Consider the following 56675-nt stretch of genomic DNA (forward strand, 5'->3'; position numbering starts at 1 on the left):
CTATCGTTCCTCACGCTCCGCGTGGGAATGCAGTTCGTGACGCTCTGCGTCACACTCAGGTGCAGTAACCACCGGGCAGGGCAAAGAGCCGCACCTTGGGCAGGCGCGGCGTTTCAGGTCAGTTCAGGCCCAGTTTGCCGCGCAGGGTCGAGAGGTCTTCTGCCAGGGTGTTGACCGGGCCGACCAGGGCTTTGCGATCGTTTTCTTTGACTTTGTCGTAGGTTTCAAAGCCACCGTCCTTGGTCTTGTACTTGGCGAGGATCTTGTCCACGGTGGCGAAGTTCTTGTCGACTTTACTGGAGAAGGCCTTGTCCTGCTGTTCGATCTGCGGGCGGAACAGGTCGACGATTTTTTTCGCGCCGTCGATGTTGCCCTGGAAGTCATACAGGTCGGTGTGGCTGTAACGGTCTTCTTCGCCGGAGATCTTGGTCGCTGCCACTTCTTCGAGCAGGGCTGCTGCGCCGCCGACGACTTTTTCAGGCGGGAAGGTCAGGTCGGCCACGCGCTTTTCCAGGTCCTTGACGTCGCTCAACAGCTTGTCGGCGATAGGGCCCTGATCCTTCGTGGTGTTCTGCGAGAACAGCGCATATTCCAGACGATGGAAGCCGGTGAAGTCTTCCGCCGCCACGCCTTGTTCATGGTCGTCGACGCGTGAGTCGATGGAGGCGTCCAGGTCACTGAACAGTTCGGCAATCGGTTCTACCGACTCGTAGTACACGCGGGTAGGGGCGTAGAGCTTTTTGGCTGTCGCGATGTCGCCTTTCTTCACAGCATCGGTGAATTTCTGGGTGTGGCTGACCAGCTCTTCAATTTTCTCGGTCACGTAGATCTTGTAGTCCGACACCGGGCCTACCAGATCCAGCGGCGCGGTGGCGGCAAAGGCCGCCAGTGGGGTCTGGAGCAGGCCAAGGGTCAGGAGCAAAGCCAGGGGCGTCTTTTTCATGAGTGTCTTCCGGGTCAGGAGTGGATAGGTCATGCGTTTTTAGTGGGCGCTACGGCCGCCAGCAGCGAGCGACCGATGAAATCCTGGTCGCCGGTTACCCCCGGCAGGGTGAAGAAATAGCCGCCACCGACCGGTTTGAGGTATTCCTCCAGCGGCTCGCCGTTAAGCCGGCTCTGTACCGTAATGAAGCCTTTTTCCAGATCGGCCTGATAGCAGATGAACAGCAGGCCCATGTCCAGTTGCCCGTTCTTGTTCACCCCGTTGGAGTAATTGAACGGACGACGCAGGATCAGGTTGCGCTGGCTTTCGGCGGTACGCGGGTTGGCCAGGCGGATGTGCGAATCCAGCCGGGTTTTCTTGCCTTCCGGGTCTGCCGCGTAGTTGGGCACATCGCTCTCGACCTTGCCATCCATGGGCGCGCCGGTGCTTTTGCTGCGACCGAAAATTGATTCCTGCTCCTGCAACGGCGTGCGGTCCCAACGCTCGACGAAGTTGCGGATTATGCGCACCGCCTGATAGCTGCCATTGGCGGCCCAGGCCGGTTCGTCGCTGCCCGGTTGCACCCAGACCAGCTCGTTCATGGTCTTCTGGTTGTTGGAATCCGGGTTCGCCGAACCATCCCGGAAACCCAGGAAGTTGCGCGCGCTTTCTGGTGGCTGACCGGGTTTCTTCGGTGCCTGGGGCGGCACGGTGCCTTCCTGTTTCCAGCGCACCAGCAGCAGGTCGGGCAGGTTCTTGACGATGTCGCGCAGCGCATGGATGTTGCTGTCGGCGGTGTTGGCGCAGAACTGGATGCTCAGGTCGCCGTGGCAACTGGCCGGATCCAGCGCATCGTTGGGGAAACCGGTCATCCGGCTCAGGCGTTTCGGCTTGATCGGGGCCAGGCCGAAACGCTCATCGAACAGCGACTCGCCCACCGACACGGTGATGGTCAGGTTGTCCGGGGTCACCACCGGGCCGAGAATGCCCGAGTCCGGCGGTGGCAGTTTCGGATCGATCTCCGGCACCGGGCCACCGGTCATCAGGAACGCGATGCGCTCGTTCAGCGTGCGAAACAGGCGTTCCAGGTCCTCACGGTCGGCGGCCAGAACATCGAACGCCACCAGCATGCCCGCGGCCGGGCGCGGGTTGACGATGCCGCTCTGATGCACGCCGTGAAACGCGTTGTGGTCCTGCGTTTTCTCGCTGTTTGGCGCTTCGGCGACTTGTGCAGGTGCTGCGGCAAGTACGTTGCCGCTCAGGCTGCTGCCAGCCAGCGCGGCCCCTGCAGCGCCAAGCCCCATCAGCACGCGGCGGCGTTGCAGGGAGGCCGGAGCGTTGCTTGTGTCTGGATTGCTGTCCGGATTTTTCATCGTGCTGTGCTCCAGTAAATCAGAGGCCGGAGAGGCCGAGTGCCGGGTCGATGCCATTGAGCGCGTCAGCCAGAGCGCCAGCCTTGGCGGCGATCTGCTGACGCTGCGCCTCATCCACCTGATCGTAGGGGCGCACGCCACCATCGGCGCTGCTCAACGCATCGAGCGTGGTGTCCAGATCGGCCATGGCCGCGTCGATCTTCTGCAACAGATCGCCCGCACTGCGGGCCAGCAACGGACGCAGCAGGTCGACGATCTTGCGGGTGCCGTCCAGGTTGGCAGCAAAGCCGTTGAGGTCGCTGTGGCTGTAGCGTTCCTCTTCGCCGTTGCTGCGTACCTCAGCCAGGCTGCGCAGTGTGCGGGTGGCGATGGCCGCCAATTGCTCGGGCGCCAGCGATTGCGCCAGCAACTGTTGCTTGAGCTGGGTGACATCGGTTTGCAGACGCTGCGCGACCGGCGTCAGGCCCTCGACGCTGTGTTGCTCGAACAGGCCGTATTCAATGCGATGGAAACCGCTGAAGCCGGGGTCCTGTTCACGTTTCTCGTAGTAGTCGGCGCGGGCGTTGATTGCATTGTCCAGTTCGGCGAGACGTTGTGCAGCCGGTGCAATGCGCTGGTAGGCGGCGCGGGCGGGCAGGTAGGCCGCCTGGGCGGCGCTCAGGTCGCCGGCATCAATGGCCTGTTGCAGGGCGGTGACTGCCTTGATCAGCGCCGAACTCTGCAGGCTCAAGTACACGCGGTACTCGGAGAGCGGCCCGATGAAGGCGGTCATGGACGGACGCGCCTTGGCCTTGGCGTCGGACTCTGCCGTCGGCGTGACGTGCAAGGTGCCGCGCGGATTGCTCAGCAGACCGCAGGTAATCGTGTAATCGCCGGGTGCCAGGTTGGCATTGATCACCTGGCTCAGGCCCGGCGCGATGTTTTCCCGCTCTTCGATCACCAGCACGCCATCGAGAATTTCCCATTCGACGGCGCGCTCGGAGCGGTTGACGATGCGGAAGGCGTTGTTGCCCGCCGCGACCGTCAAGGCGTTCGGTTCGCAGTTGTGCGCGTGGATATTGACCACGGTTTCAGTTCCGGCATTGGCTGCGCGCTTTTTCGCGGCGACCTGCGAGGCGTAGTAGAACAGCCCGCCTGCGGCGATCATCAGGATCACTGAGCCGGCGACTGCCAATCGCAGGACACGGGGCGGCCGGGCTTTCCCGGAAGGCCCTGAGGGACGGTTAGACATGGAGGCCCTTATTCGTTCGTAACAGAAGAGGTGTTTGGCTGCATGACCTTGCCAGCGGTCGGGGTGTGCGGCTTGAAGAACAGCAGCAGCGCCCCGATCAGGTAAATCAGGTAGGCACTCAGAGTGCTGACCGTCGGCGCGTCCTGGTAACCGAACATGCCTGCCAGCACCGAACCGGCAGGGCCGTCCATCGGCAACCGTGCACTGATGTCGAAGACCACTTCCTGCAGGTGATTCCAGACCCCGGCTTCATGCAGTGCCTGAACGGAGTTGGCGAGAATGCCCGCCGCCACTACCAGAATGAACAGCCCGGTCCAGCGGAAAAACAGGCTCAGGTTGAGACGCATGCTGCCGCTGTAGATGGCCACGCCGAAACCGACCGCCAGCAACAGACCGAGCAGGGCGCCCAACGGCGCGCCGGAGCCTTCGCTCTGCTGGAACACAGCGAGCAGAAAGAATACGGTTTCCAGCCCTTCGCGGGCCACGGCGAAAAACACCATGGCGATCAGCGCGTAGGTCTGGTTTTTCGAGCCGGTGAGGGCCGCGTCGAGTGACTCATGCAGCGCGTGTTTGATCGATCGTGCCACCTTGCGCATCCAGAACACCATGGAACTGAGAATGCCAACGGCGATCAGGCCGACGATGCCTTCGAACAGTTCCTGCTGCTTCTGCGGAAACTCGGCGCTCATCAACTCAAGCCCGCCACCGACGAACAGCGACAGCGCGACAGCCAGAAATACGCCGATCCACACCGCAGGCATCCACTCGCCGCGGCCGGTCTGCTTCAGGTAACTGGCGATAATGCCAACGATAAGTGCGGCTTCGATGCCTTCGCGCAGCATGATCAAAAAGGGAACGAGCATATCTCACCGGGTCAAAGCTGTAGGGTGAATGTGTCTCGACGAGCCATCGGCCGGAAACACTGCGTAACATAATGATACTCATTCTTGAATGCGTGTAGTTGTTTTTTATCGGGATTGCGTTTTTGGCAGGTCGTTCAGCTCAGGTTCAGCTAATCGCTCGCGGTGTTTTGAACGTTCCGCGGCCTTCGACAATCAGCGATCATTTTCAACCCTCCTGTAAACCCTGGTTGCCGCTCTAATCTGGAAATCATCATGTCATCAGAATCAGACAGCACCGACCGCGAGCATGCCGAGGCGGTCGCGGCGCTTAGGTCTTTAGACCCGCAATGGCAGTCGCTGATCGACCAGGTCGGCCCTTGTCTGCATCCGGTCAGCGCAGCGCAGGACCCGTTTCAGGCGCTGGTCAAGGCCGTTGCCTATCAGCAATTGCATGCCAGGGCGGGCGATGCGATGGTCCTGAGATTGCGCTCCCTCTTTCCAGAGGTCAGCTTTCCGAGCGCCCCGGCACTGGTCGAGCTGGATGATCAGGCACTGCGTTCCTGTGGCTTCTCGGCGTCCAAATGCCGGGCGATCAAGGCGATTGCCGCTGCGCGGTTGGACGGTCTGGTGCCTGAGGTCAGTGCTGCGCTGGCGATGGGCAACGAGGCGCTGGTCGAACGCCTGATCCAGTTGCCGGGCGTGGGGCGCTGGACCGTGGAGATGATGCTCATCTATGGGCTCGGTCAGCTGGATGTGATGCCAGCCAGCGACTTCGGCGTGTGCGAAGGATACCGGCGACTGTATGCTCTGCAACTCAAACCGTCGCACCGGCAAATGGCCCGGCTTGCCGAACGCTTCGCGCCTTACCGAACCATTGCTGCCTGGTATCTGTGGCGAGTACCGGTCGATTTCAGCGAGCTCGGCTCATCTCGAATTTGAAAGCAAGACTCGGAGTGCCCAGTGGCTCCGACAGGCGCAGGCTTATCGAAACTCAAGGCAGGCTCGACCATGGACAGCACAGAAGGCACTCAAACGGCACGCGCCCTGCGCACTGAAGACGACCCGCGCTGGGACATCCTGGTCAATCGGCGTTCACACGCCGGCGCCGACTTCGTTTATGGCGTGCTGACCACCGGCATCTATTGCAAGCCATGCAGCCCGACCCGGCTGCCGCGTCCGGAAAACGTGGTGTTTTTTGATAATGCGCACGCCGCCGAGGCCGCCGGGTTTCGTCCATCCCTGCGCAATGCCGGCGACTCAAACGCGCTGCAACGCAAGCACGCAGAAGTCGTTGCCCAGGCCTGCAGACTGATCGATGCCGCCGATTCGATGCTCAATCTGACCGCGCTTGCGGAGCAGGTCGGGATCAGCGGTTTTCATTTCCACCGCATTTTCAAAAGACTGACCGGGCTGACGCCCAGGGCCTACAGTGTCGCCTCGTTACGTTCGCGGGTGAAAGTCCAGCTCTCACAGGACCTAAGCATTACCCGTGCGTTGTACGAGGCGGGCTACAACGCCAACAGTCGTTTCTATGAGGCTTCGCAGAACATGCTCGGCATGAAACCTTCCGAATACCGCGCGGGCGGCGCCAATGTCGATATCAGGTTCGCTCTGGGGGAAAGTTCGCTGGGTTCGATTCTGGTGGCCACCAGCAGCAAGGGCATCTGTGCGATTTCGCTCGGTGATGACCCGCATGCGCTGATCGAAGCTTTCCAGGACCAGTTTCCCAACGCCAACCTGATCGGTGCAGACGCCGCGTTCGAACAACTGGTTGCCGAGGTCGTGGGTTTTGTCGAATCACCTGCGACCGGCCTGGCGCTGCCACTGGATATCCGCGGCACGGTGTTTCAGGAGCGGGTCTGGCAGGCGCTCAGGGACATTCCTGCCGGATCGACGGCCACCTATACACAGATCGCGACGCAGATAGGGCTGCCCAGTGCAGTCCGTGCGGTGGCCAACGCCTGCGGTGCGAACAAGCTCGCGGTGGCGATTCCCTGCCACCGCGTGGTGCGCAGCGATGGATCGTTGTCGGGCTACCGCTGGGGCGTCGAGCGCAAGCGCAAGCTGCTTGAAATCGAAGCGGCCGAAGGGGCAGGGCTGTTTTCAGGGCGTTGAGCAGCAGCCCATTTTCTGCAGAATCCGATAGGCCAGTTTCACCCGCTCCTCGTTTGGGTAGTTTTTGTTGGCGAGGATGGCAATCCCCAACTGCTGCTCCGGAATGAACGCCACATAGCCGCCGAAACCGTTGGTTGATCCGGTTTTGTTGACCCAGACCGAAGATTGCGCTGCCTGCGGCGGTTCGATCATTTCGGCTTTGACCGTGTTCAGCATGGCGCTGGCATTGCCTTCAAGCAGCGTCTCCAGACGAACCGGCAGCGGATACTGCTCCCAGATCAGGTCCTGAGTCATGCCGCCGACCTTGAAATAGCCGGTCCGGGTATCGCGCAGGGCTTTTTGCAGCGCGGCGTCGTTTTGACCGAGGCCGATGTTCGCTTCGACGAAGCGTAGCAAGTCGCCGCTGCTCGATTTCACCCCGTAGGCCTCAGCCGCCAGCGGACCTGGATTGACCCTGACCGGCTCGTCGAGTTTGTTGTAGCCCTGTGCATACAGCGCCTGTTTTTCATCGGGCACGTCGATATAGGTATTACTCAGACCCAGGGCCGGAAACAGCCGCTGCTGCAGGGCCTGTTCATACGGCAGTTGCATGCTGCGCGCTGCAACCATGCCGAGCAGGCCCACACTGGGGTTGGCGTAGGTGCGATGGGTGCCGGATAGATATTCGGGCTGCCAGGCCTTGAAATATTCCATCAACTGAAGGGTGTTCTGCACTTTGTCCGGCACCTGAAGCGGGAAGCCGCCAGCCGTGTGGGTGCCCAGATGGAAAACCGGCACCTTGCCCAGCCGCGTGGTCTGCAACTGCGGAATATAGCTGTCGATGCTTTGCGTCAGCGACAGCTGCCCATTGGCCTGCGCCCAGGTAGCGAGGGTGGCGGTGAAGGTCTTGCTGATCGAGCCAAGTTCAAACAGCGTATCGCGGCTCACTGGCTGGCCGGTGGCTTTTGACGCGACGCCATAGGTGTAGAACTGCTGTTTGCCCTGGCGAGTGACGGCGATCGACAGGCCCGCGATCTGATTTTCCTGCATCACTTTACTGGCTTCTGCCTGCACGAATGCGTCGACAGACGCTGTGTCGTCGCCGGCAACAGCCAGCGCACTGACCAGCAGAAGTCCTGTGCAGAGCAGCGCTTCATTCCATTGCATCGGTTTACTCCTTGTTGTTTTGGGGCATGGGCCGATCATCAGAGAGCTTTCCTGGAAGCCCCACCGTGGTGGTCGGTCGTCAAAGGTTTGCGTAATATGCCCCCTTTTTTGCGCTTCCTCCATGGAGCGCCGCTCAGGTAACCCATGAAAACGATCCGTATACGTGCCGAAGTCCTGGCAGGCCTCACCACATCTTTTGCATTGGTGCCCGAGTGCATCGCCTTTGCGCTGGTCGCCCATCTCAATCCGCTGATGGGGCTCTACGGTGCGTTCATCATCTGTACGCTGACCGCGCTGTTCGGCGGGCGCCCGGGCATGGTGTCCGGTGCGGCCGGTTCCATGGCGGTGGTGATCGTCGCGCTGGTGGTTCAGCAGGGCGTGCAGTATTTGCTGGCGACCGTATTGCTGGGCGGTCTGATCATGATCCTGTTCGGCTTGCTGCGGCTCGGCAAACTGGTGCGGCTGGTGCCGTATCCGGTGATGCTGGGCTTCGTCAACGGCCTGGCGATCGTCATTGCGATGGCGCAACTTGAGCACTTCAAGGTCGGTGATTCGTGGCTCAGCGGTACGCCGCTGTACGTCATGCTCGGGCTGGTGGCGCTGACCATGGCGATTGTCTACCTGTTGCCACGCCTGACCCGCATTGCGCCGCCAGCGCTGGTGGCCATCCTCAGCGTCGGGCTGGCGGTGTACCTGCTCGGCCTGCCGACTCGCACCCTGGGCGACATGGCGCACATTGCCGGTGGCTTGCCGGTAATCGCCATGCCGGATATTCCGTGGAATCTTGAGACCCTGCGCATCATTGCCCCGTACGCCATTCTGATGGCGCTGGTCGGTCTGCTGGAAACCCTGCTGACCCTGAACCTGACCGACGAAATCACCGAAACCCGTGGTTATCCGGATCGCGAATGTGTAGCACTGGGCGCTGCCAACGTGGTGTCCGGTGCCTTCGGCGGCATGGGCGGCTGCGCGATGATCGGCCAGACCGTGATCAACCTCAGTTCTGGCGGCCGCGGTCGGCTGTCGGGCGTGGTCGCCGGCTTGATGATCCTGATGTTCGTGCTGTTTCTCTCGCCGCTGATCGAGCGCATTCCACTGGCGGCACTGGTCGGAGTGATGTTCGTGGTCGCCCAGCAGACCTTCGCCTGGGCCTCGTTGCGTGTGTTGCGCAAGGTGCCGGTCAACGATGTACTGGCGATCATTGCCGTGACCGTGGTCACGGTGCTGACCGATCTGGCCACCGCAGTGCTGTTCGGGATTATTATCGCGGCGATCAATTTCGCCTGGCAGCAGGCTCGCGAGCTGTACGCCGACAGCCATGTCGAAGCGGATGGCAGCAAGGTCTACCACCTGCATGGCACGCTGTTCTTCGCCTCGACCACACCGTTTCTCGACCAGTTCAACCCGGCCGAAGACCCGACTCAGGTGACTCTGGATTGCCGCCACCTGAGCTTTGTCGACTACTCGGCCATCGCTGCGCTCAAGACCCTGCGCGAGCGTTACGCCAAAGCGGGCAAGCATCTGCGTGTGGTCCACCTGTCCGAGCGCTGCAAGCGACTGCTCAAGCGTGCCGGCGTGCAGCATGCCTGAGTTGAGTTGATGAGTTGCGTTGCGCGACGCAGCCTCGTATAGGCTGGATGTCTTTTCTCCGATAGCGAAGGGTGTGTGCCTGATGGATGCCGTCTCTCCTCTGCAAGCCTACGAACGTGCCGTCCAGCGTGGTTTTCAACCCGACCAGGCGCAATTGCAGGCCGCCCGGCAGTTGCAGGCGTGTTACGAGGGGCTTGCCGACGCTCGCGGTCGGGCACGCGGCGTTTATCTGTGGGGACCGGTCGGGCGTGGCAAGACCTGGCTGATGGACCGCTTTTTCGAGAGCCTGAGCGTACCGGCCCGGCGTCAGCATTTTCATCACTTCATGCGTTGGGTGCACAAACGCATGTTCGAGTTGATGGGCACTTCCCAACCCCTGACTGTGGTCGCCAGGGAGCTGGCGCGTGACGTGCGGGTGATGTGTTTCGACGAGCTGTTCGTCACCGATATCGGCGACGCAGTGATCCTCGGCGGGCTGCTGCAGGTGATGTTCGAAGAGGGTGTGGTGCTGGTCTGCACGTCCAACCAGCCACCGGAGCAGTTATACAGCCACGGCCATAATCGCGAGCGCTTCCTGCCAGCGGTTGCGGCCATTCTCAAGTACATGGATGTCGTGGCGGTCGACGGCGGCGAGGATCACCGGCTGCACCCCGGGCAACTGCATCAGCGTTACTGGATTGCCGAAGCCGGTCGACCCAGCGCCTTGCAGGGCATCTTCGACGCGTTGAGCGCGGATCAGCCGGTTCACGATTCGCAGGTCATGCTCGGTTATCGCAGCATCAACGTGGTTCAGCATTCCGACACGGCCGTGTGGTGCCGCTATCGCGACCTTTGCGAACAGCCGCTGGCGGCCATGGATTTCATCGCCTTGTGCGATCGCTTTTCGGTGATTCTGCTCAGCGAGGTGCCGCTGCTGGGGGCCGCACAGCGCGAAGCGAAAATTGCCCGCGGCACCGAGGATGGCGTCGAGCAGGTGACCGCAGGCGATCGCGAGCTGCCGCAGTTGTCGCCCAACGATGATGGCGTGCGCCGTTTCATCGCGCTGGTCGACGAGTGCTATGACCGGCGCATTCCGCTGTATGTCGAAGCGCCGGTGCCGATGGACGAGCTGTACACCGAGGGCTACCTGTCGTTTGCCTTCCGGCGCACCCTCAGTCGACTTCAGGAAATGCAGCTGGAGCGTTTCACCGAGTCCTGACGCTCAGCTCGCGTCCCGGCGGCGCTGGGCCAGCATATGCTTGGCGCCTTCGATCATCAGGACCACCACGGCCAGCCAGATCGGCAGGTACGTCAGCCATTCATCGCGACTGATGCTTTCGCCCAGCAGCAGGGCGACGCCGACCAGCAGGATCGGCTCGACATAACTGAGCAGCCCGAACAGGCTGAACGGCAGCAGGCGGCTGGCAAGAATGTAACTGACCAGCGCCGAGGCACTGATCACCCCGAGCCGCGGAATCAGCAGGTACAACAGCGGTGCCTGCTGAATGGCCTGCGGATGGCCGTGGGCGATGAACCACAGGCCGATGGGCAGCATCAGCAGCATGTCGAACCAGAGCCCGCCGAGGTGATCGGTCTTGAGCTTGCGACGCAGCACGAAGTACAGCGGATAGCCGCCCGCGACCAGCAGGGTCTCCCAGGAGAAACTGCCCAGCCGCCACAGCTCATGCCCCACGCCGATCATGGCAAACACCGCAGCGACTTTCTGCAGGTAGGAGAGGTGCTCGCCATACACCACGCGGCCGGTGAGAATCATGCTCAGCGGCAGCAGGAAATAGCCCAGCGATACCTCCAGACTGCGCCCGTGCAGCGGTGCCCACATGAAGATCAGCAGCTGCGCACCGAGCAGCACCGAAGACAGCAGCAGGGCGAAGATCAGCAGCGGTTGCTGCCTGAGCCGGACAGCCACTTCGCGGACTCGCCGCCAGTCACCGCTGACCAGCATGAACAGCGTCGCGCATGGCACGGTGAGCAGCATGCGCCAGCCAAAGATTTCTTCACCGTCGAGCGGGGTCATCAGTGACGTATAGAAATACATGACCCCGAACAGCGTAGACGCCAGGACCGACAGCACCACACCTTTGTACACAACGGCCTCCGCAACAGCTGATTCGACAGATTACGCACCTGTCTGGTGCGCGTGCTCGCCAGTCTACTGGCCTGAGGTGCAAAAAGCTGCAAATCAGACGTCCCCCGCACGGCGATGGAACGAGCCTCCTTTAAGTGCATCAGAGGTTTTGGCTAATCGATCAGCTTTGTTAGGCTGTCGCGCTGGTCGGTGTGACCGTACTCGGCAAATTACAAGGAGCATGCATGACCTCTTTCAGCACCGCAGCCCAGGATGCCAAGGCTCGGGCGGAACAGTCTTCGACGCGTATCGCGTTTTTCATTGCCGGTTTCAGCGTGGCCTCGTGGGCGCCGCTGGTGCCTTACGTCAAACAGCGGATGGGCCTTGATGAGGGCACACTCGGGCTCTTGTTGTTGTGCCTGGGGGTGGGCTCGATCATTTCGATGCCGCTGGCGGGCGCACTGGCGGCGCGGTTTGGCTGTCGGCGCCTGCTGGTGTGTTCGACGCTGTTGATCTGCCTGTGCCTGCCGCTGCTGGCGACGATTTCCAGTCTGCCGTTATTGATAGCCACGCTGTTTCTGTTTGGTGCGAGCATGGGCGGAGTGGATTGCACGGCCAACGTGCAGGCGGTGATTGTCGAGCGCGCCAGCGGCAAGACGATGATGTCGGGTTTTCACGGCCTGTTCAGCCTCGGCGGGATTGTCGGTGCGGCGGGTGTCGCCGGCCTGCTCAGCCTGGGTATCTCGCCTTTTGCTGCGATGCTGATTGTGGTGGTGCTGACCCTGGCCGCGCTGGCGAAAGCGGCGCCAAATCTATTGCCCTATGGCAGTCCGTCCGATGGACCGGCCTTTGCGATTCCGCGTGGCGTGGTGCTGTTTATCGGCCTGCTGTGCTTCACCGTATTCCTGGCCGAAGGCGCGATGCTCGACTGGAGCGCGGTATTCCTGACCTCGTTGCGGGGGGTCGAGCCTTCCTATGCCGGGCTGGGTTATGCGGTATTCGCCGCGACCATGACCCTGGGACGGCTGTTTGGCGATGCAGTGGTAAAACGGGTCGGCTCCACTCGAGTGATCATTCTCGGCGGACTGTGTGCCGCGGCGGGCCTGGCCGTCGCGACATTGATCCCGTTCTGGCAGGCTGCGCTGCTGGGGTATGCACTGGTGGGGGCGGGTTGCTCGAACATCGTGCCGGTCTGCTACAGCGCAGCCGGTCGGCAGAAGACCATGCCTGAAAGCGTGGCCATCCCGGCCATTACCACAGTCGGCTACGCCGGGATTCTGATCGGTCCTGCGGCAATCGGTTTCATCGCCCATGTCAGCAGCCTTGAACTGGCGTTCATGATCGTCGCCGTGATGCTGGTAGGCGTGGCGATCGGCGGCAGCAAGCTCAGGACCTGATCGGTATTACAACCTGCGCGCCATCCCCGACACCCGGATCGAGCTTCCCGGTTGCTGCGGGATTTCGGCGCGCAGGCGCGATGGGCTGCCCATGTCCTCGCCCTGAATAATGTCTATCAAACCGCCATGCGGCCAGCCGATATCGCGCAGATAGCCGCCCAGTGCTGCTGTGGCCGCACCGGTGGCCGGGTCCTCGTAGACGCCGCCGAACGCAAACGGGTTGCGGGTGTGGAACAACTGATCGGTCTCGGCCCACGCCAGCAGAATCGTTGCCCAGCCTTCACGAACCATCAGGTCGTGACCCGCCTGCTGGTCGTAGCGCATGGCCTTGAGCCTGGCCCGGCTGTTCAGCGCCAGCAGCAGATGCCCGGCACCGCCATTGATATGCGCGGGGGTAATGCGCTCATCCAGATCGGCATGGCTATAGCCGAACAGCGCCAGGGCTTCTTCCAGCACCGGCGTACTGATCGGCTTACTGAAGGTAGGCGGCGATTGCAGCGCCGCCGACGTCAGCAAGCCCTGCGCGTGGCCCTCGACGGTAATCTGCGCCTGATTGAGTGTCAGCTGAAACACGCCATCGCCTTGCTGTGCCGCCAGCGCTGCGCCCAGGGCGATGGTCGCGTGCCCGCAAAAAGGTACTTCTGCCAGCGGCGAGAAATACCGCACCCGCCAGCCGCCTTCGACAGGCGCAGCGAACGCCGTTTCGGAAAAGCCGATGTCGGCGGCAATCTGCTGCATGACGGCATCATCGGGTAACGCATCGCCAATCCACACACCTGCCGGGTTGCCACCGCGATCGCCATCGCTGAACGCCGCCAGTTTGAGTACTTCAGTTGTCATCGTAGGTGTCCTTGCCTGGGTCAGTAGGGGACAGTGTGCAATGGCGAGGATTTGATTAGCCAGTGAGAACATTTGATGCACGGTATGCGTTTGCCTGATGCATTACACCTCGCACCTTGCCAGACGTCGCTGCACCAGGCGTTCACGCAGTGTGTCGTAGGCCCAGTTGAACAGCAGGGTGTAGGGCAGAAACATCAGCAGCAGGCCGATGTCCAGCCAGAACGCCTCCATCAGGCTGATCGTCAGCCACCATGCGGCCAGCGGCACCACGGCCAGAATCAGTCCGGCTTCGAAACCCGTTGCGTGCAGGACGCGGACCGTCAGGCTCATGGAAAATCCGTAGCGCTTGCGCAGGCGGTCGAACAGCGTGTTGTAGGTCATGTTCCACAGCATGGCGATGGTCGAGATCATCACCGTCATGGCGCCCATCATCGCCAGTGACTGGTTCATCAGCCAGGCCAGCAGTGGTGCGACCAGAATCACGCCGCCGACCTCGAACAGCGCGGCATGCAGTGCCCGCTCACGCAGGGTTTTGCTGGCGACGCCGGGGTGCTGGTCAATGTGCGGTTGGCTGTTACTCATACTACGCTGCCCTTGGTGCTGGTTGATGGCAGCATTATCATCGGTGTTTGCGTTAATCTGAAAATCAATACCATCGGTTAAACCGATTTGAGAGTGCCATGAGTTATTCACCCGAAGCCCTGGAAGCCTTCGCCCAGATTGCTGCGCTGGGTTCGTTCAGCGCCGCCGCACGCCGGCTGGGCAAGAGTCAATCGACCATCAGTGAAGCAATCGCCCGCCTGGAAATCGATCTGGGCCTGGAGCTGTTCGATCGTTCTTCCAGGCAACCGGTCCTGACCGAAGCGGGGAGGGTCATGCTGGGTCGTGTCGATGATCTGCTGTGCGCCTCGGACCGGCTGCGTCGCGCGGCTGCGCGGCTTGCGGCAGGCGTCGAGCCACGGCTGACGCTGGTGCTGTCGGATGCCAACCAGTTTGCCGATTTCGAACGGCTGATGACCGAGCTCGATCAACGCTTTCCAGAGCTGGAGATGGAATGCGTGTTCGCCGAGCATGGCGACGCCATCAGCCTGGTGCAGTCGGGGAGGGCGTCACTGGGGCTGCTGTCGGCACAAGCCAGCTATCCACCGGAAATCGGTCACGCGACCATCGATGAAAGTGCCGATTTCGGGCTGTTCGTGTCGCACAAACATCCGCTTGCCGCGCTGGAACGGGTCGATTACCAACAGCTGGCCCGCTATCGCGCCTTGCGCCTCAATACGCTGATCGAGCACAGCATCCCCACTGACGACCTGCCCACCAGCGGCCATCGGCATTGGTCGGCACCCAATTACCTGCTGTTGATGGACATGGCTGCGTTCGGGTTTGGCTGGTCGGCATTGCCGCGCTGGCTGGTGTCGCGCTACTCGGGCGGACTGCTGAAAGAACTGCAAGTCTCAGGCTGGCCACGGCGCTCGGCGGTGGACGTCATCTGGTCGTTCCAGCGCAGTCTGGGGCCTGCGGGGGCGTGGCTGCTGGAGTCGCTGGTACCGTTTGCGGGAGAGTGAGGCGGGTTTGCGCAATTTCCTCTACGCCACAAGCCCTTCCAAACCTCGCGACTGCACCAGAATCCCGCTATAAAGAGTGCCTGCAGCCCGACAGCAGAAGGAATAAGGCATGGCTTTCGATTGGCACTCCGACCTCATCACGCGTGACACGCCGGTGGATGACACCTATCGGAATACGCAGAACGTCAGGCGCTTCATGACCTTGCAGTGCGGGGCGTCGTTCAGGTTCGATCGGCCATTCATGGCGTGGATCAACAATGGCGAGCCCAAGAACATGGGGCAAGTCGCAGACCAATGGCTGCGCCTGCATGCCGCAGCCTCAGCATCGAACTGACATCGCTGCGGCGATGGGAGCGGTCCTGCAGGGTAAGTTTCTGTGCTGGTGAAGGCTGCTCACCAAATCGTCTCTCGCTCTGGTCTGGCGAGAACCAACAAATTACGAGCTCAAAACGCCATTATTTTTTGCATGCGAGTGGTTTTTCTCGTAGCGTGCTCGTGCCGCCCCGCATGACGGGAAAGCGGCGCAACCAATGCCTCAGGTGCCGCCGCTTTGACCCCGACAGATTTACAGCATCTCCAGAGCCGGCTAGCGGCTCTGGAGCAGGAAAACGCTTCGCTTAAAGAGAGCCTGAGCGTCACGGGGCGGGAGGCCGAATACGCCCTGGCGCAATCCCGGGAGCGTTATCGTTTTCTGTTCAACGCCATGGATGAAGGCTTTTGCATCATTGAATTCCTTGACGGGCCGCACGGTCCGCTGAGCGATTACATTCACGTTGAAGCCAACCCGGCCTATGAGTACCACGCCGGCATTTCCAACGTGGTGGGCAAGAAGCTGCGTGAGATGGTTCGCGAGGAGGCCGATGGCTGGGTGGAGTTTTACGGCGACGTGTTGCGGACCGGCAAGCCGATCCGTTTTGAACGCGAACTGGTGGCCACCGGGCGCTATCTGGCCTTGACCGCGTTTCGCATCGAGCCGGCCAGCCGTCGGCAGGTCGCTGTACTGTTTCAAGACATCACTGAACGCAAGCGCGCTGAACTGGCGCTCAAGCAGCTGAACGAGACACTGGAGGCGCGCATTGTCGAAGCAGTGGCCGAGCGCAATGTGCTGGCCGATGTCGTCAACGGCACCAATGCGATCATTCATGTCGTCGACTGCAATTTTCGCTGGATGGCCATCAATGGCGCGGCACTGCGCGAGTTCGAGCGCCTGTTCGGCATCCGGCCGCAAGTGGGTGACAGTATGCTCGACCTGCTCGACGACCGTCCGCAGAGCAAGGCTGATCTTGAAAGGCGCTGGACGCGCGCATTAGCGGGCGAAGAGTTCGCCGAAAGCGTCAGCTTCAGCGACTCGAACGATCCGGCCAGCCATTTTGAAATACGTTACAGCACGCTGCGCAATGCTCAGGGGCAGGCCATTGGCGCTTACCTGTTTGCCTACGATGTCAGCGAACGGCTGCGCGAGCAGGAGCGCCTGAGCCAGGCTGAAGAAGCCTTGCGCCAGTCCCAGAAAATGGAAGCCGTAGGCCAGTTGACTGGCGGTATCGCCCACGACTTCAACAACCTGTTGACCGGCATCACGGGCTCGCTGGAACTGCTCAAGACACGGGTGAGCCAGGGCCGTTTCAATGAACTGGATCGCTACCTAGGGGCTGCGCAGGATGCCTCCAAACGTGCGGCGTCACTGACTCATCGATTGCTGGCGTTTTCGCGCCGGCAAACCCTGGACCCCAAACCGGTCGACATCAACCGGCTGGTGATCGGCATGGAAGAGCTGATTCGGCGCACGGTCGGGCCGCACATCACTCTGGAAGTCGTGACCTCGGTCGGGTTGTGGTCAACCTTCATCGACGCGCCGCAACTGGAAAATGCCTTGTTGAACCTGTGCATCAACGCCAGGGACGCCATGCCGCGAGGCGGGCGGATCACCATTGAGACGGCCAACCGATGGATTGACGAGCGCGGTTCGCAAGGCCGCGACCTGATCCCCGGGCAGTACCTGTCGCTGTGTGTCAGCGACACCGGTACAGGCATGTCGCCCGAGGTCATCAATCGGGTATTCGACCCTTTCTTCACCACCAAGCCACTGGGGCAGGGTACGGGGCTGGGCTTATCGATGGTGTACGGTTTCGTGCGCCAGTCCGGCGGGCAGGTGCGCATCTATTCCGAGCCTGGTCAGGGCACGAACATGTGCCTGTACCTGCCGCGTCATTACCTCGGGGCGCCAGAAGAGATCGAGGCGGCAGATGCCTGTGGATCGGCGCCTGCACAGACCGAGCGCACGGTAATGATTGTTGACGATGAGCCGACCATCCGCATGTTGGTGGCTGAAGTGCTGGAGGATCAGGGCTACATTCCGATCGAGGCGGGCGAAGGTGCATCCGCGCTCAAGGTGCTGGAGTCCGATGCGCGTATCGACCTGCTGGTGACTGACGTCGGGTTGCCGGGTGGCATGAATGGCCGGCAATTGGCCGATGCTGCGCGCATCATTCGACCCGACCTCAAAGTGCTGTTCATCACCGGGTACGCAGAGAACGCCATCATTGGCAACGGCCATCTGGATCCGGGCATGTGGGTGCTCACCAAACCCTTCACCATGGAAGCGTTTGCCAGCCGCATCTACGAAATGATCGAGCGCGAAGACTGATTCCAGCAGCCGTCAGCGGGTGGGCGGCGCCTGGAATTCACCTTTGGACAAGCCTTCCACGTCATTGCCCATGCTGTCACGAATGCTCAGGTCTGCGCCCTTGTCGGTCAGTTCCTTGAGCACTTCAGTGCGTTTGAACAAGGCGGCGTACATGGCGGCGGTCTGTCCGGCATTGTTGGTGAGGTTCGCACCACAATCTGCCTGCACCAGACGCTTGGCGATGCTCAGTTCACCCTTGAAAATCGCACCCATCAGCGCCGTATTGCCGCGATTGTCCTTGGCGCAGGGGTCTGCTCCGGCGTCTATCAGGCGTATCACCGAGTCTTCATGGCCGTGATAGGCCGCCAGAATCAGACCGGTATAGCCTTGTTCGTCACGGATATTGAGGTCGTAATGAGCTTCGATAAAGGTGTCCAGCATCGGGTTGTTGCCTTCACGGGAGGCATCGAAAAACAGCGTGCGCAGCTGGCTGGCAGTCTGTTCGGCGCTCAGCTCTGAAGGCGCTGGAGTGGGAGTGGGTGTCGGTGGTGTGGCGTTTGCGGCTGCGGCAAACAGCAGCAAGCCATAGATCAGATGCTTCATGGAGCGTTCTCCTGACGGGAACCGTCCCGGCGACAGAGCACCGGGACGGGGTATCAGATCATCAGTCCTTGAGGCTTGCAGCCAGGGACTTGACCTTGCTCAGATCGCCTTTGGCGACTTCGGCTACCCGAGTGCCGTAGTCCGGATCTGCCTTGTACAGGTACGACAGCATGATGTTCTTGCTTTCAGTGTCGGTGTCGGCCAGCGACTCGCCAAAGCTCTGCACCAGGTCAGTCTTCTCTTTCGCGCTGTAGGAGCGATACAGATCACCCGCCTGCTTGAAGTTCTGCTCACGCGTGATCTTCGCCTGCTGGGTAGTGCCGCTGAGCGGCAGCTGGCTGTAACGCGCCTTGTCATCCGCTGGACGCGGTTCCAGACGGCTCGGCTCATAGTTGACGCCGCTGGTGGTGTGGCCGGTATTCAGCGCACCGTCCTGATTGCCGTTGTTGACCGCAACCTTGGGCTGGTTGACGGGCAGGCTCAGGCCATTGGCGCCAAGGCGATACATCTGGGTGTCAGCGTAGGAGAACACACGGCCCTGCAACAGGCGGTCCTCGGAAGGTTCGATACCTGGAACCAGGTTGGCCGGGGCCATGGCGACCTGCTCGGTTTCCTGGAAGAAGTTATCGACGTTCTTGTTCAAGACCATCTGCCCGATCTTCTTCTCGGGAACGTCCGGCCAGATCTTGGTGGCGTCCAGTGGATCGAAGTCGAATTTCGCCAGCTCTTCAGGTTTGAGGACCTGAACGTACAAATCCCATTTCGGGAAGTCACCCTTTTTGATCGCGCCGACCAGATCGTTGGTCAGGTGGCTGTAATCCTTGGACTGGACCTGAGCGACTTCCTTGGGATCAAGGTTCTTGAGGCCCTGCAGGGATTTCCAGTGGAACTTCACGTAGTGCACTTCGCCCTTGGCGTTGACCAGTTTGTAGGCGTGTACACCGTTGCCGTCCATGAAGCGATAGCCCGCTGGGGTGCCCTCGTTCGAATACAACAGGGTCAGCGTACGGGTGGCTTCCGGTACGTGGGAGAAGAAGTCGAAGCGACGCGAATCGTTGTCCAGGTTGGTACGCGGGTCAGGTTTGAACGCGTGGACCATGTCCGGGAACTTGATGGCGTCACGGATGAAGAAGGTCGGGAAGTTGTTGCCCACCAGGTCCCAGTTGCCGTCAGCCGTGTAGAACTTGGTGGCGAAGCCATGCGGGTCGCGCAGGGTTTCCGGCGAGTGATTGCCGTGAACCACGGAGGAGAAGCGTACGAATACCGGGGTCTTCTCACCGGATTTGAACACGGTCGCCTTGCTCAGGTCGCTGATGTCGGCCGAGGCCGTGAACTCGCCTTTGACGCCGGTGCCACGGGCATGCACGACGCGTTCAGGAATGCGTTCGCGATCAAAGCGCTGCAGCTTTTGCAGCAGTTGCACGTCTTGCAGCAGGACAGGCCCTTGGGCGCCTGCGGTCTGAGAGTTCTGATTGTCGCCGACGACGGCGCCATTGTCGCGGGTCAGGGTGTCAGCGGCATAAACGGTCGGAACAGTAATCAGACCGGCTGCAGTTAAACACACCATGTGTCTGGACCAGTTTAATAACGGCATTTTGAATCCCTCATATTTTTAGTAGGCCGGGTTATCTTAGGCGCGTGAGGGAAACACAGTGATTATAAAAATGTATCGGGGCGATTGAGATAAATACTCGGGCAAAAGGTAGACCCGGTAAAGAATGTTTGTACCCGTTGATATGGTGCACTGAGGGCACGTTCATATGCGGTGGATCAAGTTATATTTTCCTGCCTTCTCTAGTTATGCATCTCATTGAAAATATTTGATTTTTATTAAATGTCGGCAGTCATTAAATACGCTGTTTTTCTCCGTGTTCAGGTCAATGTGAATCATTATCAGCTTTATTGTCTGGTAGCACTACAGATGGCCGTGATGTGCGCTGGTACGATCGTACTGATACTTGTGGCCATCTTGTCAGTAGGTGGCTATTTGATATTCTTTTTCCAGGTCATCGTATAAGTTGTAACTAAGGTGCCGCGCTGCAGAATGCTGGCAATATGACAATATCGGTCTTGAATGCCTCGACGCGCTATCATGTGGCCACATTCTGTACAGGCACACCTCTTTAATGGAGCCCCTTGTCCCATGCCAACGATCATGCTGCTACACACCCCGCCGCCGGAATTCATCCGTAGCCAGATCCAGCAGATGGTCGTCGATTACGTGACTGACATCAGCCTGGTAGCCATCGCGCCGAGCAACCCGCTGTACAACCTTTACCAGTACGGCGTGGGGTACGAGGTGCATCTGTACCTGAATGCCATGGACGGTTCGCAGCAGCTGGCCGTGGAGCTGATCGTCGCGCTGGACGACGAGGACCCTGAAACCGTATTGGGTTTTTTGCTGTACCTGCCTGTGCAGGATGATCCGCAGGCCTGCGCCGTAGCTTACATGGCGGTGCGCGACAGCCACCGCCGTCAGGGCATCGCACGCTCGATGCTGGAGAAAATGACCAGTCGCTATCCGCACGCAGAGCTGTATTGCGTGGTCGGCAAAGTCGCGTATTTCGAGGCGATGGGTTTTCAGGTGCTGGGTGCGCGTGGTCCGCAGGTCATCATGAACACGCGTGATCACGGTACTGACGGCTTGCTTGCGGTCATGGATATCGCGCCGATCTACAACTCGGTGGAAGTGCGGCAGATCCACGCTTATTTGCTCAAACAGCATGGCAACAGCGCGATGGTCGATGCGGAGAAGCAACGCGACCGCCATCTGGACCGCATGGCCCTTGAAGCGAGAACGTTCGCCGAGCAACGTCTTGGCAACGATGGCCTGGCAGACGGCGTGTCGCAAACGTTGCGCCTGCACTGATTAAAGAAGAGCGTGCGAACGAGGCAGGACCGATAGAGGGCATTAGTTGCACACGTGCGACTTGTCAAAGCTCTTTTTATCAAAAAGCGAGGAGGCCGTGGAACGATCCAAATGAGGTGAAGTCATTATGACATCATCGCTGTTTGATCAACTCATTCCGGCACTGACACCACTCCTCATTCAGCAACAGGTAAGCCCCATGAACGTCCTGCGTCAGTCCAAGTTTTCCACCAAGCTGCTCTCTGCTTTCATCATCTGTGCATTGATTACGCTGGCCGTCGGCGCTCTGGGAATGGTGGGCGTGACCCGCCTGGCCAACGCCCTTGAGCTGACCTTCTCCAACAACCTTGTATCGGTCAGCAACACCAACGAAGCGCTGACCAGCTTTACCGCTCACAACCGCGGGTTGTACCGTTTGCTGGATGCGCAGGATGGCGGTGTCTCCGAAACGGACAAGGATCGAGTTCGTCAGGCGTTGAGTGATGACCTGGCCCGTGCGCAAAAAGTGTTCGCGATCTACCGTGCCACGCCTCTGGAAGATGACGAGCGCGCTGCCGGTGATCAGTTGGAACTGATGCTGCCCGCTTACATTTCCGGCTCTCAACAGGTTGTCGACCTGATGAAGGCAGGTAATTACGAGGCTGCCCGGACCCAGTTGAACAGCCTGTCCTCGGAAAGCTTTACCAAGGTGCGCAGTTACATGCGCGTCATGATCGACTCCAACAATCGTCAGATCAAGGAAGGCGCAGCCGCTGCTGCCGACCTGAAGGCCAGTTCGGTATTGATGCTGGAGATTGGTGTGGTGATCGCGTTTCTGGTGGCGATCATGCTGGGCGTGCTGATTACCCGCATGATCACCCGTCCTTTGGCTGTCGCAGTCGCCAGTGCTCAGCGCATTGCGGGCGGTGACCTGACTCAGCCTATTGTTTCTACCAGTGGCGATGAGGCCGGACAACTGTTGAACGCGCTGTCCGATATGCAGGGCGGTCTGAAAAACACCATTCAACAGATTGCCAGTGCCTCGGACCAGCTGGCTTCCGCTGCCGAAGAGCTGAGCGCCGTCACCGATGAAAGCACCCGCGGGCTGACTCGCCAGAACGACGAAATCCAGCAGGCGGCAACAGCCGTCAATCAGATGACTGCCGCGGTGGAAGAAGTGGCGCGCAACGCGGTGTCCACGTCTGAAGCGTCGAAGTCCGCTACAGACGATGCGGTCGATGGCCGTGGTCAGGTCGATCACACGGTCAAGGGCATCACCACCATGGTCCACGAGATCACCGCATCCACTGGCGCTGTCTCCGAGCTGGCCGGGCATGTGCGGGAAATCAGCAAGGTGCTTGACGTGATTCGCAGTATCGCCGAGCAGACCAACCTGCTGGCCTTGAACGCCGCTATTGAAGCTGCACGTGCTGGCGAGCAGGGCCGTGGTTTTGCGGTGGTGGCTGACGAGGTTCGGGCCCTGGCGCACCGTACCCAGGCATCGACAGTGGAAATCGAAGGCATGATCAGCACCGTGCAGTCGGGTGCCGACGGCGCGGTTGCGGCGATGGGCAAGAGCCTGTCGCTGGCCACCAACACGCAGGAACTGGCCCTGCGTGCGGGCGCGGCGCTGGAGAAAATCACCTTGGGTGTAGCCACCATCAACGAGCGCAATCTGGTCATTGCTTCCGCCTCGGAAGAGCAGGCCCAAGTGGCCCGCGAGGTAGACCGCAACCTGATCAATATTCAGGACCTGTCGACCCAGAGCGCTGCCGGTGCCAACCAGACCAGCGCGTCCAGTCAGGAACTGTCGCGACTGGCCACTTCGTTCAACTCACTGGTTGCCAACTTCAAGCTGTAAGTCGTCCTCACGAGGCATTGTCTGGCGCACGTCTGGGCCCGATCGGTTGTTAAATTCCGGTCAGGCATAAAAAAGGCGTTGCGCCCGACCGGGTCATTTCGCGCATCATAGGCGGACTCAGCCCGAGAGAGACTTTTCATGCCTGTCATTCATTACCTTCTGCGCCTGTCGCTCCCGCGAGTGTCGATATCCTTTCTGGCCTTGTTGTGCTCTGGCGTGTTTGCCAGTGCTGCGCTGGCCGGCGACGAAACGCAATTGATCGAATCCCTCAATGCCTATCGCGGCCAGGCGCAGCGCTGCGGCGAGCAGGTGTCCATGGAACTGCCGCCGCTGACCAGCGACGCGCGTCTGGTGCTGCCGGCCAGTGGCAATCTGGACCTGCAACAGGCGCTGACCCGTGCTTCCTATCCGATGGTCACTGTGCAGGCGATAAGCCTGTCCGGTCCGAACAATGCAGACGCTGCACTCAAGGCGGTGCTGGAGAGTTTCTGCCGCGTGGTGCTGGACCCGCAATTCGTCGACATCGGGGTCAGCCGCGAAGGGCGAGACTGGCGTATCGTGCTGGCGCGCTCGCTGGTCGCGTCGCGTCTTGGCGATTGGCAGGCAGAGGGGCAAAAGATTCTGGGCATGATCAACAATGCCCGCACTCAGGCACGCCAGTGCGGCACACAATCCTTCGCCGCTACCACGCCGCTGGCCTGGAACCTGGTGCTGGGGACCGCTGCGCAACGTCATTCCCAGGCGATGGCCAATCAAAACTTTTTTGACCACAAGGATCGCGACGGCCGCACGCCTGGCGACCGCGCCGAACTGGCCGGGTATGTGGGTCAGCAGGTGGGCGAGAACATTGCCGCCGGCCAGGACAGTGCGCGCAAGGTCGTGGATGGCTGGCTGCTGAGCCCGGGCCACTGCGCCAACCTGATGAATCCGGATTTCCGCGAGCTGGGCGCAGCCTACGCAATGGACCCCAAAAGTGACGCAGGAATTTACTGGACGGCAATGTTCGGCACGCAGCAGTAGCGTCTGGCGCTGCGCTGGTAACCTGGAATCAGAAGCGGAATGCCTGACGGCCGATCAGCAACCATTGGCCGTTCTGCTTTTGCCAGATTTGGAAGTTCTCGATTTCAGTCGGCACAAGCTTGCCGCTGTTCACCGCCTGAGCCGAAAAGTGATTGCGCACCAGTGCCACGTCGCCGGACAGGGTGATCTTTTGATTGAGCATCTTCAGGTCATTGAAGGCGCTCTTGCCGGTTTCGATGTCCGCAATGAATGCCTTCTTGTCCTGGATAGTACCGCTGGAGTGACCATACGTGAGGTTGTCGGCGGTCAGCGCATCGAGTTGCGCTATGTCCTTGTGCCACATGGCTTGTGTCAGTTTGTCTACGGCATTGGCGACATCGGTCTCGTCGGAAGGCGAGGCCGCGACGTAACCGGTGAACAGGCACAGAAACCCCATCAGCAGTGTCAGCTTTTTCATGTTCATCCCTTTTCTTGTGATTATTGAAGGTGAGCGAAACCGGCTCAGATGACAGAATTCATCTGTCGTCGTACAACTTAGATCAGGGAAGGCCATTCGACAAGGGGAGATGCCGGGAAGCGAGCTTCCCGGCAGAGGGGCTTAAACGCGGAATTGCTTGGTGAGACGGTTCAGGCTTGAAGCCAGGGTCGACAGTTCGGCAGTGGCGATGGCCGTCTGATTGGAGCCCTCGGATGTCTGGCTGGACAGATCACGAATGCTGACCAGGCTTCTGTCGACTTCTCGAGCGACCTGAGCCTGCTCTTCGGCGGCGGTGGCGATCATCAGGTTGCGTTCATTGATCTGGCTGATGGATTCGGTGATTTCCAGCAGCGCCTTGCCAGCGCCATTGGCCATCTCCAGTGTCTTGTGGGCCTGAACGCTGGTCTGCTCCATTGCGCTGACAGCATTGCCGGTGCCGGTCTGGATCGAGTCGACCATCTGTTCGATTTCACGGGTTGATTGCTGGGTGCGATGCGCCAGCGCCCTGACCTCGTCCGCCACCACCGCAAAACCCCGCCCGGCTTCACCTGCACGAGCCGCTTCGATGGCTGCGTTGAGTGCCAGCAGGTTGGTCTGTTCCGCGATGGCACGGATCACATCCAGCACCTTACTGATATCCGTCGCCATGACGGCCAGGCCTTGTACCTCAGTGGAGGTGATCTGCACCTTGGAGACCATCAGGTTGATCGCCGTGACGGTCTCATCGACCTGCGCGCGCCCAGCCATGGCTGCAGTGCTGGATTGCGAGGTCACCTCAGATGCCGATGCGGCGTTACTGGCCACTTCCTCTACTGCCGCGCTCATCTCGTTGACGGCGGTGGCTGCCATTTCGATCTCGTTGGTCTGGCGCAGAATGGTGCGCGAGGCGTCTTCGGTGACGGCATGCATTTCCTCGGAAGTCGCAGCCAGCTGGGTGGAGGAGTCGCCGATCAGGGTCAGGGCATTGCGCAGGTTGGACTGCATGGTGGCGAGTGCGGCAATCAGTTTCGCCGCCTCGTCAGTGCCATGTTGCGGGATGTCCTGGCTCAGATCATTGGTGGCAATGCGTTGCGCGATACTCAACGAATCGCCAATCGGGCCAGTTAGACTGCGGGTGTACATCCAGGCGAGGAGCAGCGTGGTGATGACGCCTACGGTGATGAAAATGCCCACCATCCACAGCGTCTGCTGATAGGCAGCGTTAGCGGCAGCGCCGGCTTTCTCGGCTTTGGCGTCGTTGACGCCAATGAGTTTCTTCAGCCCGGTTTCAACCTGATCGGCCGCGCTTTTCATTTCGCCATTGGAAGTTGCCACTGCAGCTTCCAGATTGCCGGCGGCTACCGAGGCGAGGTAGCGATCCTGTGCCACCTGATACCCGGCCTGTGCCTGGGACAATTCGTCGAAGGCCTGGCGCCCTTGCGGAGTCACGATCAATTTGCCGAGCGTGTCAAAATAGCCGGCGATCAGCGAGCGCGACTGCTGGATATCGCTGAGCGCCTTGGTCTTTCGATCCTGCGGCTCAATCGGATTGCGCACACGGGCGTTGTTGCCGCGGATACTGACAAACTCCCGATCGATCGATGCGAGCTGTTTCACGCTCGGAAGCACATTGGTCTCGATGAATTTTTCCGCCGCATTGAGCTCGGCTGCCTGACGCAGGGCAAGCAAGCCCAAGGCAATGATCATCAGGCAGAACACGCCGAAACAAAGCGTCGAGCGCGCGGCCAGGTTGAGTTTTCGCAGGATCATGAGTATTTCTCCGAGAGGGTAGACAGCTATCGCCCTCATTCGGATTAACTTGGCTGCAAAAGAGTAACAAGGTGTGTCAGAAGGGTTGCAATTACGGTTCTTATCAGTACCGGCTGGTTCTGTTATGCAGACTCAACGTTTCTCCATACCCAACATGAAGGTATCCACTGCGCGTTCGACCATGGCGCGAATTTCTTCGATGCTCAGCGGCATGGGCGCCTGTTGGTAAAGGCGAATGTCGGTCTCGGCAGTCAACAGCGAGGTCAGCTGCAACGAGGCGATGTGCGGATCGGTTTCACGCAACTGGCCTTTTCGCATCGCCAGAGTCATGAGCGAGGTAACTGTCTGCAGGCACTGGCTGGGGCCGGACTCGTAGAACATCATGCCGATGTCCGAGTGCCCGGACTCGGCCACTACCATGCGATACACGGCCAATGCCTTGTCATCATTGATAAGCACCATCAGCATGCGTTCCCCGAAGCGCGTGAACAGGGCCCGCAAATCGATCGGTTTGTCATCCTGGATCGCCAGCTCTGAAACCGCGTCGGCCAGATGGGCAGTTGCAAGCCTGTTGACCACAGCGATGAACAGTTCTTCCTTGGAGGGAAAGTAACTATAGATCGTTGCCTTGGAGCCACCCATTCGTTTGGTGACTTCATTCATCGAGGCACGCTCGTAGCCCATTTCGAGGAAGACACTTGCTGCGGCATCAATGATGGCTTCGCGGCGAGCTTCAGTACGGACCTTCATTCATATCCTCAATTCTCCAGTGAGCAGATCGTGTACAAAATTCTCTAGACTGGAACTGAACCGTTCGGTACGATTTCAGTCGACTCCGTGGAGCTTACTGGAAAAGCAGGCGTAGATAAATGCCGATGGACTGCACCCGGCCATTCGTTGCCCGAATCCATTCAAAGATGGAGTGAACAGTTCTATGACCATTATCGACTTCAACAAATCCGTCAAACGCGCTTTTCGTGGTAAAACGGTAGCCGCTCCTCATCTTGAAAAAGTGCTGACCGTGATTCTGAAGACCGACGCGCCTGTGCTCATGGGGATATGCAGCGACGGACTGCGTAGCAACAGCAATGTAGTGGGCGGGGAGTTTTACGGCGAAAACTTCAGCGGCTCGGTACTCTCCGGCGGCAGCAATACGCTGGTTGAGTTGTCATCCGAGCTTGCCTTTCTCGAAACCCGTTTCACGCTGGTCACCCAGTTGGGCGAAATGATCAACGTTGAAAGCAGGGGTGCTCTGCTCGTTGACGAAACGGGCCAGCACGAACTTCAGAACGGGCTATGGCCAATCAGCGAAGGCCATTACCAGTGCACTTGCACACCACGCTTTCAGGTCGCTCTGGGCCCTAACGAGTGGCTGGAGAAGAGCGCATTCATCGGCAGGTTCGAATACCTGTATGGCAATGAAGCGCTGATCAGTTTTTACCGAATGAAGTTCTGATTCATCCGTTTGATTGCCCACGGAGCAAGCCCGCGCAGGCCTGCTTCGTGGCAACCTCTTAGAACGTGACGCTGGCGCTCAGGCGTGCGGTGCGTGGTTCACCCACATTGACCTGCAACGGGCTGTCGGTACTGGACGGGTAGTACTGCTTGTCGAACAGGTTATCCACGTTCAATTGAAGGCGGGTTTTATAACCTGCCATTGGCACATCCCAGCGCAGGAACGCATCAGCCACGGTGTAGCTGCTCATGTAGAACGTGTTTGCGTTGTCACCCGCCCTATCGCCGACATAGCGCGCGCCACCACCGGCATGCCATTCGCCCAGACCGGACGGGACTTGCAGGTGATGGGTGAGATACAGGCTGGCGGTATGTTTCGGTGCCTGACTCAAACGGTTGCCCTCGTTTTTGGGGTCATCAAGCACTTCGGTATGTGTGTAGGCATAAGTGCCGATCATGTCCCAGCGCTCGGCAATTCGACCGGTCACGTCCAGCTCCACGCCCTGTGAACCCACTTTGCCAGCCGCTTCGCTGACGCCGGTAGCAACGGTGGTCACAACATTTTTCTTCTCTATGTCAAACACGGCGAGGTTGAAGTCGAGTTCCGGTGCCAGCGCATATTTGGCGCCGACTTCGTAGCTGCGGCCTTCTTCCGGGTCGAAGGTGGTGCCGTCATCGTTAACCGCCTCATTGGGGACGAAAGAGCGGCTGTAGTTGCCGTACAACGACAGGTCCTCATTGACCTTGAATACCAGTCCCGCCATCGGCAGGAATATATCGTCATTTTTGTTCAGATTAGTGTTGCGGCTGGCGCCGAGGCCTTGGGCGATGTGCTGGTCATAATGCTGATAGCGGCCGCCCAGGACCAGAATCCAGCGGTCATCAAGATGCCAGTTGTCCTTGAGGTAGATGGACGATGAGGTCAGTTGATTGCTCAGGTTGCTGGTGGTCGTACTGACAACACTGGGCTCCGCCAGGCTGCCGTAGCTGGGCGAAAAGATATTGAAGCCACCCTGTACGCCATTGCGGTAAGTCTTGCCGCGGTACTTGTCGGAATCCTCCTGCTCGGCACCGATCAGCAGATCATGTTGCTGGCCAAACACCTCCTGCTTGCCGATGAAGTCCCAGCTGGCATAACGCGTTTCATAATCGTAATGGCCGCCATTGGCCTGGCGTCGCAGCACGCCGCTGCTGGACAGCGTGCTCGGCTGGGCAATCGAGAGGCTGTAGCGGTCGTTGTTCCAGCCGTAGGTCAGGCGGGTTTTCCAGTCATCGCTGAGCTGGTACTCGAAGCGTGCGGTAGCGGTTTCGCTGATGCCGACCGTATTTGCCCATTTTTCGTCCAGGCGCTTGTCGTAGCTGATATCGGCCGGATGACCGCCGGTGAACACCGTGCCACGATCGAACGGGCTGACGTAATCGTTGTACTCGTAAGCCAGCGTCAGGCTGGCGCGCTCCCCGGTCCAGGACAGCGACGGCGCGACCAGCGTGTGCTGGTCAACGCCATAGTTACGCCAGTAGTCCTCGCTCTGACGCTCGGCCACCAGGCGGTAGGCCAGCCCCGAGTCACCCAGCGGGCCGGTGGTGTCGATGCCGAAGCTGCCGCCGCCTTCGCTGTACGCCGAGCCACTGAGCGTGGTGCTTTGCACGTATTGCGGCTGTTTGCTGATCACATTGATCACGCCACCCGGCTCCATCGCCCCGTACAGCAGCGAGGCCGGGCCTTTGAGCACTTCAACGCGTTCGGTAGTGGCACCGAAATTTTTCGACACCACCGAGCGCACGCCGTCACGCAGCACCGAGCCATCATCGTTGGTGCCAAAGCCGCGCTTGACCAGCGAGTCCTTGGTATTGCCAAGGGTATTGCCCTGGCTGACACCACTGACAAACTTCATGGCATCGTCCAGCGAGCGCACGTTGTAGTCGGCGATGGTTTGCGGTGTCACCACGTTGACCGACTGCGCTTCTTCCTTGAGCGGTACGTCACTCTTGCTCGCAGTGCTGGCGCTTTTGGCGCTGTAGCCTTCCTGCGCTTCGGTCGCGGTTGCCGACACCTGCGTAGCGGGCAGCGTTGCGGTTTCGGCAGCATGCACTGCGCCGCCGGAGAACATCGCCAGAGAAAGCGCGGACAGCAGAAAAGAGCCGGGACGGCGAGGGCATTGGAAGGAAGTGCTCAAGGGAGATGCTCTGCTAGGACGTTAATAGCAATAATTGTAATTTGATATTAATTCTCATGTAAATAAATGATTGAGGCGCCCGATGGTTTCGGTCGCCTCGGCAGACAGCTCAGGACTGAGCCGTTACGTTGGCATCGATCCGCTTGCCCATGCTGATAATGAGCTCAGGCGTATAGCCCAGGGTTTTATAGAAGGCCTGCACGCTTTCATTGAAGGTATGGATCTGCAGGTTGATCTTCACGCAGCCGAGATCCGCAAGCGACTTTTCTGCGTGCCTGACCAGCCGGGTGCCCAGGCCGTTGCCGCGCTGTTGCGGATCGACGGCGACCGAATACAGCCAGCCGCGATGCCCGTCATAGCCGGCAAGGAGTGTGCCGACCACCTCGTCATCCGCGAGAGCAACGAAGAACAAATGGTCGTCGACAGCCAGTTTCTTGTCGATCGACAGGTCTGGGCGATTGTGCGGCATGTCGTCATTGAAGACGGTCTTCCACAACTGGATGACCGCGAGGCGGTGATGCGGGTCTGAATACTCGACAATACAGTTCATTGCGGGGTCCTTAGGCCATGAATCCGAAGACTACTGCCACGCACCCGGCGCTGTCTAACCGGCGTTCTTTGAGTCCTTGCCCTGTTTTGTCACCTGAGGCAGTGATGCCGGTTTATCGAACAGGGCACGAATGGCCCGGCTGTAAGCGGGCTGTCCGAGCTGCATGCTGTTGTTATGCGTACCGCCAGGCACCAATAACAGTTTCTTCGGCTCCCGCGCGGCTGCAAACAACTGTTCGCTGAAGCGTGCCGGTACATAGCGATCCTCGGTGCCGTGCACGATCAGCACCGGCATATGGATGTCTGCAATCTTGTCCAGCGAGTCGAACTTCTGCGACAGCAGCCAACGCACCGGCAACGATGTGTTGGCAAGCGCGGTGGCCACATCGGCGAGGTTGGTGAACGTGGATTCGATGATCAACCCGCGGGCCTGAATGGGTGCATTGTCCTTTTCAGCGTCTTCGCCCAGCTCGGCAGCCAGATCCACTGCCACCGCACCGCCCAGAGAGTGTCCATAAATCAGCCTGCGCTGCGGGTCGGGTTGCAATTGCTTCAGGCGTTCCCAGGCGATGCGTGCGTCTTCATACACAGACCTTTCCGAAGGCAGTTGGCCCATGCTTTGCCCGAAACCCCGGTAATCGATCGCCAGTATCGAGTAGCCCTGTGCCTTGAGTTGCTGGATACGGAACAGCTGGCCGGTGAGGTTCCATCGTGATCCATGCAGGTACAACACCGCCGGGGCGTTCTTGTCCGCAGCGGGCCACCACCATGCGTGGATATTCTGCGAGGTACCGAATGCCGGTGTACTGAGTTCGATTTCCTGCACATCTGCCGGCAGACCGCTGTACCAGCTGGCGGTACCGGGCTCGATGCGAAACACCAGTTCGCGCTCCTTGTGTTCAAGCACTGCACAGCCGACGGGCAGGCCAAGAATGATGGCTATCATGCAAACCCATCTGAGCGGACGGGCTTTGAAGCGGGCCAGTGGCGAAATCGACATAAAAGGAATAGTCCGGTCAACAAAGTGAAATAAATGCAGAATCTGCATTCGGGATGCAAGACCCGCCGACGAATACCGGGTTACAGGATATTGCGTACTTGCGCCGTAACCACTGACAGGCTGAGCGGGAACGCGATGTTCGAGTAAAACCCATCGCTTCAACACCTTGCGCGAGGTGGCTCAAAGGCGGGGTCAACAGCGCTGCTCATTAGCACGTTTTGCTATTGAGGTAGCCCTTTTCGATAGCTGCGGATTATGCTGTGTCAGCGAGGGCGCTGTGTTTTTGTCACCTTCCGTCGCCCGCTGCACCAATCTGCTTGCTGTATACCCGCGCTTTCTTCAATTTCTTCAAGAGGTTACCGCCTATGTTCACTCACCGTCCCCTGGAAGAAAAAGACGTCCCTCTCATCTGCGAGCTGCCGCAGAATGCCGATGAGCTGTTCTACATGTTCCCCAGGGCAACGTACCCGTTGACTGCCTCACAACTCAGTGAAGCGCTTCAAACGCGTCATGACTCGACCGTCATCGAAATGGACGGTGAGGTGGTAGGCTTTGCCAATTTCTCTCACTGCACCTTTCGCGGCCGCTGTTCGCTGGGCAACGTCATCATCGCACCGAAGGCCCGGTCCAGAGGGGTAGGGCGCTTCATGATCACCACCATGATGGGGATCGCGTTCGACAAGCACGAAGCGAGCGAAATGATCGCGTCGTGCTTCAACCACAACGTGCCAGGCTTGCTGTTTTATCCGCGGATGGGGTTTCGTCCGTTCCACATTGAAGAAAAGCGCGATAAGCGCGGCGAACGTGTTGCGCTGATTCATCTGCGGCTGTCCGGCAAGGACCTGGAACATACACAAGAGTAAGTTTTCAACGTGGGCACGCGCGACCCTTTTCAACAGGGCGTGCGTGCCGTGTCGAGCCGCTTGCGTTCCAGGCGTTGACCGTTCGTCAGTCTTTATTCTCTTGCTTCGCGCGCCTTTTATCCGCTGTGATTCACGCCGGGTGCCATTTTGTTGAAGATCATGACGGTGAATCGTTTTTTCTGTGGATGCCCTCAATAAGAAACAGCGTTAAAAGGGCGCGGGATATTCAGTTATGGAAGTTGCCTGAAGTGCAGGGCACCGTGTATAACGGGTTTAAGCATCACGTAAGTGGCGACAGATAATTGGCGGGCTGGCGCGTGCCGTTTTTAAAAAGTCATCAACAATAAAAATTATCAAAATTTTGTCACTGCCGGGACATGCTTACACACATAAGGAGATAAAGAAATGATCGCGAGTGGACTGTCCGAGTTAGAACTCAGGAGCATCGTGGAACGTGCGTTTCTGCCGTTGCGTTGCACCTGTACGATTGCCAACGAGCAGATGAATGTGCAGATAAGCGACCCGGTATCGGGGCGCACCCAGCGTCAGAAGAGCCTGCCGCTCAGCCGTATCAATACGGTTCGGGACATCTCTGCGCTGGTGGCCGAGCTGCGTGAAGAACCGGTGACGACTCGAGTAGCGAAAGCGTACTACAGCGCTGCCTGATACGGCTGCACCCCGCTGATGCCGCGGCATCACGTTACAGGGCCCTGATCATCGCTGATCGGGGCCTTGTCATTTTTATGGGCGCTGTGGCGGCCTCATTCAGCGCCCGGAACGGGGCACGTCTGGTCTTCATGACCGCGAAACTTCTGGTGGCGCACAACCGCTTTGAGCTCGTCAAATTAACAGCGTCGAAAGCATGCTGTTTTTAGCGCAGACGATAAAAAATAAGTTGAACGCATTGAGCGCGTTAATGTCATCGAACACTATCTTTTTGAAGTGGCCTTCAAGGATTAAAAGATGCAAGGTCATTCAAATCATCAGGTTATACAGCGACACTGAGCGATGGCGGACTCCGGCAGCCCGTTTGACACTCCCGCGTTTCTTTGCAACTATTCAGTTGCCGACTTATTTTGTAACGCATTGTCACTCTTTGCAGGTTGATAAAAGCGCTGTCTAAAAAAGGGCGGTAGCATGACGCATCCCTTCTGGCAGGTCTGAAACTTCAAACTGTACCTGCAGTATTGTAATTTTTTGTGAAGACCACCTTTTCTAACCATGGTGTCTCCTCAGCGCCGTGAATGAGCGCGTGTGTATTCTGCTGCGTATGTTTCGCCTCGAATCGTGCATGGACGCTGGTTCGCCTTATCAGCCAGGCATTCGATCATCCAGAACTTCTGGACTGCACCAACGTATGAAAATGACGATGGAGCATCATTATGTTTGATAACTGTATGGAAACAGCCTGCGGTTGTGTGGTGGGCGGTGCCGGGCTGGCAGGCATGGGTTTTTTGTTCAACGCCCTGAAGAGCGGCGCGATGCCCGGGCTTGCTGCGAAAGGACTGATTGTCATTGATGCAAGTGACCGGCCCGGGGCGGGTGCGCTGGGAGACTACCGGATCACTGCCAACTCGGTAGGCGATGTATTCATCGATTGCCTTCGCGATCCGGCATTGCGCGAGGTGTTCGAGACCCTCGAATACTCGGCAGCCTACTGGCGCATCAAGGCGCAGGCACAGAGCGCGCCGCAACTGTCGGATGTGGGCGTGCTCATGGCCGAGGCAGCCAGGCTGGTGCTGGACCACATCGTGCAACGTTATGGCGTAGAAGTATGGTCCGGCACCCGCCTTGATGAAGTCATTTGCGAGGGCGACGAGTTCTGTCTGCGCGTTGACAGTGTGCATGGCAAAAGACGCGTGCGCTGCCAGGCGCTGGTACTCAACCTGGGCGGGCGACAGGATCCACAACACTTGATTGATGATCTTGCCCGACAAGGCCTGGCGCTGCCGGAGCACTGCACTGTCCAGAGCGCCGACCGCTTGCTACGCATGAACGCGGTGCAGTTGCGCGAAGTGTTTGCCCCGGCGCTGGCCGGTGACGGGCGCATAACCATCGTCGGGGGATCTCACAGCGCGTTCTCGACGCTGGAGAATCTGGCGGATGCACTGGAGTTTGCCGGCCTGCAGGAACTGACACTGGTTCATCGCAGCAGTATCAGGCTGTTTTACGAAAGTGCCGAGCTGGCACAGGCGGCCGGTTACGCATTCGACTCGCAGTGTGATGTCTGCCCGGTTTCAGGTCGGGTCAACCGTTCCGGAGGTTTGCGTTACCGTGCGCTGGAGATCGGACGCGAGGCGCTGCAAAGCGGCCGCGTAGGCAAAACCGGCGTGCGCGTGCAGATGTTGCAGACACTGGGCGGACGCTCCGATGAACATGAGCAGGCCCGACTGGCCCTGGCCGACTCGACTGTAATCGTGCAGTGCTCTGGCTATCAGCCCGTGTTGCCGAGACTGTGGGATGCCGATGGCAACCCCGTCAGTTTGCGCGAGGCCAAGGGTGGTCTCGACTCGGACGCTGGCGGCTGTCCAGTCGATCAGCACGGTCGTCGAATGAGGGGGCTGCATCTTTTCGGCCTGGGCGCCGGGCTGGGCGTCGACCCGCAATTAGGCAGCGAACCCGCCTTCGACGGCCGGATATACGGCGTCTGGCAGTTTCATCATGATGCCAGCCGAGCGGTACTGGAGGCGGTCACGCGCAGACTCGCTCATCAGCCTGTAGCTGCCGAGACGTTCATTTCGGACGGATTCATGCAGGCGGTGTTAGGCCTTCAAGCCGGTTAAGCGGGTGCAGCAGAGAAGCGCAGAATGGCGGCCATAAAAAACGGCGTCCCAGGGACGCCGTATGGCCGGTCTGCCAATAAACGGCAAATCAGCATTGAATAAGGGGGAGTGCGAGAATTATTGTGGGTCCTGGTTGGGAGCCAGTTCTGCCTGGATACGTTTGTAGATTTCTTCACGATGCACTGAAACATTTTTGGGTGCATTGATGCCCAGGCGGACTTGAAGCCCTTGAACGCCAAGAATCGTGACGGTGATCTCGTCACCGATGTTTATGCTTTCGCCTACTTTGCGAGTGAGTATCAACATAATCTTTTCCTTGATGGCCTCTTGAAAACGCCTCTCTCAAGAGGCTGGCGTTTGCCTTTGCGTGGTGATTGTTGCCGAGTGCATCCAAATGCATCCGTCTTATGACGTCGCACAGGTGAATTAAATTCCCTCGGTTCATTTTCTTGTCATCGAGATTTGCATCCCGGATACGACGAGTGCGCCAATTCTGCCCGTTTCGACGTGAAAATGCCCGTATTTACTGGCGTCATATAAAAAGTAACGTGAACCGCTGCACCGTTTCAGGTCGTCATCCTCTCGGTCGACGGCGCTGCTCAAGCCATTTCGATATGAGTACAAGCGTAGGCATGACTGCACCAGATTGCCCGTGCTTTCTGAAAATTCAAATGAAAGTGGTGAGCGAGTGTGTAGGAAGGGACTGCGGATCACCTTCGTGTCCACGCTGATGCGGGGTATTGCGGGGGGACTGGAGTGGGGTGATGCACAGGTGTGAGGCGGGGCCAGGCCTTCGCGGGCTTCAGCTCCCGCGAAGGCTTGGCCGGGGTTTACACCGCCATTGACAACAGCATGATGAAGATCAGGCCGACGACCGAGAGGATGGTCTCCATCACCGTCCAGGTCTTGAAGGTCTCGGCAACGGTCATGTTGAAGTACTGCTTCACCAGCCAGAACCCGGCGTCATTGACGTGCGACAGGATCAACGAGCCGGCGCCGGTTGCCAGCACCAGCAGCTCGCGATTGACCCCTGGAATCAGGCCGACCACCGGCGCTACGATGCCAGCACCGGTAATGGTTGCCACCGTCGCCGAACCTGTTGCGACGCGGATGACCGCCGCAACCAGCCAGGCCAGCATGATCGGGTTGATCTGCGCCTGCACGGCCATGTGCCCGATCACGTCACCTACGCCACTGGCGACCAGCATCTGCTTGAAGCCACCGCCTGCGCCGACAATCAGCACGATTGCCGCCACCGGGGCCAGACTCTGGTCCAGCAGCTTCATGATCTTGCTGCGGTCGAAACCACGCGCGGCACCAAAGGTGTAGAACGCCAGCAACAGCGCGGCAAGCAGGGCGGTGATCGGGTGACCGATCAGGTCCATCCAGATGCGGAACATGTTGTTTTCCGGCAACACCACGTCGGCAAAGGTCTTGAGCAGCATCAGGAAGACCGGCAGCAGGATGGTCACCAGCGTGATGCCGAAGCCTGGCAGGTTTTCAGTGCTCGACTCCTTGGCGATCTGATCCATCAGTTCCTTGGACGGTGTGCCGGGGATGCTTTTGGAAATCCAGTTACCGAAGATCGGGCCAGCGATGATGGCCGTCGGCAGCGCAACGATCAGTCCGTAGAAAATGGTTTTGCCGATGTCAGCCCCGAAGATGCCGATGGCCAGCAACGGACCTGGATGCGGAGGAACCAGACCGTGTACGGCCGACAGGCCTGCCAGCAGCGGAATGCCGATCTTGACGATGGGCACGCCGGTGCGCCGCGCGACGATGAACACCAGCGGGATCAGCAGGACAAAACCGATCTCGAAGAACAGCGGGATGCCCACCAGAAAGGCAGAGAACATCATTGCCCAGTGCACTTTCTGTTTGCCGAAGGTGCGTATCAGCGTTTGCGCAATCTGGTCCGCGCCGCCCGAGTCGGCCATCAGCTTGCCGAGCATGGTGCCCAGGCCGAGGATGATACCAACGAAGCCCAGTACGCCGCCGAAGCCGTCCTGGAAGGATTTCATGACTTTTTCCACCGGCATTCCCGAGGTCAGGCCAAGAAAGCCTGCCGCCAGGGTCAACGCGACGAAAGGGTGCACCTTGAAGGTGGTGATCAGCAGCACCAGGCCGACGATGGTCACCAACGCATCGACGAGCAGGAACGTCTCATGGGTCATACCGAACATGGGTGTCTCTCCGGTTTATTGTTTTAAGGAACTGTTAACAGCGCCGACTTCAATCGTGTGTGCGCAAGACAGCGCTGTCTTTTGCACTCATGCCTGTGTCAGGCGTGAGAGCCTTTCCACCATGCTGCGGCTTGTTTGCCGATGACATCGATAGGCTGGGAGGCGTCCACGATCAATGTCAGCGGTTCGCCATAAGGCGGTTCGAGGGTCGCGAACTGGCTGTCCACCAGGCTGGCGGGCATGAAGTGCCCAGGCCGGTGCGAGCAACGTTCGGCGGCGAGTTCCTTGCTGAGTTCCAGAAATACAAAACCCAGGCCAGGCACCGCATCACGCAGGCGCTGGCGATAGATGAGCTTGAGCGAGGAGCAGGTCAGGACCGGGTGTTCACCCTTGGCGAGGGCGGCAGCCATCTCTTCGCCCAGGCGGGTCAGCCAGCCGGCACGGTCTTCGTCGTTGAGGGGGGTTCCGGCGCTCATCTTTTCGATGTTGGCCGGTGGATGGAACGCATCGCCTTCGATCAGGCGGCCGCCGCTGTTCAGCGCGATCTCGGCACCCACGGCGCTCTTGCCGCAGCCAGACACACCCATCACCACAAGGGCGGAAATAGCAGTATTCGCAGTTGTCACAGTAGGCACCTCATCTGGAGACAGCGCTGTCTTCTTGCGGGTGGACATGAGTCTCAGCCCGGGCTGTTCCAGTTATTTGTCGTTGTTTTGGGCTCATCAATAAGCATGGGAGGCTGTTCTCCGCGGGACCCGAACCGGGCAACCCCTGTGAAACCAGCGATAAAGCATTGTCACGTTCCATGAGACAGCGCTACCTTATGGGGCATTCGACACATTTGGCAACCCCTATGTTAGTTGGCAACGCATGATACGCATTGGTTCCCGCTCGACCGGCCGGCCCACGCTCAATGAGGTGGCGAAGCTGGCTGGCGTCTCTCCGATCACCGCTTCGCGTGCGTTGCGCGGGATCAGCACCGTAGCGCCTGAACTCGTCGAAAAGGTCCGCGCTGCGGCGCAGAGCATGGGTTATGTAGCCAACCCGGCAGCCAGGGCGCTGGCTTCTTCCTGCAGTCAGACCGTCGTGGTGCTGGTGCCATCGCTTTCCAACCAGCTGTTCATCGAGACGCTGGAAGCCATTCAGGACGTGTTGCGCGTGCGTGGCCTGGACGTGCTGATCGGCAACTACCATTACTCGCCCGAAGAGGAAGAGAAGCTGCTGCGCAACCATCTGGTCAATCGCCCGCGCGGTATTCTGCTGACCGGTTTCGACCACACGGCAGCGTCCCGCCAGATGCTTGAAACCAGTGGTATACCCTGCGTGCACATGATGGAACTCGACACCCGCCTGGGCGCTTATTGCGTCGGATTCTCGCAACAACAGGCCGGCGCTGAAGCCGCGCATCACCTGCTCGGGCGTGGCCGCCGTCGGCTGGCGTACATGGCCGCCCAGCTCGACCCTCGGGTACTGCAACGTGGCGAAGGGTTCCGTCGAGTGCTGGAAAGCGCGGGGCTGTTCGACCCGGCGCTGCAGGTCTCGACCCGCCAGGCCTCCTCGATCGGTCTGGGCGGGGAGTTGTTCGCGCGTCTGCTTGACCAGCATCCGGATGTCGACGGGGTGTTCTTCTGTAACGACGACCTGGCGCAGGGCGCTGCACTTGAGGCCTTGCGCCTGGGCGTCGCGATTCCCGAACGGGTCTCTCTGGTGGGTTTCAACGACCTGCCGGGGTCCGCGCACATGGTGCCGCGCCTGACCTCGATACGCACGCCCAGGGAAGCAGTCGGGCAGCGTGCGGCTCAGGTATTGCTGGGCCTGCTTGACGGGGTCTCCCAGCATCCGCAGGTGGATCTCGGGTTTGAGCTGGTGGTGCGGGAAAGCTCTTGAGTCTTTTCCCCGGCTAACCCTGGCGAGCTTCCCCGGTTCATTGCGCTGACCAATGGTAAGGGCGCTCTGCGGGCTCGATGCCTCCGGGCTGGAGTGCCCGACCGTGCTGTCCTGCACTGTCGGGGATACCCTCATTCGAGCGGTTGCGGCCCATTTCGACTGTTATTTCTGACAGTACCCATCCCCCCGTGTTGAGTATTCAATGACCTTACGTTTTTGGCTCGGAGCGGCATAAGTGTCTTGGCCGCATCGTTGGATGACGGGGATATATCTTCTTATCTATTCCCCGTTCTGGCGGTCTTACAAGACCTATTGAAAGGTGAGAGAAATGCAAAAAAAAGCATCTCAGAACGTTAGAGCCTTGACGCATATCGTCGACCCCGTCGGTTCAGGTGTCCCCCTGGACATCGCGTGGTTGACCGGCATTATCCCGCTGGGCTTTGTACCCGCAGAGATCGCTATCAGCCCCGATGAAACCACGTTGTATGTCGCTCATGAAAGCGGCCGGGAAGTCAGTGTGGTCGACATCGCCAGCGCCAGCGTGACGGGGGCCATCAAGCGGGCAGGGGCGGGCGCGATTACCCTGAGTCCCGATGGCAAGAGGCTTTACACCATCGGCCAGAAAAGGTGCTACGTGGTCGATACGCGCATGCGCGAAGTGATCAGGATACTTCCGGCAGCCAACGTCAACAGGATCCTGTGCAGTGCCGATGGCCGTTTTATCTGCCTTTCCTTTCAGAACGCGCTCGGCGGGCTGATTCGCCTGATCGAGACCGAGAATTACACGGTCGAAAACGAGTTCGATCTGGGCGCCCTGACCAACGCGTCGCTGGCCCTCGGGATCAGCCCGTTGAACGACAGGTTTTACGCGACCATGCTGGTTGACCGGACCGCGCCTACCGATGTTCTTGCGATCAGCAAGGTCGATTACCTGCAACATGACATCCCCGGGTTTTCCGACCCGCGTTCGATGGCCTTCAGTTCCGATGGCGCCTGGCTGTATGTCGGCGGCATCGACGAGGTTTACATCATCGATGCCGCGACCAATAAAACCTTCTATCGGGAAAGGATCGGCACGCAGGGCTACCCGGTGAAAGTCATCGGAGTGACGCCGGATGACCGCTATGTGTACGCGATCTATACCTGTAATTACGATGTCTACCGGATCGACACGGTGAAGGGGATCGCCACCTGCATCGCTTACTTTCCGTCAGTAGGTGGCGCGGTCCTCAACAAGACCGGCACGTATATCTACTCCACCCATCCGGACATGAGCTGGATTTCGATCTACCGGCTATAAAGACTCCAGCAGTGGCCTGGCTTGCGTGGTACCAGCCGGGTCGACCGGTCAGTCGGCGTCAAGCGCTGCGACACCGGCCCTGGCGATCTGAGCATCCTGTTCGGCCTTCACGCCTGAAACCCCCAGCGCACCGATGACCTGGCCGTCGACGATGACCGGCACACCGCCTTCCAGCGACGTCAGCAGCGGAGCACTCAGGAATGCAGTGCGCCCGCCATTGACCATCTCTTCGTACCCCTTGGATTCACGTTTGCCGAGTGCCGAGGTGCGCGCCTTTTCAATCGCGATGTAGCTGCTGATGGCGGCGGCGTCGTCCAGTCTCTCGAATGCCAGCAAATGGCCGCCGTCATCAACGACGGCGATGGACACGGCCCAGCCATTGGCCTGCGCCTCTTCACGTGCGGCGCCGAGCATCAGGCTGACTTCGGTCTGGGTCAGGACGGCTTTGATCTTCATGGGGTTCTCCGGAGCAGTGATTATTGAATAGGGTTCAGTGTGATTCAGGCGTGCCAAGTGCCGCGTCGATCAGTTCGATCCAGTGCCGCACGGGCGTTCGGCCGGCGCTGGCCAGATGGGTCTGGCAGCCGATATTGGCGGTGGCGATGACCTGCGGCTTGCCGCTCTCCAGCGCATTCATGCGGTTGTCGCGCAACTGGCGGGCGATGGCAGGCTGGGTGATGGAGTAGGTGCCTGCAGAGCCGCAGCATAAATGACCGTCCGCCACTGTGGTCAGATTGAAGCCTAGACGAGTCAGGACGCGCTCGACTTCGCCGCCGAGTTTTTGCGCGTGTTGCAGCGTACACGGGCAGTGAAACGCCAGGCGCGTCTCGGCCTTTATGCCGAGGGTTTCCAGGGGCTCGTCGCGCAGCAGTTCGACCAGATCCTTTGTTCGCGCGCTGATCTGCTCGGCCTTGTCGGCGTAGCCTGGATCATGGCGCAGCAGGTGGCCGTAGTCCTTGACGAAGGCTCCGCAGCCACTGGCCGTCTGGATCAGGCTTTCAGCACCGCCCTGTAGCGCAGGCCACCACGCATCGATGTTGCGCCGCGCCCGGTCCAGCCCGGCCTGCTGTGCGTTGAGGTGATAATCCACGGCGCCGCAGCAACCCGCCTGGCTGACCGCCGTAATGCCGATGCCCAGACGATCCAGCACCCGCGCCGTGGCGCTGTTGGTGTTGGGCGACAGGCCCGGCTGAACGCAACCTTCCAGCAGCAGCACCTGGCGCGCATGACCGGTGTGCGGGCGAAGGCCGGCAGGGTGTACCGTTGCCGGCAGCTTGCTGGCCAGGGGCTGTGGCAGCAATGGCCTGAACTTCAGGCCCATGCCGGTCAGGGATCTGAACAGTCCGGGGTGGGGGATGACCCGACGCAAGCCTTCACGCAGCATGCGTTGGGCGAGTGGCCGCGGGACCAGGTCTTCAACCGCCGCGCGGCCGATGTCCAGCAGGTTGTGGTAATCCACGCCGGACGGGCAGGTGGTTTCGCAGTTGCGACAGCTCAGGCAGCGGTCCAGATGCAGACGGGTTTTCTCGGTGACCGGCTGACCTTCTAGCACCTGCTTGATCAGGTAGATCCTGCCGCGTGGACCGTCCAGCTCATCCCCCAGCAATTGATAGGTCGGACAGGTGGCGTTGCAGAAACCGCAATGCACACAACTGCGCAGGATACGTTCGGCTTCTTCGGCACGCGGCAGGGTTCTGGCGTGTTCACTTAATGTGGTCTGCATGTTTCAAAGCTCCGCGTACAGTCGGCCGGGGTTGAAAATCCCCTGAGGGTCGAGTCGGGTCTTGAGTGCCTGATGGTAGCGCAGCACAGGTGCGGCCAACGGCTCGAAGGGGCTGTCGACGACGCCCTGGCTGTAGCAGGTCGCATGGCCGTCAACCGCCATGGTGATCGCTCTAATGGTTTGTCCGTCCGCGTCCGACTTGAGCCAGCGTTGCGCGCCACCCCAGTCGATCAATTGCTCGCCCGGCAGGCGGCTGTCGGCAGGCACACAGAGCCGCCACAGGGGCCGCGGGTCATCGAAGAAGGGCAGGCGATGCGCATTCAACTGCTGCCAGTAGGCGGCATCGAGCAGCTCGCCGCCGAGCCGGTCCCGGGCTGCTGCCACTGAACCTTCACCACCTTCCAGGCGCAGGCGTAGTACGTGGCCATCGTGGCTGGCTGCGCTGATCGGTATCGGTTGCTGACCCCACTCGGCAAGGCGCGCCAGGGCCAGCGTGCTGTCCATTTCCAGCGCGATACTGCTGCACAGACGTGGTTTTGGCAGCACTTTGAGCGACACCTCGGTCAGCAGCCCCAGGCAGCCGAAACTGCCTGCCATCAGGCGCGAAACGTCGTAGCCTGCGACGTTCTTCATGACTTCTCCGCCGAAACGCAGGTGCTTGCCAAGACCGGTGATGACCCGTGTGCCCAGCACGAAATCACGCACCGCCCCGCTCCACGGGCGGCGCGGTCCCGAAAGCCCCGCAGCGACCATACCGCCGAGCGTCGCAGCGCCAAAGTCTGGCGGTTCGCAAGGCAGCATCTGGCCTGCGGCGTCCAGTGTCTGCATCAGCTCGCTCAATGGCGTGCCGGCGCGCGCAGTAATCACCAGCTCTGTCGGGTCATAAGTGACGATGCCACGGTGCTCGCGCGTATCGAGTACTTCGCCAGCGGTTTCACGACCGAGAGAAGCCTTGCTGTTGCCGCCCTGAAGACGTAACGGCGTGTTGTCGCGCAGCGCCTGTTCGACCCGCTCGAGCAGTGCCTGGCTGACATCGTTGTCCATCGTGCTCATCAGAAGCGCTCCAGGTCGGGGAACGGCAATTGCCCGGCGTGGATGTGCATGGCACCAAATTCCGCGCAACGGTGCAGGGTCGGGATGTTCTTGCCAGGGTTGAGCAGGCCGCTGGCGTCGAATGCCGCCTTGATGGCATGGAAGAAGGTCAGTTCGTCGCTATTGAACTGGGCGCACATCTGATTGATCTTCTCGCGACCGACACCGTGTTCGCCAGTGATGCTGCCGCCGACCTTGACGCACAGCTCGAGGATTTTGCCGCCCAGTGCCTCGGCGCGCTCCAGCTCACCCGGTTGATTGGCGTCGAACAGGATCAGCGGGTGCATGTTGCCGTCACCGGCATGAAACACGTTGGCGACACGCAAGCCGTATTGCCCGGATAACTCCCTGATGCTGCGCAATACGCCCGGCAGCTCACGGCGCGGGATGGTCCCGTCCATGCAGTAGTAATCCGGCGACAGGCGACCCACGGCCGGGAAAGCGTTTTTGCGCCCGGCCCAGAAGCGGACCCGTTCGGCCTCGTCTTTCGCCTGGCGCACGTCGGTGGCGCCCGCCAGTGTCAAGACCTCGCTGACCCGTTCGCAGTCAGCGTGCACATCGGCTTCGACGCCGTCCAGTTCGCAGAGCAGGATGGCTTCGGCATCGACCGGGTAGCCTGCGTGAATGAAATCCTCGGCGGCACGAATCGCCAGATTGTCCATCATCTCCAGCCCGCCGGGGATGATGCCCGCCGCAATGATATCGGCCACTGCACGTCCGGCCTTTTCCACGGAATCGAACGCTGCCAGCAGTACTTTGGCCACTTGCGGTCTGGGCAACAGCTTGACGGTGACTTCGGTAATGACGCCGAGCATGCCTTCGGAGCCGGTGAACAGTGCCAGCAGGTCGAAGCCCGGCGAGTCCAGCGTGTCGCTGCCCAGCGTCATGGGCTCGCCTTCCACCGTCAGGATCTCGACCTTGAGCAGGTTATGCACGGTCAGCCCGTACTTGAGGCAGTGCACGCCGCCGGCATTTTCCGCCACATTGCCGCCGATGGAGCAGGCGATTTGCGAGGACGGGTCTGGCGCGTAATACAGGCCGTGGGGCGCTGCCGCCTGGGAAATGGCCAGGTTGCGCACGCCGGGCTGAACCCGCGCCAGGCGCGCCGAAGGGTCGATCCCGAGGATCTGATTGAAGCGCGCCATGACCAGCAGCACGCCTTTTTCCAGCGGCAGCGCGCCACCCGACAGCCCGGTGCCCGCCCCACGAGCGACCACCGGTACGCGCCGTGCGTGGCACAGCCTGAGCAGCGTCTGGACTTCTTCCACATGACGCGGCAACGCCACCAGCATCGGTGTGGTGCGATAGGCCGACAACCCGTCGCACTCATAAGGCCGCAGCTCTTCGGGGCGATGCAGGATGTCCAGGTCGGGCAACCGCTGTTGCAGCGCCTGCAACAGTTGCTGCTTGTCGACGGCAGGCAGCACGCCGTCGATGCGTTCGTCGTACAGAATGTTCATCAAGCCACCCTGGGTTATTTTTGTCGGGTTAATGCATCCTAGCTCATTCGCTGCGAGGCTTGAGTTGACAGCGAGGGTCCGATCACGCAATTTACGCATTACGTAATAGGGTTACGAAAATAAAAACACTGCATCCATGCGATATTCACCTGCTACCCCTGTTGTACGCAGCGCATCGTTACCGCGTTGACCTGACTGCATTCGTGCGTATTCAGCGGGTCGAGCATCTGGCCCGGCAGCCCTCGGTCTTTTACCAGGCACACCCTGATGCACAATCGGACAAGCCGGAGTAGGCTGCCCTCATGAAGATTCTTGGTCTGCAACTGATATTCGGTGATTTTCTCGCACGCAGCGTGCGAGGGATTCCGTGTGCGCCGCCCGCAGGACAGTGATTGCCAGGGTTACTCACTCTCACTTTCCTGCAAGGAGCCAGTCATGGCTGATCTTTACGAAAATCCAATGGGCCTGATGGGCTTTGAATTCATCGAATTCGCATCACCGACGCCCAATAGCCTTGAGCCCGTGTTTCAGATGATGGGCTTCACCAAAGTCGCGACCCACCGCTCCAAGGACGTGTCCCTGTATCGTCAGGGCGCGATCAACCTGATTCTCAACAACGAGCCGCACAGCCTGGCATCGTACTTTGCCGCCGAGCATGGTCCTTCGGTGTGCGGCATGGCGTTCCGCGTGAAAGATGCGCAGAAGGCCTATAGCCGGGCGCTTGAACTGGGCGCCCAACCGCTGGAAATCGCTACCGGGCCCATGGAGTTGCGCCTGCCCGCAATCAAGGGCATCGGTGGCGCGCCGCTTTACCTGATCGATCGCTTCGGCGAGGGCACGTCGATCTACGACATCGATTTCAACTTCATCGAGGGCGTTGAGCGCCACCCGGTCGGTGCCGGTCTGAAATTCATCGACCACCTGACCCACAACGTGTACCGCGGGCGCATGGCGTATTGGGCCGGTTTCTATGAAAAGCTGTTCAATTTCCGCGAGCTGCGTTACTTCGACATCAAGGGCGAATACACCGGCCTGACCTCCAAAGCCATGACCGCCCCGGACGGCATGATCCGCATTCCGCTCAACGAAGAGTCGTCCAAGGGCGCGGGGCAGATCGAAGAGTTCCTGATGCAGTTCAATGGCGAAGGCATTCAGCATGTAGCCTTTTTTACCGATGACCTGATCAAGACCTGGGACGCGCTGAAAGCCACCGGCATGCGCTTCATGACTGCGCCGCCGGATACCTACTACGAGATGCTGCAAGGCCGCCTGCCCGACCACGGTGAGCCGGAGGCCGAGCTCAAGTCACGCGGGATTCTGCTCGATGGTTCTTCCGAAGGCGGCGAGCGTCGTTTGCTGTTGCAGATATTCTCCGCAACGCTGATGGGCCCTGTATTTTTCGAATTCATTCAGCGCAAGGGCGATGACGGGTTTGGCGAGGGCAACTTCAAGGCACTGTTCGAATCCATCGAACGCGACCAGATCCAGCGTGGTGTACTGACGCCGGACTGAGTGATCACCAGAGGCGTCCATATTGCGCGATCAGACGAGCCTGCCCAGGCTCGTTCTGAGTCAGTTGTGCTTGAGCACGTCAGCGTGCCAATTGTGAGAAGAGATATAACGCTTGGTGAATTCATGCGCCGGCATGGGGCGACCATACAGATAGCCCTGGCCTTCGTCGCACACATAATGGCGCATCAGACTTTCCTGCTCACGGGTTTCTATGCCTTCTGCCGTGACCTGAAGATTGAAGCCGTTTGCCAGCCTGACGACGGCCTCGACGATGACTTCGTCTTTTTTGCTGCGCTCCACGCCACTCACGAATGAGCGGTCGATCTTCAGTCGTGTCACCGGATAGTCTTTCAGCAGGCTCAGGGACGCATAGCCGGTACCGAAATCATCGAATGCGATGCCCACACCCAATGAGCGAAGGTGGCGCAGCGGTTCCATAATGCGTTGTTCGTTTCGCAGGATGATGTTTTCCGTGATCTCCAGTTCGAGTGAGTGTGCCGGCAAGGAAAAATCTTCAAGCGCGCTTTCAACCATTTCGGCAAAGTCCCGCATGCGAAACTGCGCGGCGAACAGGTTGACGCCGATGCGGAATTCCTCGCAGCCGGTATTTCGCCATTGCGCTGCCTGCTCACAGGCTGAACGCAGTATCCATTCGCCCACCGGCACCGCAAGAAGACCGGCTTCCAGTGCCGGTAGAAAAACCGCAGGGGACACGACACCCAGTGTCGGATGGTTCCAGCGTATAAGGGCTTCGGCTCCGGTGATACGACCATCCGCAAGTCGTACCTGAGGTTGGTAGTACAGCTCGAACTCTTTGTTGGCCCACGCCTGACGCATCGATGAGCTGAGCGCGCCTCTTCTTGACGCGGTCTGTCGATGCTCGGAGGTGAAGGTGCGTACCAGGGAGCGGCCGTCAGACTTGGCCTGGTAGAGCGCCAGATCCGCATTGCCGAGCATTTGCTCCTCATCGTAGTCGGAGCCACACCTTACGGAGACGCCGATGCTGGCGCCGATATAGATTGAATTGTCTTCAAATTCTATCGGCTCCTCGATGACCGCGATGAGCTCCAGGCCCAGCTTGATCGCCTTGTCGGGGTCTGCCGTTTCGGACAGGAACACGACAAATTCATCGCCGCCCAGACGCGAGACCATATGGCAGGCCGGTACGTGTTCGCGAAGACGGTGAGAGGTCACCTTGAGCACAAAATCACCCGCAGCGTGGCCCAACGTGTCGTTGACGTCCTTGAAACCGTCCAGATCGATCAGCAGGATGGCTGCTGAAAGCTGAGCATCGCACGCCTCCTTGATCCGCCTCTTGAGCGTCGATCGATTGGCAAGCCCGGTCAGGTGATCGTATTCGGCCGCATGCTTGAGTAATTTGTCCGCCTCGACACGCTGGGTGATGTCACGAATGATCGCTCCGAATTGTGGCTCGCCGGCAGACGTCCATTGTGAGAGCGAGAGCTCGATGGGGATGGTATGACCGTCGCGATGGATGGCCGTCAGGTTGATGGATTTTCCGATGATGGAGGCCGGACCGCCTGCAGCCACCCTCGACAGACCGGCATGGTGCCTGGAGCGCATTTCGGGCGGAATAATGATGTCGAGAGGCTTTCCCATGGCGTCCTCGGATCGATGCCCGAAAATGAGCTCGGCCGAATTGTTCCATGAGATGATCCGGTTTTTGCTGTCCGAGCAGATGATCGCGTCGGGTGAAGTCGAGGTGATATTCATGAAGCGGGTGTGGCTGTCTTCATTCTCCAGTTCGAGCCGACGCAACTCCATTCTTTCGATGACCATGACTGCCAGGTCCTGAAGAACCCGCTGATCTCGCTCCGAGAAAGTCTCCCTGGGTTTATTGTCGATCAGGCACAAGCTGCCCAGCACATGACCGCTGGCGGTTATCAGCGGCGCCCCGGCATAAAAGCGAATATAGGGAGCGCCGACCACCAGAGCGTTTGAGCTGAACCTCTCATCCTGCAAGGCATCCGGTACCAGAAAAACGTTACGGCCCATGAGCGCGAAATTGCAGAATGAGACGTCGCGGCCCGTTTCGCAGACATCGAGGCCAACGCGTGCCTTGAAGAATTGCCGGTCGCGATGAACCAGAGAAATCAGCACAATGGGCACATCGAAAATCCGCGATGCCATTTGCACGATCTGATCGTATTCGTGCTCAGGTGGGGTATCCATCAACGAAAAGGCATTCAAGATACGAATACGTTCTTCGTCATCATCGCCGACCGGGTAAGTGTTCATTTGAGGCCATCGCTATAAGCTGATCGGGCCTGAAACACGCAGCGATCGATGGGCAACGCCGCTGTGCCGGCACCGTTGAAAGCACCCTGCCAACACGCGCCTGCGCCACGCCGGAAAAACAACGTTCGATACATTGGCATTGGAGCACCTCTCACAGTAGCGTATCGGCAGCTGTTTTCGGACAGCTCAGAAGCTGTATCGTCAAAAAACCGGATACCTGTAACAACTTCTTGAGCAACTAGCCAGGCGGGCATCGATCCAACTAAGGCCAGCGTTACCTGATGCAACAAGACGTTCAGGTTAAGTGTCGCAAAGGTATGGAAACTGCATAGAAGGTTTCACTGCCAATTTGATGACAATCCTATGAAGCCGCTTTCCTTTATTTCGACGAGGCTTACACCTTCGGCGCTCAGCAAAGCGTTGATCGGCTTCATTGCCCTGGTCTGTCTATCGTTGATCATGGCCACCGCCTGGCAGATGAACCAGTCCAAGCTCGAGCGCTTGGCCACCGCGAGGATTGCGGTGTCCAATATCGTGCTTGCTGCTGAGCAACAGGCTCAGGACACCCTGCAACAGGCTGACAACACGCTGCGAGACCTTGCCGAGCGTGTTGAGCAGGATGGCGCCGCAGGCGAGCAGCAACGCCGCTTGACCAGGCTGATGGCTCAGGATCTGGTAAACGTCAAAGGGCTTCAGGGGCTGTTCATCTACGATGCCCAGGGCAACTGGGTCGCCAATTCCTTTGCCAAGGGCGTGCAGACCAGAAACAACGAAGACCGCGCCTACTTCATTTATCACCGCGACAACCCTGACCCGTCCATTCATGTAGGTTCCATTGTCGAAAGCCGCAATACGGGGGACATGATCATCCCGGTCAGTCGGCGTATCAATGCGGCGGATGGCAGTTTTGCAGGCGTTGCTCTGGCCACGGTGCCGGTGACTTATTTCCAGGCGTTTTTCCAGCGCATGGATGTAGACGACAAGGGCGTGATCTTCCTCGCTCTGAACAATGGCGACCTGCTGGCGCGTAGGCCCACATTAACCGCACTGATGACCACCAATGTGGCCAAGGGCGATATCTTCACTCGCTATCTGCCGTACAGCGACAGCGGCACCGCAGTGATCAACTCCGTGGTGGATGGGGTGGAAAGGATCTATGCCTATCGGCGTGTGTCAGGATTGCCCATCGTCGCCGCTGCCGGTATCTCCAGTCAGCATGTGTTCGCGCCCTGGTGGGCCTATGCACAGCGCTCCATGACCATCACCGGCATCATTATCCTGGCGCTGGTTTTTCTGGGCGTCCTGCTGTATCGGCAAATCCAGCAGTTGATCACTGCGGAGGGGGAACTGAACATTGCCAGGAACGACCTGGAGATCATCGCTCACACGGACAGCCTGACGCACCTGGCCAATCGACGCTGCTTCGATACGGCCTTGCAGCAGGAGTGGGGGCGGGCTAGCCGGAATGATGCAACCATCGCAATTATTTTGCTGGATATCGACTGGTTCAAACAATACAACGACACCTACGGCCATCTGCAGGGTGACGACTGCCTGAGGCAAGTGGCGGGGCTGATTGGCAACAGCCTCGACCGGTCTGGGGATATGGCTGCACGTTACGGCGGCGAAGAGTTTGTCATTCTGTTGCCTGAAACCGACCTGGCAGGGGCGCTGAAACTTGCGGAAAAAATCAGATCATCCATTGAAGCCAGTTGTATAGAGCACTCGTCCAGCCCGCTGGGCAGGCTGAGCATCAGCTCGGGCGTGGTGGCGATCAACGCAGCAGAGAAGAAGGATGCGCACACCGCTGCGCTGAAGGAAGCGGATCGACTTCTTTACCTGGCCAAAACCAAAGGGCGTAACCGCGTCGAAGGTCGCTCGATTCAAGGGTGGCAAGCAGATAGCCATTTTGCCAGGGTATCCAGTGCTTCCCCCTGATTCAGTCTGACGGACGGCTACCGCCCATGCGCTCGCTGATCGCCACCGCCGTTTGCAAAAGCCGCGTGGCCGCCAGATCCTGTGTCGCGTCGTTCAACACCGATCCCGGCCCGACCACGGTGATCACGCCCACCAGCTTGTCACCCATGGCGAACAGCGGTGAGGAGGCTGCGTTGATACCCGGCATCAGCAAGCCCTGAATCTGGTGCACGCCGGCGGTACGAATCTGCTCGACATGCTGCTCGACCTCACGCACCTGTGCGGCGCTCAGCAACGGCACTTCCTGCTCGCGAAGCGCAGCGGTTTCGCGCCCGTTCAGAAAGCTGTCGAACACCAAACCGGTGGACGAGCCAAGCAGCGGCAGCACCGAGCCGATCTGCGTGACCAGCGTCACCGCACCCATCGAGGGTTCGACATACACCACGGTCGGCCCCTTGTTGCCCCATACCGCCAGAAAGCAGGTCTGATTCAGCTCATCGCGCAGGCTGGCCAGCCAGGGGGCCGACACCTTGAGGACATCCAGCTTGCCGAGCGAGGCCAGCCCCACCTGCAACGCCTCGCGCCCCAGCCCGTAGTGATTGTCGACAGCATCCTGTTCGGCAAAGCCACTGGCAATCAGCGCCTGCAGATAACGATGAACCTTGCTGGCGGGCATGCCCAGGTGTTCGGCCAGTCTCGAAAGGGACGTGGCAGGGGCGAGTTCGGCAAGTGCCTTGAGCACGCCCAGCCCGACTTCAGCGGCCTGGACCTTCTGCTGGCGTCCGCCTGCGGGGCTTTCGGTTTCCTGGGTCATGGGGGTGCTGTGCGCCGATCGGGAAAGGCAGCTTTATAGCTTGACCGGCTGGCAAACTCAAATTACGTTATGCGTAATCGCTTTACGTAAAATAATGTTTCGTCCTGTCTCTGCCCGACCCCATGACAACAAGAGGTCCAGATGGCTATCCACTCCAGTTCCGGCGCATTGGTTTATCAGTCGGGCTTTGGCAACCAGTTCAGCAGCGAGGCGCTGCCCGGCGCGCTGCCCGTTGGCCAGAATTCGCCGCAAAAGCATCCGCTGGGTCTGTACGCCGAGCAGTTCTCGGGCACCGCCTTTACGGTCGCGCGCAGCGAAGCCCGACGTACCTGGCTGTATCGGATCAAGCCATCGGCAGCCCATTCGCGTTACCAGCGCATGGATCGGCAGATGGCCGGTCAGGAGCCGGGGCCGATCAACCCCAACCGGTTGCGCTGGAATGCCTTCGATATCCCCGCGGCACCGACCGATTTCATTGACGGTCTCATCCCCCTCGCCAGCACCTCGGCGGCAGAGCAGGCCGAGGGTGTCAGCGTTTACCTGTACACCGCCAACACCTCCATGCAGCGAGCGTTCTTTAGCGCGGATGGCGAATGGCTGGTGGTGCCCCAGCAGGGCCGGCTCAGAATCGTTACCGAACTGGGCCTGCTGGACATCGAGCCCCTGGAAATCGCCGTCTTGCCGCGAGGTTTGAAGTTCAGCGTGCACCTGCTCGACAGCAGCGCCCGTGGTTACCTCTGCGAGAATCACGGCTGCGCCTTGCGCCTCCCGGAACTGGGCCCGATCGGCAGCAACGGGCTGGCCAACTCACGTGATTTTCTGACCCCGGTTGCCTGGTTTGAAGACAGTCGCCAGCCGATGCAACTGGTGCAGAAGTTCCTCGGTGAGCTGTGGTCGACGCAACTGGAGCACTCACCCTTTGACGTGGTGGGCTGGCACGGCAACAACGTTCCGTACAAGTACGACCTGCGGCGTTTCAACACGATCGGTACGGTCAGCTACGATCACCCGGACCCATCGATTTTCACCGTGCTGACCTCACCGGGGGCTATTCATGGCCAGGCTAATATCGATTTCGTGATCTTCCCGCCGCGCTGGATGGTGGCGGAAAACACCTTCCGTCCGCCGTGGTTCCACCGCAACCTGATGAACGAATTCATGGGCCTGATCGACGGCGCGTACGACGCCAAGGCCGAAGGCTTCATGCCCGGTGGCGCTTCGCTGCACAACTGCATGAGTGCGCACGGCCCGGATAATGTCACCGCCGAAAAGGCCATTGCTGCCGAGCTGAAACCGCACAGGATCGACAACACCATGGCCTTCATGTTCGAAACTGGCAAGGTATTGCGCCCCAGTCGTCACGCGCTCGACTGTCCGCAACTGCAAACCGATTACGATGCCTGCTGGAAGGATATGGCCAGGACGTTCACCCAGGAGCCACGCTGATGACTACCGCGCTCAATCGTCGTAGCTGGGTCGAATCTGCCAACGGGCATGCCGATTTCCCGCTGCAGAACCTGCCGTTGGGCGTGTTCAGCCATGGCCAGACCTGCCCGCGTGGCGGAGTGGCCATAGGCGACAGGATTTTCGATCTGCGCGCAGCAACAGAGGCCGGGGTGTTTCAGGCACCGGCCGCCGATGTTGCCGAGGTTGCCAGCCGCGACCAGCTCAATGATTTTCTTGCACTGGGTGCCGCTGCCCGCCAGGCATTGCGCGCCGCCTTGTTGCAGTTGCTCGATGAAGACAGCCCGCAGCGCGACAGGCTGCAGGGCGTTGCCGGTTTGTTGTTGCCGATGAGTGAGTGCACGTTGCACATGCCCGCTCGGGTGGGTGATTACTCGGACTTCTACGTCGGTATTCATCACGCGCTGAATGTCGGCAAGCTGTTCCGCCCGGACAACCCGCTGCTGCCCAACTACAAATACGTGCCGATCGGCTATCACGGCAGAGCGTCGACCTTGTGTCCCTCGGGTACGGCTGTGCGGCGCCCCAGCGGACAAACCCTGGCGGCAGGTCAGAACGCTCCTGCTTTCGGTCCCTGCCAACGCCTGGATTACGAACTGGAACTGGGGGTCTGGATCGGGCCGGGGAATGCCCAGGGCGAGTCCATCGGGATCGATCGGGCCGCCGAGCATATTGCCGGGTTCTGCCTGCTCAACGATTGGTCGGCGCGTGACATACAGGCATGGGAATACCAGCCGTTGGGACCGTTTCTGTCCAAGAGTTTTGCCACGACGATTTCGCCCTGGGTGGTGACTGCCGAAGCGCTTGAACCGTTTCGTCGTGCCCAACCGCCACGTCCGGACGGCGATCCGCAACCGCTGTCTTATCTGCTCGATGACCACGATCAGCAGGGCGGGGCGCTGGATATCGAGCTGGAAGTGCTATTGCGGACTGCACAGATGAAAGCCGACGGCCTGGCGCCCCACAGGCTGGGTCTGAGCAACTCGCTGAACATGTACTGGACAGTGGCGCAGATGGTTGCGCATCACAGCGTTAACGGCTGCAAATTGCAGCCGGGTGACCTGCTCGGCACCGGTACGTTGTCCGGCGCCCAGGAAGGTCAGTACGGCAGCCTGCTGGAGATGACCGCAGGCGGCAAACAACCGGTCACATTACCCAATGGCGAAGTGCGCATGTTCCTGCAAAGTGGCGACGAGGTGTTTCTGCGTGCCCGTTGTCATCGCGAAGGGCACATCTCGATTGGCTTTGGTGAGTGCCGGGGCGTTGTGCTGGACTGACCGCTTCAGCGTCAGCGGGTTATTTCGTACCAGCCGAGAAACATGTCTAGCGTCGACTCGACCACCGTGTGCTGCTCATCGGGGGTAAGCAATGCAGCACTGAACGTCACCTGCGGCCAGAACGCGAACGACTTGAGCAATGCATGCATTTGCGTCGCGGCAAAGGCCGGGTCAACCGGCTTCAGCCGGCCGTCCTTCTGCGCGGCGCGAATCCAGGCACTGAAGGTTTCTTCTCGCTCATTGATACGCGCCATCCACACCTGAGCCCGTTCGGGTGAGTGAATGGTGGCGCCGACCACCACGCGGGCCAGGTCGATAAAGTGGCTGTTGGTCAGATTGCGCATCTTGCCCCACAGCAATTCCCGCAACTGCTCGCGCAGCCCGATTTGCGGGCGAAAAACCACCTCAGCCTGCGGCGGGGCGCAGCTCCAGAGGCGCTGCAGCATCTCGGCGAACAGTTCTTCCTTGCTGGGGAAATGGTTATAGACCGTACGTTTGGAAACCTTGGCCCGTGCGGCGATCCGGTCCATGCTGGTGATCTCGAAGCCACGATCGCCGAATTCGGCAATAGCCGCTTGGACGATGGATTCGCGTTTCTGATCGGTAAGGCGCATGGGTTCGGTCATAGGTTCGCTTCAAACGTGCGTTTAGAGAAAATTACACTCAGCAGTTTACTTGTCGCCAAGGATCATGCAAGCTTAAAACTACACCGTGTAGTGTAAAACACTGTTACATATTTTCCCTCGGACATCCTGCAACAGGATCACGTACGAAGAATGCACGGCTGGAGCCTCAACCTGCCCCCAGGAGTCAGCGAATCATGGCCTCGACACATCAGAAAAAGTACGCTTCTTCACTGCCTGTCTTGTCCCGCCACGCAGGGCGATACCGCAATCATGCGGCCATGAAGCCGTCGAGTCTGCTGCGTACGCTCGGGATTTTCTGGGATCAGGTGTTCAACAAGCCCAAGGACACACGCCCGGCAGGCGACATTCCGGTACAGCCGCTGTCGCGTCAACAGTTGCTGGCAGCGCCGAACAACACGGTGTACCGCCTGGGGCATTCGACCGTTCTGCTCAAACTGCGCGACCAGTTCTGGCTGACCGACCCCGTGTTTGCCGAGCGTGCCTCGCCCGTGCAGTGGGCTGGCCCGCAGCGCTTTCATCAGCCGCCGATCAGCCTCGAAGAGTTGCCGCCGATCAAGGCGGTGATTCTTTCGCACAACCATTACGATCACCTGGATCGCATGGCCATCAAGGCGTTGACCGCCAGGACCGAGCACTTTCTGGCGCCGCTTGGCGTGGGCGATACCTTGATCGAGTGGGGCGTGCCTGCGCACAAGGTGCGTCAGCTGGACTGGTGGCAGTCGACCGAGGTGGCGGGCATCGAGTTCGTCGCCACGCCCTCGCAGCATTTCTCGGGGCGTACGCTGCTCGACAGCAACCGCACCTTGTGGGCGTCCTGGGTGATGATCGATGGCGATCAACGGATTTTCTTCAGTGGCGACAGCGGTTACTTCGATGGTTTCAAAACCATTGGCGAGCAATACGGACCTTTTGACCTGACCCTGATGGAAACCGGCGCCTACAACGTCGAGTGGCCCGATGTGCACATGCAGCCCGAGCAGACGCTGCAGGCGCACCTGGACCTGCGCGGTCGCTGGTTGCTGCCGATCCACAACGGCACCTTCGACCTGTCGATGCATGCCTGGCACGAACCGTTCGATCGCATTCTGGCCCTGGCCTGGGAGCAGAATGTCTCGATCGCCACGCCGATGATGGGCCAGCCGTTCTATGTGCAATACCCGTGTCGCGGTCTGACCTGGTGGCTGGGCGTGGATGAGGTGGTTGAGCCTGAAACCGCACAGACCGAGGGTGCAGAATCCTGCAGCTGCCGTCGGCAGAATGCCTGAAATCTGCCTGTGGCATGGGTTGAACTGATTTTTCGATAGCACGGCCCAGATTTTGATTTGTCACCTGAGCAGGCGCCCGGCCTAATCATGACCATCAATAGCGATGGTGACGGTATGCAGATGCGTGGCTCGGCGGTTCAGAATATGGGGTTGATGATCAGTGTCCTGTTGGTGGCGCTGAACCTGCGCCCGTCGATGGCCGCGGTCGGTCCATTGCTGGTGGCGATTCGGCTGGACGTCCCGCTGGGTTTCGGGACGGCGTCGTTGCTGACCATGCTGCCGGTCATGGCCATGGGACTGGCCATGTTTTTCGGCATGGGCATTGCTCGTTACCTGGGTTCGTATCGCAGCATCATGCTTTCACTGGCGCTTATCGGTCTGGCAACCCTGGCGCGTCTGTTTCTCGATTCTGCTGCCGAACTGATTTTCAGCGCTGTGCTGGCGGGTCTGGGTATTGCCTTGATTCAGGCGCTGATGCCCGCGTTAATCAAATCGCGCTTCAAGGCCGACGTCTCCTTGTACATGGGGCTGTACGTGACCGCGATTATGGGCGGGGCCGCGCTGGCCGCCTCATTCAGCCCTCTGCTAATGAGCCGCAGTGGCAGTTGGCGCGTCGGCCTGGCGGTCTGGTCGCTACTGGCCCTGCTGGCATTGTGCTTCTGGTTTGCCCAGCGGCACGCGTTGCAGTCCGAAGCATCAACCGCTGCAGGGCACCGGCAGACCTTCTTCCACATGCCTCGGGCCTGGATGCTGGGGATTTTCTTCGGTCTTGGCACTGCG

General features: G+C 59.6%; 49 protein-coding genes and 2 pseudogenes (1 of these 51 running past the window's edge). 25 read left to right on the plus strand and 26 right to left on the minus strand.

Annotation, left to right across the window (positions count from 1 at the left end; all coding sequences use genetic code 11):
* Positions 1 to 118: 118 nt before the first annotated feature.
* From efeO (QRN50_RS25345) to efeU, 4 genes are read right to left on the minus strand one after another with little or no spacing between them, the layout of a single operon-like run.
* On the minus strand, positions 119 to 943 hold the full coding sequence (efeO, locus tag QRN50_RS25345; RefSeq protein ID WP_096127317.1) for an iron uptake system protein EfeO: 825 nt from the start codon (positions 941 to 943) through the stop codon (positions 119 to 121).
* A 29-nt stretch (positions 944 to 972) separates the two neighbouring features.
* Positions 973 to 2295, minus strand: coding sequence for an iron uptake transporter deferrochelatase/peroxidase subunit (gene efeB, locus QRN50_RS25350; protein ID WP_054092391.1), 1323 nt, complete (start codon positions 2293 to 2295; stop codon positions 973 to 975).
* 19 nt (positions 2296 to 2314) lie between these two features.
* A complete protein-coding gene (efeO, locus tag QRN50_RS25355; protein ID WP_011268391.1) occupies positions 2315 to 3526 on the minus strand; it encodes an iron uptake system protein EfeO in 1212 nt (403 codons plus the stop codon).
* A gap of 8 nt (positions 3527 to 3534) precedes the next feature.
* Positions 3535 to 4389, minus strand: coding sequence for an iron uptake transporter permease EfeU (efeU, locus tag QRN50_RS25360; RefSeq protein WP_011268390.1), 855 nt, complete (start codon positions 4387 to 4389; stop codon positions 3535 to 3537).
* A 252-nt stretch (positions 4390 to 4641) separates the two neighbouring features.
* On the opposite strand from efeU, the gene QRN50_RS25365 reads away from it, so the two are divergent.
* Positions 4642 to 5307, plus strand: a complete 666-nt coding sequence (locus tag QRN50_RS25365) for a DNA-3-methyladenine glycosylase family protein (protein WP_024661105.1) — start codon at positions 4642 to 4644, stop codon at positions 5305 to 5307.
* Positions 5308 to 5376: 69 nt separating this feature from the next.
* Positions 5377 to 6483, plus strand: a complete 1107-nt coding sequence (gene ada, locus QRN50_RS25370; protein WP_024642580.1) for a bifunctional DNA-binding transcriptional regulator/O6-methylguanine-DNA methyltransferase Ada — start codon at positions 5377 to 5379, stop codon at positions 6481 to 6483.
* Here ada and ampC read toward each other — a convergent pair.
* Complete coding sequence (gene ampC / locus QRN50_RS25375) at positions 6472 to 7629, minus strand: class C beta-lactamase (RefSeq protein WP_032654989.1); 1158 nt, start codon at positions 7627 to 7629, stop codon at positions 6472 to 6474. The two genes, ada and ampC, sit on opposite strands and share 12 nt — an antisense overlap.
* Positions 7630 to 7773: 144 nt before the next feature.
* Between ampC and QRN50_RS25380 the strand changes: the two genes are divergently transcribed.
* Positions 7774 to 9219, plus strand: a complete 1446-nt coding sequence (locus QRN50_RS25380; RefSeq protein WP_032654986.1) for a SulP family inorganic anion transporter — start codon at positions 7774 to 7776, stop codon at positions 9217 to 9219.
* 82 nt (positions 9220 to 9301) lie between these two features.
* Positions 9302 to 10417, plus strand: coding sequence for a cell division protein ZapE (gene zapE / locus QRN50_RS25385; RefSeq protein ID WP_004410979.1), 1116 nt, complete (start codon positions 9302 to 9304; stop codon positions 10415 to 10417).
* 3 nt (positions 10418 to 10420) lie between these two features.
* On the opposite strand, the gene rarD is transcribed toward zapE, so the two are convergent.
* Positions 10421 to 11305: an EamA family transporter RarD gene (gene rarD / locus QRN50_RS25390; RefSeq protein ID WP_096127316.1), complete on the minus strand. Its 885-nt coding sequence runs from the start codon at positions 11303 to 11305 to the stop codon at positions 10421 to 10423.
* Positions 11306 to 11529: 224 nt separating this feature from the next.
* Between rarD and QRN50_RS25395 the strand changes: the two genes are divergently transcribed.
* Entirely contained in the window at positions 11530 to 12681 is a 1152-nt protein-coding gene (locus QRN50_RS25395) for an MFS transporter (protein ID WP_003403811.1), read from the plus strand.
* A 6-nt stretch (positions 12682 to 12687) separates the two neighbouring features.
* Here the strand turns inward: QRN50_RS25395 and QRN50_RS25400 are convergent, their stop codons facing one another.
* Positions 12688 to 13521, minus strand: coding sequence for a PhzF family phenazine biosynthesis protein (locus QRN50_RS25400; RefSeq protein ID WP_096127315.1), 834 nt, complete (start codon positions 13519 to 13521; stop codon positions 12688 to 12690).
* Between the two features lie 102 nt (positions 13522 to 13623).
* Positions 13624 to 14103 (minus strand): multidrug/biocide efflux PACE transporter, encoded by a 480-nt coding sequence (locus QRN50_RS25405; RefSeq protein WP_003403809.1) that lies wholly within the window; start codon positions 14101 to 14103, stop codon positions 13624 to 13626.
* A gap of 98 nt (positions 14104 to 14201) precedes the next feature.
* On the opposite strand from QRN50_RS25405, the gene QRN50_RS25410 reads away from it, so the two are divergent.
* The 3 genes from QRN50_RS25410 (at position 14202) to QRN50_RS25420 (ending at position 17730) form a co-directional block, all read left to right on the plus strand.
* Positions 14202 to 15086 (plus strand): LysR family transcriptional regulator, encoded by an 885-nt coding sequence (locus QRN50_RS25410; RefSeq protein WP_003403808.1) that lies wholly within the window; start codon positions 14202 to 14204, stop codon positions 15084 to 15086.
* Positions 15087 to 15195: 109 nt separating this feature from the next.
* Positions 15196 to 15420 (plus strand): DUF6434 domain-containing protein, encoded by a 225-nt coding sequence (locus tag QRN50_RS25415; RefSeq protein WP_011268383.1) that lies wholly within the window; start codon positions 15196 to 15198, stop codon positions 15418 to 15420.
* 216 nt (positions 15421 to 15636) lie between these two features.
* On the plus strand, positions 15637 to 17730 hold the full coding sequence (locus QRN50_RS25420; protein ID WP_060400574.1) for a hybrid sensor histidine kinase/response regulator: 2094 nt from the start codon (positions 15637 to 15639) through the stop codon (positions 17728 to 17730).
* A 12-nt stretch (positions 17731 to 17742) separates the two neighbouring features.
* Here the strand turns inward: QRN50_RS25420 and QRN50_RS25425 are convergent, their stop codons facing one another.
* Both QRN50_RS25425 and katB read right to left on the minus strand, forming a co-directional pair.
* Positions 17743 to 18312, minus strand: a complete 570-nt coding sequence (locus tag QRN50_RS25425) for an ankyrin repeat domain-containing protein (RefSeq protein ID WP_011268381.1) — start codon at positions 18310 to 18312, stop codon at positions 17743 to 17745.
* A 61-nt stretch (positions 18313 to 18373) separates the two neighbouring features.
* The gene (katB, locus tag QRN50_RS25430; protein WP_024638661.1) at positions 18374 to 19879 is read right to left on the minus strand and encodes a catalase KatB; all 1506 of its coding nucleotides are present in this window, start codon (positions 19877 to 19879) and stop codon (positions 18374 to 18376) included.
* A 576-nt stretch (positions 19880 to 20455) separates the two neighbouring features.
* Here katB and QRN50_RS25435 point away from each other — a divergent pair.
* From QRN50_RS25435 to QRN50_RS25445, 4 genes and pseudogenes are all read left to right on the plus strand, one after another.
* The gene (locus tag QRN50_RS25435; protein WP_003403793.1) at positions 20456 to 21181 is read left to right on the plus strand and encodes a GNAT family N-acetyltransferase; all 726 of its coding nucleotides are present in this window, start codon (positions 20456 to 20458) and stop codon (positions 21179 to 21181) included.
* A 199-nt stretch (positions 21182 to 21380) separates the two neighbouring features.
* Positions 21381 to 22163 (plus strand): annotated as a pseudogene (locus QRN50_RS26120) (MCP four helix bundle domain-containing protein); the annotation flags it as partial.
* Positions 22158 to 23021: a methyl-accepting chemotaxis protein gene (locus tag QRN50_RS26125; RefSeq protein WP_404944258.1), complete on the plus strand. Its 864-nt coding sequence runs from the start codon at positions 22158 to 22160 to the stop codon at positions 23019 to 23021. The pseudogene QRN50_RS26120 and the gene QRN50_RS26125, both read left to right, overlap by 6 nt.
* A 138-nt stretch (positions 23022 to 23159) precedes the next feature.
* On the plus strand, positions 23160 to 24041 hold the full coding sequence (locus QRN50_RS25445; RefSeq protein WP_024642587.1) for a CAP domain-containing protein: 882 nt from the start codon (positions 23160 to 23162) through the stop codon (positions 24039 to 24041).
* 28 nt (positions 24042 to 24069) lie between these two features.
* Here the strand turns inward: QRN50_RS25445 and QRN50_RS25450 are convergent, their stop codons facing one another.
* From QRN50_RS25450 to QRN50_RS25460, 3 genes are all read right to left on the minus strand, one after another.
* Complete coding sequence (locus QRN50_RS25450) at positions 24070 to 24498, minus strand: nuclear transport factor 2 family protein (protein WP_032607810.1); 429 nt, start codon at positions 24496 to 24498, stop codon at positions 24070 to 24072.
* 141 nt (positions 24499 to 24639) lie between these two features.
* On the minus strand, positions 24640 to 26307 hold the full coding sequence (locus QRN50_RS25455; RefSeq protein ID WP_371834304.1) for a methyl-accepting chemotaxis protein: 1668 nt from the start codon (positions 26305 to 26307) through the stop codon (positions 24640 to 24642).
* Between the two features lie 93 nt (positions 26308 to 26400).
* Positions 26401 to 27018 (minus strand): TetR/AcrR family transcriptional regulator, encoded by a 618-nt coding sequence (locus QRN50_RS25460; protein WP_003403787.1) that lies wholly within the window; start codon positions 27016 to 27018, stop codon positions 26401 to 26403.
* Between the two features lie 184 nt (positions 27019 to 27202).
* On the opposite strand from QRN50_RS25460, the gene QRN50_RS25465 reads away from it, so the two are divergent.
* Positions 27203 to 27724, plus strand: coding sequence for a DUF3237 domain-containing protein (locus QRN50_RS25465; RefSeq protein WP_003403786.1), 522 nt, complete (start codon positions 27203 to 27205; stop codon positions 27722 to 27724).
* 58 nt (positions 27725 to 27782) lie between these two features.
* On the opposite strand, the gene QRN50_RS25470 is transcribed toward QRN50_RS25465, so the two are convergent.
* From QRN50_RS25470 to QRN50_RS25480, 3 genes are all read right to left on the minus strand, one after another.
* A complete protein-coding gene (locus tag QRN50_RS25470) occupies positions 27783 to 29900 on the minus strand; it encodes a TonB-dependent siderophore receptor (RefSeq protein ID WP_024642325.1) in 2118 nt (705 codons plus the stop codon).
* 109 nt (positions 29901 to 30009) lie between these two features.
* The gene (locus QRN50_RS25475; protein WP_024642324.1) at positions 30010 to 30450 is read right to left on the minus strand and encodes a GNAT family acetyltransferase; all 441 of its coding nucleotides are present in this window, start codon (positions 30448 to 30450) and stop codon (positions 30010 to 30012) included.
* A gap of 54 nt (positions 30451 to 30504) precedes the next feature.
* On the minus strand, positions 30505 to 31449 hold the full coding sequence (locus QRN50_RS25480) for an alpha/beta hydrolase (protein WP_032654974.1): 945 nt from the start codon (positions 31447 to 31449) through the stop codon (positions 30505 to 30507).
* 365 nt (positions 31450 to 31814) lie between these two features.
* Here QRN50_RS25480 and QRN50_RS25485 point away from each other — a divergent pair, with 365 nt between their 5' ends.
* The 3 genes from QRN50_RS25485 (at position 31815) to QRN50_RS25495 (ending at position 35095) form a co-directional block, all read left to right on the plus strand.
* Entirely contained in the window at positions 31815 to 32312 is a 498-nt protein-coding gene (locus tag QRN50_RS25485) for a GNAT family N-acetyltransferase (RefSeq protein ID WP_003403782.1), read from the plus strand.
* Between the two features lie 405 nt (positions 32313 to 32717).
* Positions 32718 to 32978, plus strand: a complete 261-nt coding sequence (locus QRN50_RS25490; protein WP_003403781.1) for a DUF1652 domain-containing protein — start codon at positions 32718 to 32720, stop codon at positions 32976 to 32978.
* 716 nt (positions 32979 to 33694) lie between these two features.
* Positions 33695 to 35095 carry a hypothetical protein gene (locus QRN50_RS25495; protein ID WP_024642322.1) on the plus strand — a complete coding sequence of 467 codons (1401 nt, stop codon included), beginning with the start codon at positions 33695 to 33697 and terminating at the stop codon, positions 35093 to 35095.
* A 117-nt stretch (positions 35096 to 35212) separates the two neighbouring features.
* Here QRN50_RS25495 and csrA read toward each other — a convergent pair whose 3' ends face one another.
* From csrA to QRN50_RS25510, 3 genes are all read right to left on the minus strand, one after another.
* Positions 35213 to 35401, minus strand: a complete 189-nt coding sequence (gene csrA / locus QRN50_RS25500; RefSeq protein ID WP_002554157.1) for a carbon storage regulator CsrA — start codon at positions 35399 to 35401, stop codon at positions 35213 to 35215.
* Positions 35402 to 35925: 524 nt separating this feature from the next.
* Positions 35926 to 37278, minus strand: coding sequence for a GntP family permease (locus tag QRN50_RS25505; RefSeq protein WP_011268371.1), 1353 nt, complete (start codon positions 37276 to 37278; stop codon positions 35926 to 35928).
* A 98-nt stretch (positions 37279 to 37376) separates the two neighbouring features.
* Complete coding sequence (locus QRN50_RS25510; RefSeq protein ID WP_024638672.1) at positions 37377 to 37865, minus strand: gluconokinase; 489 nt, start codon at positions 37863 to 37865, stop codon at positions 37377 to 37379.
* A 283-nt stretch (positions 37866 to 38148) separates the two neighbouring features.
* Between QRN50_RS25510 and gntR the strand changes: the two genes are divergently transcribed.
* Both gntR and QRN50_RS25520 read left to right on the plus strand, forming a co-directional pair.
* Positions 38149 to 39165 carry an HTH-type transcriptional regulator GntR gene (gntR, locus tag QRN50_RS25515; protein WP_024661113.1) on the plus strand — a complete coding sequence of 339 codons (1017 nt, stop codon included), beginning with the start codon at positions 38149 to 38151 and terminating at the stop codon, positions 39163 to 39165.
* A gap of 328 nt (positions 39166 to 39493) precedes the next feature.
* Positions 39494 to 40465, plus strand: coding sequence for a beta-propeller fold lactonase family protein (locus QRN50_RS25520; protein ID WP_096127313.1), 972 nt, complete (start codon positions 39494 to 39496; stop codon positions 40463 to 40465).
* 48 nt (positions 40466 to 40513) lie between these two features.
* Here QRN50_RS25520 and QRN50_RS25525 read toward each other — a convergent pair whose 3' ends face one another.
* From QRN50_RS25525 to glcD, 4 genes are read right to left on the minus strand one after another with little or no spacing between them, the layout of a single operon-like run.
* On the minus strand, positions 40514 to 40921 hold the full coding sequence (locus QRN50_RS25525) for a heme-binding protein (protein ID WP_003403773.1): 408 nt from the start codon (positions 40919 to 40921) through the stop codon (positions 40514 to 40516).
* 34 nt (positions 40922 to 40955) lie between these two features.
* Positions 40956 to 42188, minus strand: a complete 1233-nt coding sequence (glcF, locus tag QRN50_RS25530) for a glycolate oxidase subunit GlcF (protein WP_060400580.1) — start codon at positions 42186 to 42188, stop codon at positions 40956 to 40958.
* A gap of 3 nt (positions 42189 to 42191) precedes the next feature.
* Positions 42192 to 43241, minus strand: coding sequence for a glycolate oxidase subunit GlcE (glcE, locus tag QRN50_RS25535; RefSeq protein ID WP_058398934.1), 1050 nt, complete (start codon positions 43239 to 43241; stop codon positions 42192 to 42194).
* The gene (glcD, locus tag QRN50_RS25540; RefSeq protein ID WP_096127312.1) at positions 43241 to 44740 is read right to left on the minus strand and encodes a glycolate oxidase subunit GlcD; all 1500 of its coding nucleotides are present in this window, start codon (positions 44738 to 44740) and stop codon (positions 43241 to 43243) included. The genes glcE and glcD overlap by 1 nt, the downstream gene beginning before the upstream one ends.
* A gap of 140 nt (positions 44741 to 44880) precedes the next feature.
* Between glcD and QRN50_RS25545 the strand changes: the two are divergent.
* A pseudogene (locus QRN50_RS25545) lies at positions 44881 to 45033 on the plus strand (glutathione S-transferase family protein); the annotation flags it as partial.
* Between the two features lie 142 nt (positions 45034 to 45175).
* Positions 45176 to 46252, plus strand: coding sequence for a 4-hydroxyphenylpyruvate dioxygenase (gene hppD, locus QRN50_RS25550; protein ID WP_060400581.1), 1077 nt, complete (start codon positions 45176 to 45178; stop codon positions 46250 to 46252).
* 60 nt (positions 46253 to 46312) lie between these two features.
* Here the strand turns inward: hppD and QRN50_RS25555 are convergent, their stop codons facing one another.
* Complete coding sequence (locus QRN50_RS25555) at positions 46313 to 48511, minus strand: putative bifunctional diguanylate cyclase/phosphodiesterase (protein WP_032654969.1); 2199 nt, start codon at positions 48509 to 48511, stop codon at positions 46313 to 46315.
* 363 nt (positions 48512 to 48874) lie between these two features.
* Here QRN50_RS25555 and QRN50_RS25560 point away from each other — a divergent pair, with 363 nt between their 5' ends.
* Entirely contained in the window at positions 48875 to 50449 is a 1575-nt protein-coding gene (locus tag QRN50_RS25560) for a sensor domain-containing diguanylate cyclase (RefSeq protein ID WP_032654966.1), read from the plus strand.
* A gap of 1 nt (position 50450) precedes the next feature.
* On the opposite strand, the gene QRN50_RS25565 is transcribed toward QRN50_RS25560, so the two are convergent.
* Positions 50451 to 51242 carry an IclR family transcriptional regulator gene (locus QRN50_RS25565; protein ID WP_096127311.1) on the minus strand — a complete coding sequence of 264 codons (792 nt, stop codon included), beginning with the start codon at positions 51240 to 51242 and terminating at the stop codon, positions 50451 to 50453.
* A 141-nt stretch (positions 51243 to 51383) separates the two neighbouring features.
* On the opposite strand from QRN50_RS25565, the gene hmgA reads away from it, so the two are divergent.
* Together hmgA and fahA are read left to right on the plus strand one after the other, a co-directional pair.
* Complete coding sequence (gene hmgA, locus QRN50_RS25570; protein ID WP_096127310.1) at positions 51384 to 52688, plus strand: homogentisate 1,2-dioxygenase; 1305 nt, start codon at positions 51384 to 51386, stop codon at positions 52686 to 52688.
* Entirely contained in the window at positions 52688 to 53983 is a 1296-nt protein-coding gene (fahA, locus tag QRN50_RS25575) for a fumarylacetoacetase (protein ID WP_096127309.1), read from the plus strand. Before hmgA ends, fahA begins: the two co-directional genes overlap by 1 nt.
* 11 nt (positions 53984 to 53994) lie before the next feature.
* On the opposite strand, the gene QRN50_RS25580 is transcribed toward fahA, so the two are convergent.
* Positions 53995 to 54609, minus strand: a complete 615-nt coding sequence (locus QRN50_RS25580) for a TetR/AcrR family transcriptional regulator (protein WP_096127308.1) — start codon at positions 54607 to 54609, stop codon at positions 53995 to 53997.
* Between the two features lie 194 nt (positions 54610 to 54803).
* Between QRN50_RS25580 and QRN50_RS25585 the strand changes: the two genes are divergently transcribed.
* Together QRN50_RS25585 and QRN50_RS25590 are read left to right on the plus strand one after the other, a co-directional pair.
* The gene (locus QRN50_RS25585) at positions 54804 to 55895 is read left to right on the plus strand and encodes an MBL fold metallo-hydrolase (protein WP_024638679.1); all 1092 of its coding nucleotides are present in this window, start codon (positions 54804 to 54806) and stop codon (positions 55893 to 55895) included.
* 114 nt (positions 55896 to 56009) lie between these two features.
* Positions 56010 to 56675: the 5' portion of a cyanate transporter gene (locus QRN50_RS25590; protein WP_096127318.1), read on the plus strand. The gene runs 561 nt beyond the window's last position; 666 of the gene's 1227 nt are visible here — the first part of the coding sequence; its start codon is at positions 56010 to 56012; its stop codon lies beyond the right edge, outside the window.

The organism is Pseudomonas sp. MEJ108, assembly GCF_030208985.1.
GTDB classification, from domain to species: Bacteria; Pseudomonadota; Gammaproteobacteria; order Pseudomonadales; family Pseudomonadaceae; genus Aquipseudomonas; species Aquipseudomonas fragariae.

Excerpts from the sequence above, each read along its gene's own strand:
- efeO (WP_096127317.1), bottom strand. The coding sequence starts at position 943 with ATGAAAAAGACGCCCCTGGCTTTGCTCCTGACCCTTGGCCTGCTCCAG.
- efeB (WP_054092391.1), bottom strand. The coding sequence starts at position 2,295 with ATGAAAAATCCGGACAGCAATCCAGACACAAGCAACGCTCCGGCCTCC.
- efeO (WP_011268391.1), bottom strand. The coding sequence starts at position 3,526 with ATGTCTAACCGTCCCTCAGGGCCTTCCGGGAAAGCCCGGCCGCCCCGT.
- efeU (WP_011268390.1), bottom strand. The coding sequence starts at position 4,389 with ATGCTCGTTCCCTTTTTGATCATGCTGCGCGAAGGCATCGAAGCCGCA.
- QRN50_RS25365 (WP_024661105.1), top strand. The coding sequence starts at position 4,642 with ATGTCATCAGAATCAGACAGCACCGACCGCGAGCATGCCGAGGCGGTC.
- ada (WP_024642580.1), top strand. The coding sequence starts at position 5,377 with ATGGACAGCACAGAAGGCACTCAAACGGCACGCGCCCTGCGCACTGAA.
- ampC (WP_032654989.1), bottom strand. The coding sequence starts at position 7,629 with ATGCAATGGAATGAAGCGCTGCTCTGCACAGGACTTCTGCTGGTCAGT.
- QRN50_RS25380 (WP_032654986.1), top strand. The coding sequence starts at position 7,774 with ATGAAAACGATCCGTATACGTGCCGAAGTCCTGGCAGGCCTCACCACA.
- zapE (WP_004410979.1), top strand. The coding sequence starts at position 9,302 with ATGGATGCCGTCTCTCCTCTGCAAGCCTACGAACGTGCCGTCCAGCGT.
- QRN50_RS25395 (WP_003403811.1), top strand. The coding sequence starts at position 11,530 with ATGACCTCTTTCAGCACCGCAGCCCAGGATGCCAAGGCTCGGGCGGAA.
- QRN50_RS25400 (WP_096127315.1), bottom strand. The coding sequence starts at position 13,521 with ATGACAACTGAAGTACTCAAACTGGCGGCGTTCAGCGATGGCGATCGC.
- QRN50_RS25405 (WP_003403809.1), bottom strand. The coding sequence starts at position 14,103 with ATGAGTAACAGCCAACCGCACATTGACCAGCACCCCGGCGTCGCCAGC.
- QRN50_RS25410 (WP_003403808.1), top strand. The coding sequence starts at position 14,202 with ATGAGTTATTCACCCGAAGCCCTGGAAGCCTTCGCCCAGATTGCTGCG.
- QRN50_RS25415 (WP_011268383.1), top strand. The coding sequence starts at position 15,196 with ATGGCTTTCGATTGGCACTCCGACCTCATCACGCGTGACACGCCGGTG.
- QRN50_RS25425 (WP_011268381.1), bottom strand. The coding sequence starts at position 18,312 with ATGAAGCATCTGATCTATGGCTTGCTGCTGTTTGCCGCAGCCGCAAAC.
- katB (WP_024638661.1), bottom strand. The coding sequence starts at position 19,879 with ATGGTGTGTTTAACTGCAGCCGGTCTGATTACTGTTCCGACCGTTTAT.
- QRN50_RS25435 (WP_003403793.1), top strand. The coding sequence starts at position 20,456 with ATGCCAACGATCATGCTGCTACACACCCCGCCGCCGGAATTCATCCGT.
- QRN50_RS26125 (WP_404944258.1), top strand. The coding sequence starts at position 22,158 with ATGCAGGGCGGTCTGAAAAACACCATTCAACAGATTGCCAGTGCCTCG.
- QRN50_RS25445 (WP_024642587.1), top strand. The coding sequence starts at position 23,160 with ATGCCTGTCATTCATTACCTTCTGCGCCTGTCGCTCCCGCGAGTGTCG.
- QRN50_RS25450 (WP_032607810.1), bottom strand. The coding sequence starts at position 24,498 with ATGAAAAAGCTGACACTGCTGATGGGGTTTCTGTGCCTGTTCACCGGT.
- QRN50_RS25455 (WP_371834304.1), bottom strand. The coding sequence starts at position 26,307 with ATGAGGGCGATAGCTGTCTACCCTCTCGGAGAAATACTCATGATCCTG.
- QRN50_RS25460 (WP_003403787.1), bottom strand. The coding sequence starts at position 27,018 with ATGAAGGTCCGTACTGAAGCTCGCCGCGAAGCCATCATTGATGCCGCA.
- QRN50_RS25465 (WP_003403786.1), top strand. The coding sequence starts at position 27,203 with ATGACCATTATCGACTTCAACAAATCCGTCAAACGCGCTTTTCGTGGT.
- QRN50_RS25475 (WP_024642324.1), bottom strand. The coding sequence starts at position 30,450 with ATGAACTGTATTGTCGAGTATTCAGACCCGCATCACCGCCTCGCGGTC.
- QRN50_RS25480 (WP_032654974.1), bottom strand. The coding sequence starts at position 31,449 with ATGTCGATTTCGCCACTGGCCCGCTTCAAAGCCCGTCCGCTCAGATGG.
- QRN50_RS25485 (WP_003403782.1), top strand. The coding sequence starts at position 31,815 with ATGTTCACTCACCGTCCCCTGGAAGAAAAAGACGTCCCTCTCATCTGC.
- QRN50_RS25490 (WP_003403781.1), top strand. The coding sequence starts at position 32,718 with ATGATCGCGAGTGGACTGTCCGAGTTAGAACTCAGGAGCATCGTGGAA.
- QRN50_RS25495 (WP_024642322.1), top strand. The coding sequence starts at position 33,695 with ATGTTTGATAACTGTATGGAAACAGCCTGCGGTTGTGTGGTGGGCGGT.
- csrA (WP_002554157.1), bottom strand. The coding sequence starts at position 35,401 with ATGTTGATACTCACTCGCAAAGTAGGCGAAAGCATAAACATCGGTGAC.
- QRN50_RS25505 (WP_011268371.1), bottom strand. The coding sequence starts at position 37,278 with ATGTTCGGTATGACCCATGAGACGTTCCTGCTCGTCGATGCGTTGGTG.
- QRN50_RS25510 (WP_024638672.1), bottom strand. The coding sequence starts at position 37,865 with ATGGGTGTGTCTGGCTGCGGCAAGAGCGCCGTGGGTGCCGAGATCGCG.
- gntR (WP_024661113.1), top strand. The coding sequence starts at position 38,149 with ATGATACGCATTGGTTCCCGCTCGACCGGCCGGCCCACGCTCAATGAG.
- QRN50_RS25520 (WP_096127313.1), top strand. The coding sequence starts at position 39,494 with ATGCAAAAAAAAGCATCTCAGAACGTTAGAGCCTTGACGCATATCGTC.
- QRN50_RS25525 (WP_003403773.1), bottom strand. The coding sequence starts at position 40,921 with ATGAAGATCAAAGCCGTCCTGACCCAGACCGAAGTCAGCCTGATGCTC.
- glcF (WP_060400580.1), bottom strand. The coding sequence starts at position 42,188 with ATGCAGACCACATTAAGTGAACACGCCAGAACCCTGCCGCGTGCCGAA.
- glcE (WP_058398934.1), bottom strand. The coding sequence starts at position 43,241 with ATGAGCACGATGGACAACGATGTCAGCCAGGCACTGCTCGAGCGGGTC.
- glcD (WP_096127312.1), bottom strand. The coding sequence starts at position 44,740 with ATGAACATTCTGTACGACGAACGCATCGACGGCGTGCTGCCTGCCGTC.
- hppD (WP_060400581.1), top strand. The coding sequence starts at position 45,176 with ATGGCTGATCTTTACGAAAATCCAATGGGCCTGATGGGCTTTGAATTC.
- QRN50_RS25555 (WP_032654969.1), bottom strand. The coding sequence starts at position 48,511 with ATGAACACTTACCCGGTCGGCGATGATGACGAAGAACGTATTCGTATC.
- QRN50_RS25560 (WP_032654966.1), top strand. The coding sequence starts at position 48,875 with ATGAAGCCGCTTTCCTTTATTTCGACGAGGCTTACACCTTCGGCGCTC.
- QRN50_RS25565 (WP_096127311.1), bottom strand. The coding sequence starts at position 51,242 with ATGACCCAGGAAACCGAAAGCCCCGCAGGCGGACGCCAGCAGAAGGTC.
- hmgA (WP_096127310.1), top strand. The coding sequence starts at position 51,384 with ATGGCTATCCACTCCAGTTCCGGCGCATTGGTTTATCAGTCGGGCTTT.
- fahA (WP_096127309.1), top strand. The coding sequence starts at position 52,688 with ATGACTACCGCGCTCAATCGTCGTAGCTGGGTCGAATCTGCCAACGGG.
- QRN50_RS25580 (WP_096127308.1), bottom strand. The coding sequence starts at position 54,609 with ATGACCGAACCCATGCGCCTTACCGATCAGAAACGCGAATCCATCGTC.
- QRN50_RS25585 (WP_024638679.1), top strand. The coding sequence starts at position 54,804 with ATGGCCTCGACACATCAGAAAAAGTACGCTTCTTCACTGCCTGTCTTG.